Source organism: Bacteroides rodentium JCM 16496 (genome assembly GCF_000614125.1).
GTDB lineage: Bacteria > Bacteroidota > Bacteroidia > Bacteroidales > Bacteroidaceae > Bacteroides > Bacteroides rodentium.
Map to the genome: position 1 here is coordinate 1 of NZ_BAKJ01000034.1, position 57,178 is coordinate 57,178.

The window sequence follows — 57,178 nt, forward strand, 5'->3', positions numbered from 1 at the left end:
AAGATTTAATGAATATCCCTACATAAGAATAGAACTATCCACTGTATTCAGGTGTGAGCGGGTGTAATCCGTTACCCTAAATCACTAGTGTCCCATTAAAATTGGGACACTAGTGACTGCAAATATAAAAATGTTATAACGAATTAGCAAAATAATTTGCAGATTTAATTTTTATGTTTATATTTGCATCGTGAGAATACGATAAGTACTACTGATTCAAGAGGTAACCTAAAAGTATAATACTATTATATAGCAAAAACGTTACACAAATATATGTCGTCACTAAAAAAAATATCGCTGAAGGATATTGCTGAAGCTGCAGGCGTTTCAACAGCATTGGTTTCGTTCGTTTTGAATGGGAAGAAGAAAGAGTATCGCGTGGGAGAAGAGACTGCCCAACGCATATTGAAAATTGCCAATGAAATGAACTACCAGCCTAATCTTGCGGCCAAAAGTCTCCGTAGTGGCAAAACAAAAACAATAGGATTAGTGGTTTCTGATATTTCCAACCCATTTTTTTCTCAATTGGCACGTGTATTGGAAGATGAAGCAACCAAACGAGGATATACTGTACTTTTTGGAAGTTCAGATGAGGATAAGGATAAGATGAATCGTGTTGTCAGTAATCTTATTAATAAAGGTGTAGATGGACTCATCATTGTTCCTTGTGATAATTCCGAGAAATCCATTGCTTCATTGGTGAACAATAATATTCCTATCGTTCTATTTGACCGCTATTTTCCTGAACTTAATGTCAGTTATGTAGCGTTGAATAACTTCAATGCCTCCTATATATCTACCAAACATCTTTTGAATGCAGGCTATAACGCTCCTTGTATGGTGGCTTATGATGTCAACCTTATCCATATGAAAGAGCGTATCCGTGGCTATAAAAAGGCTATGGATGAGGTTGGTAAGAGAAATTTGGCTAACGTGGTCTTTTTGAAGCAGGATGCTCCCAGAAAGTCCGCAGATCGTTTATTGCCTAAAATGATTGATAGCGGTGTAGACGCTTTTCTTTTTGCTACCAACATGATTTCATTGGCTTGTTTATATACAATAAAAGACATGGGAGAGGGAATTATTGGTAAAATAGGTTTAGTGGGTTTTGATGGTAATCCGGTATTTGACTTTTTTGACGCCCCTATATCCTATATTCAGCAGCCTATAGATGTTTTAGTACAGAAAGCACTTGAAATACTGATAGATATCATTATTAACGGTAATACAGTGCAGTCTGTGCTTGCCGAAGGAGAATTTATTGAAATGGCTCCTTAGGAGAGCTGTTTTTTTTACATGATAGCTTAATCGATTTAGTTAATTTTTATATTAATCTCAATAACATCAGTTGAACCATGAGAAATTCAAGATTAATCGGTGGAAAGCCGAAAATTGGTATCAGACCTATTATTGATGGTCGTCGTGGAGGTATTCGTGAGTCATTGGAAGATATGACTATGGCTATGGCCCATAAAGTAGCCGAACTTTATTCTTCTGTTTTACGTCATAGTGACGGCACTTCCGTAGAGTGCGTCATTGCAGATACAACTATTGGAGGAGTAGCTGAAGCTGCTATGGCGGCTGAGAAATTCCGTAATAGTGGAGTAGGTGTTGTACTCTCTGTAACTCCTTGCTGGTGTTACGGATTCGAAACTATTGATATGGACGGAGAAATGCCAAAAGCCATTTGGGGCTTTAATGGTACAGAACGTCCGGGTGCGGTTTATTTGGCTTCAGCATTGGCAAGTCATACACAGAAGGGATTGCCTACTTTTGGCATTTACGGACGTGATGTACAGGAGGTGACCAATATGGAGATACCGGAAGATGTACAGGAAAAATTGTTGCGCTTTGCCCGTGCAGGTATAGCTGTGGCTACAATGAAGGGGAAATCCTATCTTTCAATCGGTAGTGTATCTATGGGCATTGCAGGCTCTATTCCTAATCCTGATTTCTTCCAGGAGTATTTGGGCATGCGTAATGAGTATGTGGATGCCAGTGAAATAGAACGTCGTGTTCAGTTGGGTATTTATGACCATGAAGAGTTTGCACGTGCCATGGCATGGACAGAAAAGTATTGCAAGAGTAATGAAGGGACAGACTTTAATCCGGAACATCTGGTATATTCCCGTGAAGAGAAAGATGCCCGTTGGGAATATGTGGTAAAAATGACCCTTATTTTCCGTGATATGATGATTGGTAATCCCAAATTGGCTGAAATGGGCTTCAAGGAAGAGTCAATGGGACACAATGCGATTGCTGCAGGTTTCCAGGGACAGCGTCAGTGGACGGATTATAAGCCTGACGGTGATTTTTCAGAAGCTATTCTGAATACTTCTTTTGATTGGAACGGTATCCGTGAAGCATTTACTTTCGCTACGGAAAATGATACGTTGAATTGTACTTCAATGCTCTTTAATCATCTATTGACCAATACTGCACAGATATTTGCGGATGTGCGTACTTACTGGAGTCCGAATGCCATAGAACGGGTAACGGGTAAGAAATTGGAAGGTAAGGCGGCAAACGGTTTCATTCACCTCATCAACTCCGGCTCTTGTACGCTTGATGGAACAGGTTGTCAGACACGTGACAATAAACCGGTAATGAAGCCTTTCTGGGAAATTACGGAAGAAGAAGTGGAAGCTTGTCTTTCTGCAACTAAATGGCATCCGGCCAGTCGCGAATATATGCGTGGCGGTGGTTATTCTTCCCAGTTCTTGACTCGTGGTGAAATGCCGGTAACAATGTGCCGTTTGAATCTCGTAAAAGGTCAAGGTCCGGTATTGCAGATTACCGAAGGCTGGACAGTAAATTTGGATAAGGATGTTTTCAAGGCTATCAATGAGCGTACTGACCGTACATGGCCTTCCACTTTCTTCGCTCCACGTCTGACAGGTAAGGGGTATTTCCGTGATGTATATACCGTTATGAATAACTGGGGGGCTAATCATGGCGCTATCAGTTATGGTCATATCGGTGCTGACTTGATTACTCTGGCTTCCATGCTTCGTATTCCAGTATGCATGCACAATGTTTCTGAGGAAGATATTTTCCGTCCCAGTGCATGGACCGCTTTTGGCGAGGATATGGAAGGCAGTGACTATAGAGCTTGCAAGAATTATGGACCTCTCTATAAATAAAGGAAACAAGCGTTATGTTGAAATCAACCAAACTGAAAAACACTCTGCTGGTAGGTGCAACTGCAATATTTGTATCATGCGGCGGACAAAAAGAGATCAAGATGGGAAGTTATGCTTATGATGCTCAGTTCTTAAAGGACCACGGCATTGAATATACTGAATTGGTATCTGCTGATGGGAATTCTAAAGTGATGGTTATTCCTGCATGGCAAGGCCGTGTAATGACTACTTCTGCTTCCGGCGATGAAGGTGATAGTTACGGCTGGATTAATTATCGTTTCATAAATGAAGGCAAAGTTAGTTCTCAATTTAATCCGGTAGGAGGTGAGGAACGCTTCTGGCTTGGTCCGGAAGGTGGTCCGTTCTCACTTTATTTTAAGGAAGGACAAGAACAGGTTTATGATAATTGGATAGTTCCTCCGGTACTTGATACTGAAGCTTTTGACATAAAGTCGCAAGACAACAGTAGTATCCGTTTTGTGAAAGATACTCGTTTGACAAATGCTTCCGGTACTACTTTTGATATGAATATTGACCGTACTGTATCGTTGATGGATGCCGGTGAAGTGGCTGCCGATTTTAATATCCAGCTTACAAATGATATGAAAATTGTAGCTTACAAGAGTGAGAATAAGATTACCAATACAGGTGACAAGGCGTGGACAAAAGAGGGTGGTCTTGTATCTGTATGGATGCTCGGTTGTTTTAATCCTACACCGACCACTACTGTATTCATCCCTTATAAGCAAGATGCGGAAGGAACAATCGTGAATGATGAATATTTCGGTAAGATACCGGCGGATAGGCTGATAAAGGAAAATGGTATTATCTATTTCAAGATTGACGGACTCTATCGTTCCAAACTGGGATTGCCGGCCTCACGAGCAACGGATATTTGCGGAAGTTATGATTCATCAAAAGGCGTACTCACAATCTTGTGGTGTAGTCTTCCCGAAACTTCTTCAGTCTACGTAAATGGCCAATGGGGACCTCAGAAAGATCCGTTTGCTGGCGATGTAATCAACTCTTATAATGACGGTCCGGTAGAAGACGGTTCTATAATGGGACCTTTCTATGAAATTGAAACATCTTCTCCTGGTGCGGAGCTGGCTCCAGGTACATCATTGGTTCATACGCAAAAGGTGATTCATATACAGGGTAAGGATGAACAACTGGCTCCTATCGTGCAAGATTTATTTGGAGCAGATTTGAATGTAATAAAAACAAAGTTTCAATAGGGTAACTATATAATGGAGAATTCGTATGGAATCAAATAAAATAATACCGAAAGGAATCCTCTTCCCATTCATTCTGCTCACTACTCTTTTCTTTGCTTGGGCTGTGCCGAATAATCTAACAGATACTATGCTTGCAGCTTTTAAGCGCATTATGAGTATGAGTGATTCAAAAACAGCTTGGATACAGGTGGTGTGCTATTTGTTGGGATATGGATGTTGTGCTGTTCCCGGTGCCTTGTTTATTAAGAAATACACTTATAAATCAGGTGTGATGCTGGGGCTTGGTCTATATGCATTTGGGGCTTTACTATTCTATCCTGCCATGCTTTGCTCGGGAGTGAATGTTGATTTCAGCTTCTTTATGTATCTGCTGGCAATCTTTGTTCTCTTTGCCGGACTTTCAGTTCTGGAAACGTCTACTAATTCTTATGTATTGGCAATCGGTCCTGAAAGTACCGCGACACGCCGTTTGAATCTGTCTCAGGCTTTCAATCCGTTCGGAGCGATTACGGGAGTGGTGATCAGTCAGATTTTCATTCTCTCACAACTGAATGGAATGACGGCGACAGAGCGTGCCCAACTTCCGGCTGAGGAGTTGGCCGCCATCCAAGGGCAGGAATTGAATGCTGTCACTACTGCCTATGTAGTTCTTGGAGTGGTAATGTTGGTGCTCTTACTTGCTATTCGGCTTACCAAAATGCCTAATCTTAGTGAAAAAGGTGAAAAAATAGAGTTTGGTGCCACTATTCGTCGTCTTATAAAGAATAAGAATTATGTATGGGGTGTAATAGCACAATTTTTCAATATTGGTGCACAGATAGCCGTATGGTCATTCGTGATTCGTTATGCTATGGTACAGCTGAATTTTGATGGTGTATTGGCTTCTTTAGGAGATTCTGCTTCTGCAGATGCTGTTGTAAATGCATTACGGGGAGTAGAACCGGTAGCTGCTGCATTCTATAATTGTTGTGAATGGCTTGGATTGAATGATTTGCTGCCACGTACAGCAGAACAAGCTGCAGCTACTTACTATATCATGTCACTTATTCTCTTTGTAGTAATGAGATTCGTATGTACTGCCATGATGAAATATGTGAAAGCTTATAAACTTTTGATAGGGCTTGCGCTCTTGGCTGTCATGTGTTGTTTGGGTGCAATGTTTGGCGAAGGTAGTTTCGGAGTTTATTGCTTGATGGGTATTTCCGGTTGTATGTCATTGATGTTCCCGACTATTTATGGTTTTGGACTTACTGGGCTTGGAGAAGATACCAAGATTGGAGGTTCATTTATGGTAATGGCTATTGCTGGTGCTGCCGTTCTGACCCAAATCCAGGGTATTGTCTCCGACCAAACGGGTAGTATTATGGCTGCATATGTTGTACCTGCCGTTGCTTTTGCTGTGATTGCCTATTATGGGTTCTTCATTGCTAGAAAACAGAAAAATGGTGGTTATATTTAGAAAACTTATAATTTAAAACAAAATATCATGAAAAAAGTATTTTTATTCTTAACAACTTTAATAAGCTTGTCTGCTCTATCTATTGATGGTTCGGCGCAAACTGATAGAGGCGAATTAGGAAGTTTGACCACTGTCAAAGACGGATTGCGTAGCCGTCGTATAAGCAGTGCCGATAAAACGGGAAATAACGGTGACTGTGTAGGACAGTTTAAGCCGGGAGAAAAATGGAGCGTGGAAATTCCTGGAACAGGTGTCATCAACCACATTTGGTTTACCATCGCTCCGACAAGCATCATGAGAAACGATCTTATATTCCGTATTTATTGGGATGGAAACAAGTATCCCTCTGTAGAAGCTCCTATTGCAGCTTTTTTCGGAAACGGTTGGGACGAGAAATATGAGTTCATCTCTCTGCCATTGGCAGTTGGTCCAAGAGATGGTACGGGGCTTGCTTGCTATTTTCAAATGCCTTTCGAGAAGGGCGCACGTCTGGAGATTGAGAACCAGAGTGATGAACCCTTGACCCATCTCTACTATTATGTGGACTACACCGAGATGGATAAGTTACCTGCTAATTCAGGACGTTTTCACGCTTGGTTCAATCACGAGACAACTGACGCTCTTCCCGAAGGCGAAACCGAGTGGGGGTTGGTAGGCACTCCGGGTTGCAATGTAGATGGTGCCAACAACTATCTGTTTGCTGATATTAAAGGTAAAGGACATTTTGTAGGAATCAACTACTATATTCACTGTCCGTCGCCTATGTGGTATGGCGAAGGCGATGACTTGATTATCATCGATGGTGAATCGAAGAAAGCCTTGAGAGGCACGGGAACGGAAGATTTCTTTAACACTTCTTGGTGTCCGGCAAGCATCTTTACTCATCCCTACTACGGTTATGCCCGTGTGAACCGTGATAACGGTTGGTTAGGAAGAACGCACGCTTACCGTTTTTTTATTGCCGATCCCATCTACTTCAGCACCTCTTTCAAAGGTTCTATTGAGCATGGACATAACAACAACTTGACCCTTGATCTCAGCAGTGTTGCTTACTGGTATCAGTCCGAGGCTCATGAGTTACCTGCTGCTCCGACTAAAGCCGACAGAGCACCGAAACCATTTATCCGTGATCAAGATATGCATCGTTGGAGACATGAGTGGAGAAAGAACTTCGGCAATGGCTCTAAATTGTGGGGTAATGAAAGAAAATAAAGTGAATTAAACGAGTGTTATGAAAACTATGTTTTTTGTTTAAAATTAACACTATAATATTTAATCGTAACAACTCTGCTATACAAACTTGCTATCATTCAATGTGTTGCTTCTTGTAATATGCTTCGTTTTGAGTCTTTTTAGACCAAATTTATTAGAGCTCTTAACGAATAAATATTGATAATCAATGAATTAAGGCATCATAGATCGTTGAGTAGTTACACTTAATTTTAACTCTAATGAAAAACAGGAATATGCTACAAAAGTGGCTCATCATTCTTTTCTTAGGCTTGATAACCCAAGCGGTTTCCGCACAGAACATCAATGTGCAAGGTGTTATTACCGACGAAACTGGGGAAACAATGATTGGCGTATCAGTATTGGTTAAAGGAACATCAACCGGAGTCGTTACCGATATAGACGGTCATTTCTCGCTTTCTGTTCCGAAAAACAGTGTTTTGTTGATTTCTTATATTGGATATAAGAGTAAGGAAATCTCCGTAAACGGAGCTAAAAGACTGAACATAGAGATGGAGCCGGAGGCCCAAAATCTGGACGAAGTCGTTATCGTAGCTTATGGACAACAGAAGAAAGTCTCGGTTACAGGATCTATGTCAAGTATCAACAACGAAGCGCTGCTGAAGTCGCCGTCGGCATCTTTGGGTAACGCCATTTCCGGTAAGTTGCCGGGGCTTTCTACGGTACAGTATTCTGGTCTTCCCGGTGCTGACGACCCTGTGATTTTGATTCGAGGCCAATCCTCATTCAATGGTTCATCTCCTTTGATATTGGTGGACGGTGTAGAACGTTCGTTCACGCAGATTGACCCGAATGAGGTTGCAGACATCACCGTGTTGAAGGATGCTTCCGCTACCGCTGTGTATGGTGTGCGTGGTGCTAACGGTGTCATATTGGTAACCACCAAGCGTGGTGAAATAGGTAGAACTAAAGTGTCTGCATCTACTTCATGGGGTGTGCAGAGTGTAACCAACTTTATTGATATGGCGAACTCTTATACTTATGCTACCGCTTATAATAATGCCCGTGTTTCAGATGGTAATCAACCGGCCTTTCAGCCTGCTATTATCGAACACTTTAAGAATCACGATAACCCGCTTCTCTATCCGGACATCGATTGGATAGACTATGTGATGAAAGACCATGCCTTGCAGAGCCAGCATAACGTATCCGTATCGGGTGGTAATCAGGTGGCGCGCTATTTCGTGTCAGCAGGTTTCCTCGATCAGGATGGTTTGTTCCGTACTTTCGACAAGGATTCCAACACTAATTTCTCATACAAACGTTACAACTACCGTGCTAACTTGGACCTTTCTTTGGGTAAATACCATGAACTTTCCATCAACCTCGGTGGCCGTGTTGAGAACAAAACCAGTCTTGCGAGTTCGGAAGAACGTATCTTTGTCTATTTGATGGATGCGCAGCCTTTCTCTGGTGCTGGTATCATAGATGGCAGATGGGTACTCGCTAATAGAGATCTTATCGACCCGACAGGTCTTGAAAATATCGTGAGTGGTATCGACGGTTTGGACACGTTTTATGGTCAGGGTTATAAATCTTCCTCTACCAATGTGTTGAACGCCGATATTATCTACAAATTGAACATGGAGTTCCTGACCAAGGGATTGGATTTCCGTGTAAAGGCTTCTTACAACTCTTCTTATGGGCAAACAAAGGATCGTACATGTGGCAAGCCTGCCTCTTTCCGCCCTTATCTCACAGAGGATGGTGAAGTCGTTTACCAGCGTTCCGGTGACTATTGGAATCCGGGATACAATGAGTCTTCATGGTCCAACCGTGATTGGTATGCTGAGGCAAGTTTCAACTACAACCGCACATTTGGCTACCACAACGTAGGTGCTTTGTTACTGTATAACCAGTCCAAAACCTACTACCCTGGTTCTTATACAGCTATCCCCTACGGTTATGTAGGTTTGGTTGCACGTGCCACTTACGACTACGGTCACCGCTATATGATCGATGCCAACATGGGTTATAACGGTTCCGAGAACTTTGCCGAAGGCAAGCGTTTCGGTTTCTTCCCCTCTGTATCTGTCGGTTGGGGCATTTCTGAAGAAAAATTTTGGAAACCCATCAAGTCAGTGGTTTCTTATATGAAGTTACGTGCATCTGTCGGTACCGTAGGTAACGATAACTGCCAAGGCCGTCGTTTCCTCTATCTGCCTTCTGCATGGGGTATTTGGAACGGATATTTTTCCAGCATGCAAGACTATCAGGGTTATAACTTCGGTACTACGAACAATACTTTCTTGAACGTGGCACGTGAGATGTCTTCTTCTTCACCTGATGTGACTTGGGAAACTGCAGTGAAGTATAACGTAGGTTTCGATGCCAAGTTCTATAATGACAAAATCGGGTTGAATGTTGACCTGTTTAAGGAGAACCGTAAGGACATCCTGATTTCCAACGTGAATATGATTCAGTCGCCTACAGCTGTCCGTCCTTCTTATATCAACTACGGTCGCGTGAAGAATCACGGTTACGAGGTGACTTTGTCCTACTCCGACAAGATTGGCAAGGACTTTTCCTTCACCATTTCTCCGTCGGTATCTTATGCCAAGAATAAAGTTATTGAATGTTCTGAGTTGAAACGTAAAGACAAGTTGGTGAAAGCCGACAGTTATATGGGGCGTAAATTAGGTTTGACCGAAGACCAAGTGGTTTCTCCGGACTGGACCTATTCAACCGGTCATGCCATTGGAGCCCGTCGTGGATATGTTTTCTTCGGCCTTTACGAAGAAGGTGTAACAGAAGAGGCTTACCGTAAGACTTATGGAACGGATATCCCTCAACAGCTGGTTCCTGATTTGAAGAACGGTGATGCTGTTTATGTTGACTTGGATGGTGACGGTTTGATTTTGGAAGAGTACGACCAGATATATTCTGAAATTACGGATAATCCGAAATATGTATTCTCTTTGAACTTTGATTTCCGTTATAAGAATTTCGACTTTACCATGTTGTGGACGGGAGCTGATCAGGTTAATCGTATTCTGCAAGGTCCTTACCGTAACCCCTTCGGTGAATCTCATCGTTCAGCTTTGATGCAGTGGGTGTATGATAACTCTTGGTCAGAGGATAACCCTGATGGACATCTACCGCGTCTTACCTTTACCAATGAGAAGCAGAACCGTGCCAACTCCGACCTTTGGTATCAGGATGCCCGTTACATCCGTCTGAAAAACCTGGAGATTGGTTATACGCTGAGAAACAAACCTTGGTTGCCGAAAACCACGAATATGCGTTTCTTCCTGAACGGTACTAATTTGTTGACTTTTACTCCGTTTGATGCCAACGACCCCGAAAATACGGGTGGTGGTTCCGGATTCAGATACCCGTTGATGCGTGTTGTTAATTTAGGCTTGAAAGTTAACTTCTAAATAAATGTATATGAAAAAAATAAATTCAATAAAAATCATACTGCTATTGGCAATCATCTCTTTCGTGGGTGTAGGCTGTGTGGACGAAATTAAGTTCGGGAACGCATTTTTGGAGAAAGCTCCGGGAGAAGACGTGAACGAAGATGTTATCTTCTCCAAGAAGGTATATACTGACTATTTGTTGTGGCAGTGCTACGAGGGACTTTTCACTCCGTTTAAGAATTGTTATGCAGGTAATGGACAATTTGAGACCTTGTCTGACATCATGCACTCTGAAGAGGGATGGGACTCCATGGGACGTTTTCATTATACAGGAGTTTTGTCTGCCGCTAACGCTAACCCGGGTTGGTTGGTTGCTCGTGCAGCTTACATTACAGCGGGGGGAATGGAGAATATGAATAATACAGCTTTCCGTTGTATCTGGACCGGCATACGCGACTGTTGTTTGATGTTGGATAACGTTGATCGCGTGCCCGATATGACCGATGCGGAAAAGGCACGTTACAAAGCCGAAGTGAAAGTGATTATGGCAAGCAAGTACTTTGACGGTATCCACAATTTTGGTGGTCTTCCTATTGTTGACCATGCACTTGGCGCAGACGAGGTTTTGGAAAAACCACGTTCTACCATTGAGGAAACCGTAGCATTTGCCGTGCGTTTGCTGGATGAAGCCATCGCCGAACCTGAATTGCCCTGGAATATTCCCGCATCAGAATTGGCTACTTGGGCAGGACGTGTTACCAAGGCTTCGGCATTGGGTGTTAAGGCAAAATTGTTGAACTATGTAGCAAGTCCCATCTTCAATAGCGATTCTCCGTATTGTGTAGAAGAGCCCCAGGAGCTGTCAGAGCCCTCCAGGTGTGGTATGGTAATTACGACGTGAAGCGTTGGGAAGCTGTGGTAGAAACATGCGAGGAATTCTTCCGTATGAATGCCGCTAACGGTAACTATTATCAGTTGGAAGAGGCTGTTACTTCCGATGAAGCCGGCTATCGTGCCGCTTTCCGCAAGGCATACCGTGCCCGTGGTAACAGAGAGTCTCTGCTTGAGGTACATGACCGTGTATATATGTTGGAGTGGGATAATCAGCCCGGCGGTTTCTGGCATGATGGTGGTATCGCTCCTACTTTGGAGTGGATGGAAATGTTCCCGTGGGCTGATGGTAAGAACTACGACGGACAGAAATATTACAATCAGAGACCTGCGCAGAAGGATATCTTCGAAAACCGTGATCCCCGTTTGTATGAAACTATCGTTGTACAAAAGCGTGACTATAAACATCAGATTTATGGCGAGGATAACCCCATACAATTGTGGGAAGGTGGCGAATTTTTGACTTCCGGCGCCAGATGGAATTGTAAGCCTTGGGGATTGCCCCTTTATAAATTTGTATTGGACTTGGGTGATGCTATGCATGGTGGTGCAGGTCTTATTGATAGAGAGCCTTTCCAAACCTCTTATATCCGTTTGGCTGAGCTTTATCTGATTTATGCTGAGGCATTGACTGAGACCGGTAACAACGTAAAGGCATTGGAGCAAATCAATAAGGTAAGAGCCCGTGTCGGTTTAGGCAAACTCGAAGTAATGAATCCCGAATTGGACTTGACTACCAATAAGGAAAACCTGATTAAGGAAATCATGCGTGAACGTGCTTGTGAATTAGGGTTTGAGTATGAAAATCGCTTACACGACATGAATCGCCGTGTCATGGAAAAAGACTTTAAGAAACGTCTGCATGGAATCCACATTTATCGTTTGGATGATAACAATGAATTGGTATTGAAGAAATGGACTAAAGACGACGGTGAACCTTTTCCGACAAAATTCTTATATGTGCCATACGACCTGAATGAGGGTGATGCTACGGCTGTAGGTTATACTATCATAAAAGATGGAAAGGAATCGACGATAGAATCGCCTACGGGGATGACAGCAAATCCGCGTTTTATTTGGGATACTCCCGACCGCTGGTCCAACAAGTGGTTGCTCGTTCCGCTGCCACCTGATGAAATTAATAAGAACTATGGTTTGACACAAAACCCGGGATGGTATTAAAATCTTAATTCTAAAATAGCAAACAATGAATAGAAAACATAAAACACTAAAGTGGAGTATAGCTTTGGTATCGTCTATGCTCACTTTAAATTTGTCAGCGCAAAGTTCGCTTATAGACTATCAGGCTGATAAGGTTGATTTAGGAATGGGTGTTGAGCAGAGCAAGATGTTGACTACCGCTTCTGTGGAGGTGATTAGTGGCGATGAGTTGCAAAAAACGGCTGCTATCTCTTTGAAAGAGGCTCTTTATGGAAAATTGTTGGGACTTACGGTGCTGCGTCCGGGTGGAACGGTTAGTGACTACGGTTCCGGAGCAACATTCAATATTCGTGGTAAGCAGACAACGACCGAGAATGGTGTATTGGTGCTGGTAGACGGTATTGAGCGTTCTATCGAATATTTGACTGTTGACGAGGTAGAATCGGTTACGGTGTTGAAGGATGCTGCCGCTGTGGCTCTCTTGGGCTATCAGGGCGTGAACGGTGCAATCTTGGTGAAAACCAAACGTGGTGTGGAAGGACGTCAGATTTCCGTATCTTACGACCATAAGTTTACGTTCAATCCAAGGGTGGCAGACTTTGTAGATGCTCCTACTTACGCTAATGCTTTGAACCAGGCGCGTGCCAACGATGGTTTGACACCGATGTACAACGATTATGAGTTGCAGGCTTTTGCTGACGGTACTCATCCTTATTACTACCCGAATGTTGACTGGAAGAAAGAGGTATTCAAAGATTATGGTTCGGAAGACCAATTCAACCTGTCCATGAAGGGCGGTAACCAGAAGCTGAAATATTTCTCTATGTTGGATTATACTGGCAGCCGAGGCTTGTTGGATGAGACAGAACAGGAACTATATAATTCACAGATGAGATTCTCTAAAGCTAATATCCGTACTAATTTGGACGTACAGTTTACTCCGACAACCAAGTTCGTCTTGAATGCGTTGGGGAGTTTCGTCGAGACTAAACGTCCTTACGGTGTGACCGAAAACGGCTTGACCGACCTGCTCTATCGTACTCCGGCTTCCGCATTTCCGGTAATGAACGATCCGGGAGGTAGTTTGGCAGGTATTTGGGGAGGTAATACCACTTACGGTGCTAACAATGTAGTCGCACAGGTTCGGGCTTCTGGTTTTACGAAAACCCACTCCCGTTCTTTTCAAGGAGACTTCTCGCTGATTCAGAACCTGGATTTTATTACGAAGGGACTGAGTGCATCGGCACGTTTGGGTTACAATAACTTCTCTCAGATTTATGAGACCAATGAGTTGGGGTTTATGTATGGTTACGAACGTTTCCGCTTCGACGAGGCCGGCCAACCGACTGAGTTGATAAAATACTCTGCCGGTGACAAGACCAACAACTTGGAATTCAACCATTGGACCAACCAGCACAACCGTTCTTCTTTCTTGGAAGTTTCGGCTGACTATCACACATCGTTCCGTGACGATGATAACTTCTCTGCCTCGTTGATGTGGCATCAGAAGCACTCCTCCTCTAACGGCCAGTATCTGACTTACAACCGGATGAATGTGATGGCTTATCTGCACTACGATTTGAAGCAAAAATATATAGCTGACTTGGTATTGGCGATGAACGGTTCTAACCGCTCCTATCCGGAGAAGTGGTCGTTCTCTCCTACCTTGTCTTTGGGTTATGTATTTGCCAACAAGGAGGACAACCGGATATTGAACTTCGGTAAATTGCGTTTCTCTGCAGGTATCCAACACACCGATTATGTGCATTCAGGGATTATGGCTGGAAAACTATAACGGCAGTGCAGGCAATTATCTGACAGGTTCAGGCGATGGCCTAGGACAGTGGGGTACGTCTCTTGGTTATCAGCCCACCAAGCACTTTAACCTGGAAACGGCCTATAAATTCAATTGGGGTGCCGACCTGCGCTTGTTCAAACAGGTGGACGTGAACTTTGACACTTATTATCAATTGCGTGACGATATCCTATTGGCGGGTGACGGTTTGAATTCATCCGTATTCGGTAGACCTTCTGCTTATCTAAATTGGGGACGCGTAGCGAGCTATGGTGTAGAACTGGGTGTAAACTGGGTTAAGCAGGTGGATAAAGATTTCTCTTTCAATGTGGGTTCTAACGTGACTTGGGGACGTAATAAACAGAAACGTACCATTGAGAACGTGGCTTATGACTATTTATCTGCTGTTGGTGGTCGTGTAAATCAAGCATGGGGCTTGGAAGTTGTAGGTTTCTTCGAGGATGAAGCAGACATCGCCTCTTCACCGCAACAGAACTTCGACAATTGCCGTCCGGGTGACTTCAAGTATAAGGATCAGAACGGCGATAATGTCATCGATGAAAATGACGTGGTGAAAATGGGTTACGATACCAGCGTGCCGGAACTGAACTTTTCATTGGGTCTGGGCTTCCGTTACAAGAACTTTGGTGTGAACGCCATGTTCCAGGGTGCAGGCATGTATACCGCATACTTGGGTACGGTGGGTGTATGGACTCCGATTATTGACGGTGCCAACCTTTCGAAAGAGTATTATGACAACTGCTGGGGTAGAAGCGAGAATCCTACTTATCCGCGTCTGACTTCACGCACCAACCTTAACAACTATCGTGGTAACGATGTTTGGTACAAAAATGTGAACTTCTTTAAACTGAGAAACTGCGAGGTATATTACATGTTACCCGAAAACTGGATTTCTAAAGTGAAGATGTCACAGTGCAAAGTGTTTGTCAAAGGAGAGAACCTAATGACCTTGTCTAACCTGAAGGCGATGGATCCCGAGAACATCGGTACCTATTTCCCGACCTTGATGGGGGTTAACTTAGGAGTTTCTGTAAAGTTTTAACGGATAAATAAAAACAAATATGAATCGATTTAAAAATATATTTTGTGCAGTAGTACTTTCCGCATTTGCTGTGAGTTGTGTTGATTTGGACTATACCGAGGTGACTACAGCCGATGAGGAGTGGATATATAACAGCCCTTTATACGGTATCCAGAAATTGGTGTACAATATTTATGCACGTGTGCCCAACGGTCTCGAGAAAAACTACGAGGGCGGCAGAGGAGCTACGCTGGCGGCTGCCACCGATGAGGCAGAGTGCGCATTGTCTTATTCTTCAGTTCACCGTTTCCACAACGGTGGATGGAATCCTAACAATCCCTTCTCATTTACGTGGAGCAACTCGTATGCGGCTATCGCTGAAGCGAACATCTTTCACGAGAAGCGTGATAAAATCAATTTGGACGAATATAAGAACAACCTGGACTTCGAAGCCATGAAGAAGAAGTTCAAGCTGTTTGAGTATGAGGTCCGTTTTTTGCGTGCTTATTTTTACTTTGAACTGGTCCGTGCCTACGGTGACGTGCCTTTTACGTTGAAAGCGTTGACGGTGGAAGAAGCGAATAGAATAGAACGTACTTCAGCCATTACCATCATGGATTGGATTGCAGAAGAGTTGGACGCCATCGCTGAATATTTGCCTATCTCTTTCGTGGATGAGTTGAATCCGGAACAAGGCCGTGCAACCCGTATGATGTGCTTGGCGCTGAAAGCCCGTACATTGCTTTATAAGGCTTCTCCTTTGTTTAACAAAGAGAATAATAAAGAGTGGTGGCTGGATGCCGTCAGAGCTAATGGGGAGGTTTTACTCCGTGCGCAAGAGTGGGGCATTGGCTTGGACAACTACTCTAAAATCTGGGGGCCTCGTAACGGTGACGGTATCGAGATGATTTGGGCCATTAAGCGTGGTACCAGCAGCTATTGGGAATCGTACAACTATCCCATTGGTGTGGAGAACGGTAACAGTGGTATGTGTCCTACCCAAACTTTGGTCGACAATTATGAGTATAACGATGGTAGCAACCAGACCTTTGGCAAGCGTTACTCTAACGCTGTGATTAATATTACGCAGGAAGACCCCTATGCCGGCTTGGATCCCCGCTTCTTTATGACGGTAGTGAAGAACGGTGATATTTGGCCGAATTACAATCCTAATCCTATCGAAACCTTTATAGGTGGATTGAACGCTGCGCCGATTCATAACTCCACTCCGACCGGCTATTATCTGCGGAAGTATTGCGATCCTAACGTGAGTTTAGCAACGAATAATCCCACTACCTCTCCTCATGCTTGGGTCGCGATGCGTTTGGGTGAGTTCTATCTGAACTATGCGGAGGCTATGTTCCAATACTATGGTGATGCTGAAGCAAAGGGTGAAGGAAATTTCTCTGCGAACGATGCCATCAACCAGTTGCGCGACCGTGCCGATGTGATGATGCCTCATTGGAGTGGAACTCCGGCTAACTGGTTCGAACGCTACAAACGCGAGCGTATGGTGGAGATGGCATTCGAGGACCAACGCTTCTGGGACATACGTCGTTGGAAATGCGGTTCGGAACTGGCTGAAATCTCCATTGCCGAATTGCAGAAAAACGCTGCAGGTGACATTATCCTGACACGTAAGCAAGAGCAAAGACGTTGGGAAGATAAGTATTATCTTTTCCCGATTCCTTTCAGTGAGTATAACAAGAACAATAATTTGGGACAGAACCCGGGTTGGAACTAATAAAGCATAGATTATATGAAACAAATTATAAATAAATTGGCTATTCTCTTTTTGGTATTGGCGTCCTTTTGTGCTTGCTCGGATGACAACGAAGAGCAGAACGCAAGATTGTCTGTGGTGGACTTCTATCCCTCGATTGTGATGGAAGGGACTAACCTGACTGTAGTTGGTACAGATGTGAAATCGGCAAAAGAGGTGGTTTTCCCTGGTGGCGTTACAGCTACCGATATTACTATAAAGGACGAATATTCGTTCGAAGTTGTTGTGCCTGCCGGAGTATCGGAAACAGCAGCCCCCTTGATCGTGAGAGGTGAGGGTGAGGAAGCTTCCAGCCGTCAAACCATACGTCGTGCTAAACCGGTGTTTAATTCTTTCCTGTTTACCGATCAGAAAGGTGCTGCCATCAATACTAAGATGTCTATTTTGGGTAAGGACTTGTTGCTTGTCGATGCCGTGGCTTTTATAGTGAATGGAGAAAAATGCGTGGTAGATAACGAGTATTTGCTACGTAAATCGAACGATGAGATCAAATTCTTGATTCCTGCCGATTTCAAGAAGGGAGATGTAGCGTCTCTGCAACTCATCTTCAAGAATGGCGAGACGATGGACTTGGACGAAACGATTGACATCGTGATACCCTGGCAAAACCCGTTCGCATTGTGCGACCCGATTACGGATAAAACTTTCATGATTACCGATTTCGAGCATGAAGATCCGGCAAACGGTATAAGTGATATAAAGGCAAAAGGATTTGTGGCTGTGTTTGAAGAACAAACAGAGGCTGACTTCTACTGGAGCAATACCTATATTTATTCGGAAGAAGATACAGAAAGCGCCGGTCCCGATATATTCATTTGCCATGTGCATGGCAACCGTCCTGATGGTGATGTGAAGTTGAATGATTATGAGCTTAAACTTGACGTGAGAATTGACGAAGGTACGTTTGGCGCTTCTTTGTGGGAGGGTCACGTTGATTTAGGATGGGAATGGTGTTGGTCGGTAACCTCTTCCCCGAAACGACCGACGGAAAATGGATAACCGTTAAGCGCAAGGTCAAAGACTTTGGTAAAGGTGAAAAATTTGATAGCTGGCCTATGGGACAGTGGGCATTAAGCGGTCTGCTTGGTCCTTCTCTTCCTGCAGGAGTCAGCATTGATAACTTCCGTTTGGATCCGCTTTCTGAAGATTAATTGTTGCAACATTTATTCATGTCGAATTTGTAGAAAGAGGAGAGTATGAAATAATGATTATAAAATGACAATGGAGATGAATCTCTTTTATCTCCGTTGTTGTTTTTATGTTATTAAGAAAATTAATATAGAACTGTGGAATTGAATAAAAAACATGTTATCGGTCTTGATTTTGGTACGGATTCTTGTCGCGCGTTGATAGTGGACGCATCCAATGGCCATGAAATGGCTACAGGGATAAGTTTTTATCCCCGTTGGAAGGCCGGCCTTTACTGTGATGCACATAATAACCGCTATCGCCAGCATCCTTTGGACTACATTGAATCCATGACAGAGGCTGTACATATTGCTTTGTCTTATTTGAATGAAGAGGAGATTGCTTCTATCTGTGGATTGTGTTTTGATACTACCGGTAGTACTCCCGCTTTAACCGATAATACGGGAATGCCGTTAGCCTTACGTCCGGAGTTTGCTGAAGAGCCGGACGCCATGTTTGTTCTTTGGAAAGACCATACTGCTGTTCGTGAAGCTGAACAGATCAATGCACTGGTAAAGGAACTAAAATTGGACTATCTTCTTTATGAGGGTGGAACTTATTCCTCCGAATGGGTATGGTCAAAGACTTTACATATCATCAACACAAACGTCGCTATAAAAAATGCTGCTTATGCTTGGGTAGAACATTGTGACTGGATGACTGGACTAGTAACGGGCAACACTATTCCGGAAAAAATTTTCCGTAGTCGTTGTGCCGCCGGTCATAAGGCAATGTGGCATGCCAGTTGGGGACTTCCTTCCGGTGACTTTCTTGGCGTGCTTAATCCGACATTGAAGGAAATGCTTCCTCATCTGTTTACTGAAACTCACACCAGCGACACCAAGGCGGGGGAACTGACACCCGAGTGGGCGGACAGGCTTGGACTTCCCCAGGGCATAGCCGTAGCTGTAGGGGCGTTGGATGCTCATATGGGAGCTGTTGGTGCATCTGTTGCTCCAGGGGTATTGACACGCATAATGGGAACATCTACTTGTGACATTATGGTTGCCGGCAAAGATAAGGTCGGTGAACGTTGCATTAAGGGTATCTGTGGGCAAGTGGACGGTTCGGTACTTCCGGGGTTTATCGGACTCGAAGCCGGACAGTCTGCTTTCGGTGACATCTATGCTTGGTTCAGGAAGATGCTGGCATGGACATTGAAGGATATTCCAGAGGGGGAGGCAAGGCAGAAAGTTTTGGAGGGTATGCTGCTGGAACTCACTCGCGAAGCTCAAGCAATGGACCTTTCTGTAGAAAAAGTTGTCGCTTTGGATTGGATGAACGGTCGCCGTACCCCCGATGCTGACCAGAACGTGAAGGGTATTATTGCAGGACTCACGCTAGGAACCAGCGCCCCGGAAATATTCCGTGCGCTGGTGGAAGCCACCGCCTTTGGCTCTCGTCGTATTGTTGAACACATGAAAGGACAAGGGCTGCGCATTGATTCGGTCAATGCCATCGGAGGTATCAGCAAGAAGGCGCCTTTCGTGATGCAGGCACTGGCAGATGTGTTGAACATGCCTATTCGTGTGGTCCGCTCGGAACAGACCTGCGCCTTGGGAGCGGCCATGTTCGCGGCAGTTGCCGCAGGGGTGTACAAGGATATCAATGAGGCGACAAGGCACATGGGGTCGGACATCGATGTTGAATACCGGCCGGATGAAAAAAGGGCTCTCATCTACGAGGCGCTATACAAGAAATATCTTGAACTGGCAAAACTTGCTGAGACCATTAACTAAGTATACAAGCCATTAATCTATTTAAAACATGAAACTCAAAATTTTAATTTTAAGCTTTATCTGTAGTTTGTCCTTTATAGGAGCATCCGGACAAGATAATCAATTTGATGGACTGAACATGAATATGGGCAATCTGTTTAGGTTATCTAATGCCAAATCTCGATCAATCAGTCCTGAAAACTTTACCGGTGAGAAAGGTAAAGGAGGAATGGCAGTTCCTGGCGATAGAGGAAAACGTAATGTAGCCAATGCAGCTTATGCCGCAAGGGATCTGGGACAGGGTTGGAAAGTTAATCCATATATTATCATCAATCCTAAGGAAACTATTACCATTGCTGAAATAGAAGGACCGGGAGCTATACAGCATATATGGATGACTCCAACCGGGAATTGGCGATTCTCAATTATACGCTTTTATTGGGATGATGAAAAGGAACCTTCAGTGGAATGTCCTGTAGGTGATTTCTTTTGTATGGGTTGGGGAGTATATGCCCCTCTTTCCTCTTTGGCCGTCTGTGTCAACCCTGGCAGTGCTTTCAACTGCTATTGGACCATGCCCTTCAGAAAAAAGTGTAAAATTACCATTGAGAATATAAATGACGAAGCGTCAATGAATTTGTATTATCAAGTTGATTATACATTGACTGAAGTTCCTGAAGATGCTGCTTATTTCCATGCTCAGTGGAGAAGGAGTAATCCTAACATGGCTTCTGACCATACTATAGTTGATGGTATTAAAGGGCAAGGGCAATATGTAGGTACTTATATTGCATGGGGAGTAAACAACAATGGATGGTGGGGAGAAGGAGAAATCAAATTCTTTATGGATGGCGACAAGAAATTCCCGACAATCTGTGGTACAGGTGCTGAAGATTATTTCTGTGGGTCATACAATTTTGATCGTGGAGGTCAATATAAAGAATTCTGTACTCCTTATGCCGGGCTTCACCAGGTAATCAGGCCGGATGGTACCTATAAATCCCAGCAGCGTTTTGGGCTATACCGCTGGCATGTTACTGATCCTATCAGATTTGAAAAAGATTTGAAAGTCACTATACAAGATTTGGGCTGGCGCGCGGGAGGCCGCTATTTGCCGCAGAAATCGGATATTTCATCTGTCGCGTTTTGGTATCAGGCGGAACCTCATAGCAAATTCCCGGAACTTGCTCCTTGGGAAACACTTGAAGTAAATTAAAAAAGATACAATTATGAAATCAATAATTTGTATATTTTTATCGTTGTCCTTTTTATGGGGGTGCTCATCGTCGAATGCCAAGAAACAATACAGCCTGGAAATGAAGGAATTTCCTGCGGATTATTCTTCGTTGATAGAGTCGGTCAGTATAGACGGATTGGGAAATGCAGAGTTCTCATCTGAAATAACTGAGATTGGTACGAATATGGTTAAGGTAAATATCCGTTTTGACACGAAGGGTGCGACCGTCCAGCAAGATGATTGGCAGGTACAGGTAAAGCCCTCTTTCAAACCCACCTTCAATTGGGCGCCGCACCTTACTCCTACAGATAAACATATTATTGACCAGCATGTTTTTCGCTCGCCCGCACTTATTGTGACAGACCGGCAAAGAGGTCTCGTGATCATCCCTGATTTAGATATATTGTCAAAATCGGGTAAGAACAGGTGGTACATGGACATGGATGCGGAAAACAACGTTCTTACATTAGGGATGTCTGTGAGTAGAGTGTCTGACCATGTACTGTATGAACGCCAGCCCGGAGCAGTGTATGATGGCGATGTTGAGTATGGTTTCTATGTAATTAAGTATACTGAACAGCGGGAGTTGGAGAATCCATTCCGTTTGCCGTTGCAGTTCATGTGGAATAGGTGGGGTCATGACAAACAGACAAAGTTGTCGCCTGCCGACCTGGACCCTTATGTTGATTATACATACAACTGGGCGTTCAATACTTGGGCGAAAAGTGTCTGGCAGGAATTTACACTGGCAGGAAAGAAGGTTGGTGCTCCTGTATTTATCGTAAACACAACACAAAGTCCGAACTATCCGGGTGAAGTGAACGAGCGTGAATTCAGGTCAATATGGAACCAAGCCTGGTTCAGTTCTTTACGGTCTGCAAGTGGCTTGTTCAGGTATGCCAGACGGAGATCGGATGAATCATTGATGGCCAAAGCCAACCTTACAAAGGAACTGGCGTTGTCGTTTCCTATGAAAGAAGGTTTTTTTTATGGTCTTATTGGGACTGATATGTACGAACTGGAGTTGGACGGCAAGAAATATAACCGCTCAAAAGGTTGGGACAACTATTTTTGGGGTAATTCAAATAGAAACCCATATACGTGGGATGCGAAGCAGTCTCCTTTTCATATCTTGGATATGAGTTGGACAGCCTTGTTGATGCTCCGGTGGTATGAGGAACTCGAAAAGGATGCACGCTTGTTGACCTACGCTGAAACTTATGGGAAGGCGCTATTGAAAGTGCAATATGACAATGGATATTTCCCGGGTTGGCTGGATTTGGATACTCTGAAGCCTACCGAGTATTTGAATGATTCACCGGAATCTTCCATGTCAGTCACTTTCTTACTCAAGCTTTATGAAATAACCGGTAAGAAAGAGTATATGTCCGCTGCCTTAAAGGGGATGGATGCTGTTAAAGGTGTGATTTCGGAAGGTCGCTGGGAGGACTTCGAGACTTATTGGTCATGTTGCCGGATAGGTACTCCTGATTTTGTTGGTAAAAAGATTCCAAGAAACAATATGTACAAGCAATGTAATTTCTCCATGTTCTGGACTGCAGAGGCATTGCTTGAAAGCTATCGTATGACCAACGATCCTGAATACCTCAAATTGGGGCAGCGTGTATTGGATGAACTGTTGATGACTCAAGCCTCCTGGCAGCCTCCTTATATTTATGTCAATGGCATAGGAGGTTTTGGGGTTATGAATACCGACGGTGAATGGAATGACTCCAGAGGCAGTTTGTTTTCGGAGCTTATTTTGCGCTATGGCAAACTACTGAATATCCCCGAGTATAAGGAAAGAGGCCTTTGTGCTTTGAAAACGGCTTTTGAGATGATGTATTGTCCTCAAAATCCTAAAGCAAAACAACAATGGGAAAAAGTCTGGCCATTTTTCAATGAAAAAGATTATGGTTTTACAATGGAAAATTATGGTCATGGTGGTAGTACTTCGCCGGAAGGAGAAGGAATGGGTGAATTTACGATATATGATTGGGGAAACGGTGCGGCTTCTGAGGCCTATAATCGTATATTGGATAAATTTGGAACAAAAGTGTTTGAGTGATTTTATTGTTGTAATGAATATTGAATACAGAATAAAAGTGGTTTTATAATTTAAAATATAATATTAGGTATGAATATAAGGCTAAAAAGATTGTTTTCTTTTATGATAATCTTCTTTATAGGTAGCTCTATGCTTGCAGGAGAAGGACTTGAGAATATAAAAAGTAGAGCAGTTGATACACTGATGACTGATGAAACAGCAGTATTGTTATATAATATACTTCAGAATCAAGGCAAAGGGACAATGCTTGGACAGCACGATGGTGTATGGATGGAAGAAGGGCAAAAGATAACCGGACATATCCATAAATTATCAGATAGATTACCCGCTGTTGCCAGCTATGATTTCATGTTTATAACCAACGTCAATAATGCAGAAGGTTCTTGGTATAGAATAAGAGAGCATGAGATACGGGAACGGATAATTGCTGCCAATCGTGAAGGGATCTTGATTACGATGTGTTGGCATTACAACGACCCGTATACACAAAAAACATTTTATACAAAAGAGTTGCCAACAGAGGAACTTAAAACGATGTCATTCAAGTCAATACTTCCGGGCGGTCAAAATCATGAACGTTATAAAAAGGATTTGCGGAAAGTTGCAGAATTTTCATCATCTCTTCGTGACGATGATGGTAAATTAATTCCTTTTATATTTCGTCCCTTTCATGAATTTGACGGGGAATGGTTCTGGTGGGGCCCCTATAGTGAACCGGAAGAATTCAAGGATTTGTGGAGATTTACAGTACATTATCTGAGAGATATTCTGAATGTCCATAATATGCTTTATGCTTTTTCTCCTGATATAAAATTTGATTCTCGTGAGGACTATCTATTGCGTTATCCTGGTGATGAGTATGTTGATATATTAGGTTTTGATGATTATGAAGACTTTAAATATGATAAAAAAAGGACGAATGAGGCTCGGAAGCGGATTCGTATTGTCGGAGCTTTGGCAAATGAGAAGAAGAAGCCTTGTGCATTGACTGAAGTGGGATATTTTATTAAAAAGGATAATCCGCAAAAAGTAGACATTAAACGAATGGAATATTTATTAGAAACCATTTCTGATATGTACGAATATCTTTCTTATGCTGTATTTTGGGGAAATGGTGGAGGTGTATATTGTGTACCCACACAAGGTGATGCCGGGGAAGAAGAGTTTAAATCATTTCTAAAGCAACCATTTATTCTATTGAATGATAATAAGTAAAACAATAAAGTTATGAAAAAGAAATTATTAGCTGTGTTTTTGTTCTCTGCTACAACCATGTTATGTGCACAGACCTTACAGACTTCCAACAAGTATTTTGAAGTTGGAAACTTCAAAGAAGTACACAATCCAGCATGGGGGGTAACTGATGATCCATGGTGTATCAATGACCATACTTTCATTTACGATAAAAAAAAGAAAAGATGGCATGTGATCGGTATAACACATGCCCGAAAAATGGATTATATAAAAGATCCTGGGCTCAATCTGCTTCATATTTCGGCAGATAGCCTGTTTCAAACTCCGTGGGTAATTCACCCTCATGCACTGACTGCTGATTTTAAGAAATATAAGGAATCAGTTCTTTGGGCTCCTTATTGTGTACATCATAGGGGGAAATATTACATGTATGTGTGTGCCGGAGCGCAAGGAGGTGCACATGTCCATGATTCATACCAAATGAATCTTTATATATCCAAAAATCTGAGGAACTGGGAAAGATATAAACAAAATCCGTTGTTTGTGGATGGATTTGATGCACGTGATCCGATGATTATCAGGGATGGTAGCCAATGGATAATGTACTATACTGCAAACTCTACACCAATGGGGGGGAATCATGTTATTGCAGCTTATGTTAGTAAGGATTTACTTCATTGGTCAGATAGGAAAATTGTTTTTGTCCATTCTCGAAAAGGAACTTTTGGAGGGCCTACCGAGTCTCCTTTCGTGGTGAGACGTGGTGATAGATATTATATGTTTTTGTGTGATGGAGGGCATACAGATGTATATGTTAGTAATGATCCGCTACAGTTTGAACAAGCTAACTTGATAGCGGAAATAAATGATTGCCGTGCTTCTGAACTGATTAGGGATAAAGCGGGCAACTACTATATCAGTAGTGCCGGATGGTTCAATGGAACATACGGGTTAAAAATAGCTCCGTTTATTTGGAAAGACGGATTGGAAAATGAAACGAGCAGTTTAAATCTTTAAATATGTAGTAGTATGAGAAAGTTATTTTTGATTCTATCCGTTTTTATCGGATTTTTATTTATGAATATTGATTGTCAAGCTCAAGAAGTGGGAGGAGAACTCGGTAACTTGGCCGCAATTAAAAAAGGTTTTCGTAATCGTAGAATAAGTAGTACTGATAAAAATGGTAATAATGGTGATTGGATAGATTCTATAAAGCCTGGTGATAAGTGGAGTGTGGATATTTCGGGCACAGGAATTATTAATCATATATGGTTTACGATTTCTCCAATGAATATAATGAGAAATGACCTTATATTCAGGATTTATTGGGATGGAAAATCTGAACCTTCTGTGGAGGCGCCTCTTGCTGCTTTCTTCGGTAATGGTTGGGATGAATATTATGAATTCACTTCTCTTCCATTGGCTGTAGGCCCTCAAAGAGGAACTGGGCTTGTCTCTTATTTTCAGATGCCTTTTGCCAATGGAGCTCGCTTGGAAATAGAAAACCAGAGTAATGAAACGATTTCCCGTCTTTATTTTTATGTAGATTATGTGGAAATGAAAAAATTACCAGATGATTTAGGCCGTTTTCACGCATGGTACAATCATGAGTTGACGGATGCATTACCCGAGGGCGAAACTGAATGGGGCTTAGTAGGAGCACAGACTAATAATGTAGACGGTGCCGGCAACTATTTGTTTGCAGATATTAAAGGTGAAGGGCATTTTGTAGGAATTAATTATTATATGCACTCTCCTTCACCAATGTGGTATGGTGAAGGAGATGATATGATTTTTATTGATGGTGAAGAGAAAGCATCATTACTGGGAACGGGTACGGAGGATTTCTTCAATACTTCATGGTGTCCTAATAGTATTTTTGCCCATCCCTATTATGGATATGCTAGGGTGAATAGAGATAATGGCTGGTTGGGAAGGACGCATGTTTACCGCTTCTTTATTGCCGATCCTATTTACTTTAATACATCGTTCAAAGGTACTATTGAACACGGGCATAACAACAATCTGACTTTGGATATCAGCAGTGTGGCTTACTGGTATCAGTCTGAAGCGGGTGTGTTGCCTCCTGCCCCGACTAAAGCTGATAGGGCTCCTAAAGCATTCATCCGCGACCAGGACATGCATCGTTGGAGACATGAGTGGAGAAAGAATTTCGGTAATGGCTCCAAGTTATGGGGAAATGAAATAAAAAGGGAAAACAAGTGATTTCCTATTTCATCGTACTAGGTTGCTCTATATCTGCTTTATTTGTACAGATGGCTCAGTAGTGAGAGTGATTCTCTCTTATAATTGCTCTCACTACATACTCCTGCTATGATAAGATTGCTAGCCGTAGGGTAAAAATGGTAAGAATGTGATGGTGAACATGTTAATTAAATGTAATAAATATGATGAATAAGTTTTTTTCTCTTTTTTGCAGCTTTGCTATTCACTATGCAGAGCTTTGCACAAAGTGATTATTATAAATGGGAGTTACAGAATCTTTCGGATATTTCCAGGTTAGCGGAATATCATGTTGGAAAAATGCAACAGCTGTCCAGCTATGACAGAAGTGGAGGTAACAATGATGGTTTTTCTGGTAAATATTCTTATATCCGTAAAGAAGGTAACGATTTGGTATTGGCTGATATTAAGGGGGCGGGGATAATTAATCGGATATGGACCCCGACACCTAGTAATGATACCATTCAGTTCTATTTTGACGGAGAGAAAATTCCTAGAATAAGCATGCCTTTTATTGATCTCTTTTCAGGAAAGACATATCCGTTTGTAGCTCCTTTATGTGGAAATGAAATAGGAGGTTATTATTGTTATTTGCCCATTCCTTATGAAAAATCCCTTAAAATTATATATAAAGGAGAAACAATGAAATTTCAACAGATTCAGTATCGTGAATTAACTCATAAGGAAAAAGTACAAAGTTTTTCTTGGGAATATTTTAACAGTAACCCTATATTGCCCGAAATCAACCAAGCTTGGAAGCATGTGTCTCTTTCCTCTCTATATAATGGTGAAATCAAGATACAGAAAATAAATTTCACTATAAAGGGGGGAAAAGAACAACAGATATTTGATTTACAGCGCGGAGGTAGGATTGTAGGAATAGAATTGGATAGTGATTATAATCTGCAAAATAAGAGTGATAGACTGTTATTCAAAGCTAAATGGGACAATGAAAAGGAGAATGCAATTGATGTACCTTTTCAAAGTTTTTTTGGTTATGTTTTAGGAAAACCATCAATGAAATCCATGTTGCTTGGAGCCACTCAGACTATGTGTTATTCTTATTTGCCAATGCCATTTGACAATCAGGCAAATCTGTCTGTAGAATATAACAGTGATAATAGCGAAGAGGAAATAACTATTTCAGGGCGAATTTATTATACAGAGAAACAAAGGGATAAGCGAAAAGAAGGAAAGTTGTATACACAATCACGGAGAGAATATTTGCCTAAGTCTGGTGTACCTTATACTATTGCTGATATTCAAGGAAAAGGGCATTATATAGGGACAATACTTATTGCACAAGGTTGAATGAAGGTATGACTGAATATTGGGAAAGTGATGATTGTTCATTCATTGATGGTGAAATGAGAATGCATGGGACTGGTTCCGAAGACTATTTTAATGGAGGGTGGTATGCTGTGACCGATCGATGGGACAGAGGGATTAGTTTACCTATACATGGTTCTTTGTTGTATGACATAAAAACGGCTCGTACTGGTGGGTATCGTTTCTACTTATCGGACAAGATCAATTTTAGTTCTTCTTATGTACTGACTATTGAACATGGTCCTGAAGGAAATAAACTGGATGTGGACTATACTTCGGTCGGATTATTCTATTCGGATAAGCCACAATTTAGGAATCAGTATTTAACCCATGTTGTCAATGAAGTTCCGCGCAGGGATATATTGTTACCTCAGGATATGACGATGCGTCTTTATTGGTTCACTCAGGCTTCATTCAACGGCAGCTCGATGATTATTTCATCAAAACGTGAAGACCATTGGACCACTAATATAGATTTTGAGGCAGTGCCAATGGTACAATTTGATCTCACCGGAATGGATAATGGAAAATACAAGGTAACTATTGTTCATAGTGGTACTAATGGAGCCAGACCATTTTCTGTATGGCAGCGCACTAATCAGGTTTCCGGATGGATATCAGGCAATAATAATGTCCAAACTACTTCTTATGCAGGTGAAATAGAAATATCAGACCAAATTAAGACCTTAACTCTAAGAAAAAAGAAAATGGATAACACTGAATTACAAATAGATTATCTCATCTTTGAAAAAATGAAATAATGAACATAACGAAATTATACTTAAAATTGATTTTGGTGATTGTGATTCTATGCTCATGCACTCATACATCTTCTGTAGAGGATAAGTTCCTATATATGAGTAAAGTCGACTTGGAGGATAAAATAAAAGGAGGATGGGCTGGGCAAACCATTGGGGTAACTTTTGGAGGCTCCACAGAGTTTAAATACAATGGTACCTATATTCAGGATTACCAACAGCTGTCTTGGAGTGATGATCGAATAAAGAATACGATGCTTTCATGGCCTGATTTGTATGATGACCTTTATATGGATCTTACTTTTGTGGAAATATTTGAACGCTTGGGACTTGAAGCTCCAATAGATTCGTTTGCTTATGCATTTGCCAATGCCGATTATATGTTGTGGCATGCTAACCAGGCAGCCCGTTACAACATTCTAAATGGTGTTCTTCCACCCTTATCTGGACATTGGTTGAATAACCCTCATGCAGATGATATTGACTATCAGATTGAAGCCGATTTTGCAGGCCTAATGTCGCCCGGAATGCCCAATGCAGCTTCCGATATTAGCGATAAGATAGGACATATTATGTGCTATGGTGACGGTTGGTATGGTGGAGTGTATGTAGGGGCAATGTATAGCCTTGCTTTTGTATATAATGATATTTATACCATTGTGACAGAAGCCCTGAAAACGATACCTGAGCAGAGTACATTTCATCAATGTATATCCGATGTTATAAGATGGTATAAGGAATACCCTGAGGACTGGCATCAGACATGGTTTGAGATACAAAAAAAATGGTCGGAAGACCTTGCTTGTCCTGAAGGGGTATTTGTGCCTTTCAATATAGATGCGAAAGTTAATGCAGCTTATGTGGTAATGGGATTGCTTTATGGAAATGGAGATTTTACTGAAACTCTTGAAATAAGTACTCGTGCAGGGCAGGACTCAGATTGTAATCCGTCAACAGCCGGCGGTATTCTAGCTACTATGATAGGATATGACAAAATTCCTGCATATTGGAAAAATAGCCTTTCTGAAGCAGAACAAATGGAGTTTAAGTATACGAATATGTCGTTGGAAAAAATTTATGTAACCAGTTTTAAACATGCTTTATTAATGATTGAACGGAACGGTGGAATTATAAAAGAAGACAGCATTGGCATTCTGGTTCAAGATCCGGAAAAGGTACGGTTTGAACAAAGTTTTTCAGATTTGCGGCCCAAAAAGAAAGAGACATTCTGGCATCCTGTAGACGCGGAAATCTCTTTTGAATTCGAGGGTACAGGATTTGCCTGGCGGGGTGAGGCTGCCAAGAATTCCAAGGAAATGGACGAGTATATCTTTGAAGTGACTTTTTATATAGATAATAAGGAGGTCGAACGTTGTGTTCTCCCTACTTCCTATAAACTTCGCAAACATGACTTACTTTGGAAGTATAATTTGCCTGCCGGGAAGCATAAAGTAAAAATGGTCATCAATAATCCCCATCCGGATTACAAGGTATATTCATGGGACTATATAATTTTCTAAAAAAATGTGTAAATTTAAAATGATGTTTGTGTTATGAAAAAGTATTGTTTGAATCTATTGTTATTTTTCCCCGTACTGTTGTTCGGACAATTAAGAAATAATGATGTTTACAAATTACCTGAAATGGGCAAAGACAATATCCGTGAGAATATCAATATTCCTGGGTTTGACGGCTATGAAGTCTTGAAATGTGATTTTCATATTCATACTGTTTTTTCGGATGGAAAAGTGTGGCCAGATATAAGGATAAATGAAGCTTGGCAACAAGGATTGGATGCCATAGCCATTACCGACCATATTGAATATCGACCTTTTAAAGATAAAGTGTTTGGAGATTTGAATGAAAGTTATAATATTGCGAAGGAGCATGCCGACCATTTGGGGTTTATAGTTATCAAAGGGGCTGAGATTACGCGTAATAAACCGATAGGACATCTCAATGCTTTGTTTATCAATGATGCCAACAAACTTGATTTGGAAGATCCTATTGATGCCTTGTATGAAGCTAAAAGACAAGGAGCATTTGTCATGTGGAACCATCCAGGGTGGCCTGATGATAAGAGCACTTTATATCCGGTTCACGAACAATTGCTCAAGGATAACTTGATAGACGGAGTTGAGACATTTAATTTCTTGGAGTATTATCCTCTTGCTTTTGATTATGCCAATGAATATAATTTAGCTTATATGGGTAATTCCGATATTCACCACCTCATCACGGAAACTTATGGAGGTGAGAAATTGGCACGTCCTATAACATTGGTTTTTTCTTCTGAAAGGTCGGAAAAAGGGATAAAGGAAGCTTTGTTTGCCAAGCGTACTGCTGTATTGTTCAATGGTTCCTTGGCTGGTAAAGACAATATACTTAGAAGACTTTTTAAGGCTTCAATACATGTCCGAAAAATAGAAAATAATAGTGGCTATACAGAATTGAGCAATACTTCGGATTTAAGTTTCATTCTTCTGATAAACAATTGTCGATATTGTTTATTTCCTAATAAAACTTTACGTATGAAATTACCGGAAACAGGGAAAGTGATAGTGGAGAATTGTCATACAGGGAAGGATTCCAAATTGGAATTTATCCTACCACTACAGTAATAACCAATGCACTTGTGAAACACTTGTTATTATCTATTTTATTTTTACTGGCAAGCAGTGTAGTACATGCACAAATGACGATGCATGACATTACCTATGACTCGCTTTACTGTTATAAAAAAAGAGTGGAACGTCTATGTGTCAGAGCTTATATCAAACTTACAGAATATAGCAACCAAATGCTGCAATTATCCTTTGGTGAAACTCCGCTTGTACCTGTCAAAGTGGCTAAGAATGGAATCGCAGAAGTATGGTTGCCATTGATAGGAGAAGAAGAGACTCTTTTAGCGTTTACTGGTAAACGGAAAAAATTGGTCATTCATCAACAATACACTCCTTTGATACCCTCTGACTGGGGACATTTTAAAAATGGTACCATTCATATCATATCCTCTTCCCATCAGGATATAGCGTGGGTTAATTCTGCTGAGATATGTCGTCATGGACGTATTCATCAAATAATTGAACCTGCAATGAAAATGATAGATGATGACCCTGATTATGCTTTTGGTATGGAACAAACGCTTAACTTGATGGAGTATTTGGAGGAATATCCAGAGAAAAAGGAGAAAGTGATGGAGAATTACCATAACGGGCGTTTTGTATGGGGAGCGACATTCAATCAGTCATATGAAGGTCTGGAATCAGGAGAACAGTTGATTCGTCAGGCATATTATGGGCGTAAGTGGATTAAGGAGAATTTACCTGGCTGTGATGATGTCACTGCATACAATGTCGATATTCCAGGACGCTCCATGCAGGCTCCCCAGATTTTTGCCAAAAGTGGAATTAAGAATCTGTTTATCTCCCGTATGCGCGAAGGTTTGTACAATTGGTATAGTCCTGACGGGTCAAAAATATTAACATACACTCCTTCTAATTACGGATGGGCTGTATTATATTGGCAGTTCTTTAATAAGGACGCTATTACAGCTTTCCATAAACTGCATCATCGTGCTGTGTTATGGAGTGATTATTATAAACGGCATAATATTCCTCCTCATTATGCCGTTGTAATTAGTTATGATGCGGAAAAACCTGTTAACTATAAAAAAGTAATTGATGATTGGAATAGAATTGTTTCCATGGCAGAAGTTCCGTTACCTCATCTTCAGCATTCTACTGCTGAAAGTTTCCTGAATATGGTTAATGCATCCGATACTGATTTCGAAAAAGTGGTTGGCGAACGTCCAAACTTATGGCTGTATATACATGGACCGGCTCATTACCAGGCTATCAAAGCGAAACGTGAAGCTGGGGTTGTATTGCCTGCCGCTGAGATTTTTACTACGATTGATAAACTTCTGGAAGATAGCCTGCAAACTTATCCGACTGAACAATTTGATAGTGCATGGATATCTTCTATCTATCCGGATCATGGGTGGGGTGGCAAATTTGGAGAAGAAACGGATAGTATATTCCGAAATAGATTAGAACAAGCCCGTGATATGGGAACTACCATATTAAATAAAACACTAACCTCTCTTGCATGTAAAATAGATGCAAGGCAAAATGTAATTGTGGTATTCAATGACCTACCTTGGAAACGTTCTGGTATTGCATCTATAATAATTGATTCTGCAGAGACTCGTCAATGTATCGTAAAAGATAGTAAGGGAAGAATTGTTCCATCTCAAGTGCAAAAAGATAAAATCTACTTTGAAATCAAGGATATTCCTTCCATAGGTTATCAGACTTATTATCTTTCACGAGGAGAGCAATGTAGGGTTTTACCTGAAAATATTCAGCAATCTGCCAATTATTACGAAAATGAGTTTTATAGAATATCGTTTGGTAATGGGGGAATACAGAGCTTGATAGATAAACAACTTCGCAAAGAAATATTGAATACTATACGGTATAAGGGTGGTGATGTGCTGAACCTTGAATATAAGGGTAATGGTGCAGGTGAATTTACTCAGATTACTGGCTTTACTCCTGGAGATTTGAAAGCGCTTAGTGGTAATCAGACGGTCTGGAGTGTTACAGATACAGGTCCGTTATTTACTGTCTTTCGTAATGAACAAACCGTAAAGGAAGGATTGGTTATACAAGAAATTCGTATTTTCCATAACGATAAAAAGATAGATTTCGATGTGGAAATTGATTATGACGGCACACATAACCGTCAGTTACGTATTGCTTTTCCACTGAATATGGCACAAGCGGCGATCAACTATGAAGTACCAATGGCTATTCTTCAGGTCGGTAAGGATGAGATGCGAGGAGCAGCCGGTGGATGGTCTTGGTGGGGAGCTTATACACAGGAACCCAAAGAAATACATCCGCGTGAGATTCAAAATTTTATTTCTGCAAACGGTTCGGACTATGGGGTTACATTGTCATCTGAGGTTGCGGTTGCTGACTGGATTGATCCTGCTGTAGAAGGCTCTGATTTTCCAGTATTGCAAGGTGTATTGCTTTCGTCTCATAAAAGCTGTCATGGATTAGGCAATTGGTATCATCAAACAGGTAAGCATCATTTTTCCTTTTCTTTATTGTCTCATCGGCAGGGATGGAAAAATGGATATCAATTTGGCATTGAAGGAAACCATCCGTTTCTGACAGCTATAAAAACAAACAAGAGAGGATTATTGCCGGATAGTAATAGTTTTATAACTACCTCAAATCCTTTTGTTGCTGTCAGTATTATGAAGAAGGCAGACAATGATAATGGAGTTATTTTGCGACTTACCGAAATGGAAGGGAAAGATACGGAAGTAAAGATAACGTTGCCTTTTGAAGTAAAGAAAGTCATCAAAACCAATATGATTGAAGAAGAAATGGAAGAAGTTGATACAAATGGAAAAAATATTAAGTTATTCTTGGGACATCATGCAATAGAAACGTTCAAGCTGATATTTTAATATTGTTGTTTTTATACCTCAAATTTATAATATCAGAAAAATGATATCTATTATTTCAAAATTAATAATTTAACATATAAATATGTGCAAAAGATACAGGGTACTTTTCTATCTGCTCTTTTCCTTCACATTTTTCCATTGCCAAGTATGGGGACAGTATCGGTGGGAGGGGATGGAAGTTGCTCAACCGCCGATAATTCAAGCTCCGTCAGATAGCATCATGTGGAAGGATTTCAAAAAGTCTCTTTGGGAATGGAGAAAACTGGTCCGTCAGAACATAGGATATAATACTTCCTTTTATGATAGGGCAGATTTCCAATGGGTAAGATCTGCATTTAAATGTTGTTTTTTGATGATGTATGATCAGAGTTTTTACGATCGAAATTCTAATCGTTACACAATTGACAAGATTTTGGACGAAGGGCAACAGAGATTTGGAGGATATGATATTGTTGTATTATGGCACGCGTATCCTCGTATTGGACTTGATTGGAGGAATCAATTTGATTTTTATCGGGAAATGCCTGGTGGGTTAGATGCTTTGAAGGAGGTTGCGGATGAATTTCACAAACGGAACATAAAGGTTTATATTAATTATAACCCTTGGGATGTGGGAACACATAGGGAAAAAGATGTTGAAGCATTGACTTCTATTGTAAAGACCATAGGTGCTGATGGTATTTTTTTAGATACTATGGAATGTGGTCCTATACAATTGCGGAAAGAATTGGATGCGGCTCGAAGTGGAGTCGTACTTGAGAGTGAATTGGCTCTTCCTATTGAAGAAATCTTTTCGCACCATATGTCTTGGGCACAATGGTTTCAGGATTCTTATGTGCCAGGAATACTGCGTAATAAATGGATCGAGCCCCGTCATATTCAACATGGCATTAGTCGTTGGTCAGACGATAAGTCAAAAGAATTGCAGACTGCTTGGATGAATGGTAGTGGCATGATGATTTGGGAGAATGTTTTTGGCCAGTGGGTAGGGTGGTCCCCTCGTGATTGCTACATATTAAAGACAATGTCAGGAATTCAGCGTTATTTCTATAAAATATTTACTTCTGATAGATGGGAACCATTGGTGACAAATGTATTGGCAACAGATGTTTATGCAAACTTGTGGTATGATGATAATTGTCGTTTATGGACATTGGCGAATAGGGCTTATATACAAAAAGACGGGCCTTTGTTGTGTGTAGACCCGGATGAAGATTGGACCTATTACGATTTGGTGTCCGGAAATGAGGTCTTTCCTGATGCTTTAGGTGTGATTAAGGGACAGGTGATTCCTCGTGGTATTGGTTGTATTGTCGCATTTAGAAAGACCAACGTGCCTGAGGATTTTGCGGATTTACTTTCTTTACAAGCACTTACAGCTAAAGAAAAGACATATGATATCCAGCCTGAGCAGTTGAAGGCTGTTTTAAAGCAGGTGGCTTCAACAAAGTTATATGAGAAAGTACCTCAGGGAATGGTTTTAATAGATGATTATGAAGGGGAATTGTCTGTAGTTTTTAGTTGTAGGGAAGTTGGCTATTATAGTTCTTTAGAACGTGACTTCATTAATAGGGGACCTACCGTCCTTCATCAAAAGATAACTTTATCTCGTAATGTTCAGGTTGAACATGTTGCAATAGATGAAACTCCTGTCACTAATGTTCAGTACAAGCAGTTTTTAGAGGAAACAGGATATAAGCCTCGTTGTCCTGAAAATTTCTTGCGCCATTGGACTGATGGAAAAATTCCTATAGGTATGGAAGAACATCCTGTTGTATATGTTGATTTAGACGATGCGAGAGCATATGCAAAATGGGCTGGTAAACGGCTACCTCGTGAGGAAGAATGGCAGTTGGCTGCTGCAGGTAAGGAGAAAAATAAATATCCGTGGGGGAATGAGATGCAGCCGGGATGTTGTAATGAAAATATTGATGGTCGGACTACTCCTGTTAAATCTTATCCTAAAGGAAAATCTGTGTGTGGGGCATGGGACATGTGCTCTAATGTTTGGGAATTGACGGAAAGTGAATATAATGATGGACGTAATCGTTTTTGTATACTGAAAGGAGGTAGCTGTTATAAAGCGCAAGGATCTGACTGGTATTTTGATGGTGGCGTTCAAACAACAGATTTTGCAGCTAAACAATTATTGCTATATCCGGGAATTGACCGTTGTGGTACAGTTGGTTTTCGCTGTGTTGTAGATATTAATCAATGAAATAATGTTCCTATAGAATGATATAATAATCCTTTTATTTTGATTATGATTGTTTTAGGAGTATTTCAAGAATTTGCGCACTTATGGAAGAGTATGAGAGAAAACTAGATCTGATGTTGTGTTTTTGGGGGAATGTGATACTATATGCTGATTACTAATAGTGAGAGATATTATTTGTGCAATTAAAATATTTTTCTAAATTCAAATTCATCATAGGGGAGACGTGTCTGTGAAGATATGGCTTCCCGCTTTTTATAGATGAAGAAGATAGAAGCAAGCGTTCGGTGTATGTACGGTTCAAGTCTGTTCTTTCGGAAAAAGCCTGGTTGAATGAGAAGAAAGGAGAGGCCATTGAAGCTGTCATGTTTTCTCCTTTTATACCGCTTGTCAAGGATGTAGTCTTTTTGTCCCTTCCCACGTATTTTATAGCAATATGACTGTTGCATTCATTCTTTTCCTTATTTTTGCAATATATAATAAACGCATTATGATAAAGTTATTGTTGGTAGAAGACGATGCAAGCTTGAGATATATAGTTCAGGGCGGGTTGGAAGATATGATAGGCGGTTATGAAGTGATTGCTGCCGCCAATGGCGAGGAGGGCTTGAAACAGTGGAAAGAACAACATCCTGATGTGATAGTATCTGATATAGAAATGCCCGTTATGAACGGTTACGAGATGGTGAAGCGTATCCGCGAGACAGATGGGGAAACTCCGATTCTGTTCTCCTCTGCCCTGATATCTCCTAAAGATGTGGTAAAAGGTTATGAAATCGGTGCCAATAACTATATAAAGAAACCGTTCATTCCCGAAGAACTGGATGCACATGTCCACGCCTTATTGAAGCTTTCCAAAGGCGAAAAATCGAAAGACACGAGTCAATGCTACAAGATAGGCAAGGAATATGTGTTGGATGCCACACATGCCACTTTGAAACATGCTTCGGGTGTAAACAAGACTTTGACTGTGCGCGAGACAGGTTTGTTGCAGATGCTTTGTGAGAAGCGGGGAGACGTTATCCGCCGGGAAGCTGTCTTGGATAAATTCTGGAATACGGAAGATGATTACTTTGCTTCCCGCAGCCTGGATGTATTTGTGACGAAACTTCGGAAACTTCTTTCGGAAGACGAGTCGGTAACCATTAAAACAGTGAAAGGAGTAGGATTGATACTGATAGAAAATTAATAATGTATCCTTCTATATTGCAATAATTTAGCAGTAGATGTACAGTTCTTCTGGTTTATTTTCGTTATTTTTGTATAGCAGTATTATATGAATATAAAGAAGGAGGGTATATGCGTATAAAACAGAAAGTCAGTATCTCTTGTCTTGGTGTCCGTTTGGGAATCTGCCTGCTGTTGGCTTTTGTGCCGCAATTGCTTTTTGCGCAGGAAGACAGTGTACGTTTCATTCGTGACAGTATACGGCTACAGCCGGAATTCAATGAATCTCTATTCTCTCCTTTTGAGCTTCCTTCTGAAAACTCTGCCCCTTTTCCCATGTTTCATCCGGAACACTCCTATTCCCTGCCCGATTTTTCACTGAAAGAGTCTCTCCGTTTGCCTTATCAGACCAATCCTTCCCTGCTGTTTCGGGGAGATTACAGCGCAAGCGGTGTATTAAGACAGTTTCCTCACGGCATGTTGTTCGGTTCCGGTGGGCAGACCAGCGTACCGGGTATCGGACGTTTCAACAATGCTTCCCTGGGATATCAGCACGCCTTTAACCAAAGGCTGACGCTCCAGCTTGGCGTAGATGCCATGAAGATAAATATGATTCATTCCACCGGGCAGGCTTTCAGTACTTCGGGAGCTTTGCGGTATCAGGCTTCGGACCGTGTAGCTTTTAAGGTTTTCGGTTCGTATGCCATAGGAAATACTTACGGGATGGATACCCACCGCTACGGTGCCACCATGTCTTTGGATATGTCCGAACGTTTTGGTATGGAAGTCGGGGTACAACGTTATTACGATGCTTATCGCGGTCGTTGGGAGACGGTTCCCGTTGTGATTCCTTATTATAATTTCGACAAGTTTAAACTGGGTCTGGATGTAGGTGGAATCTTGTATGAGATTCTGCGCAACACCGTCCTTGATAATAGAGGGGGCAGTGGCGGAGCGACTATTGTCCCACCACGTTTTCAGATGCCGCCATTACGATAAAATAAGTATGAATCTACTTGTCATTCCCTCATCCATTTAGTGGGATAGCCTAATGCTGATTTGATTGCTTCCATTTCAGCACTGTGCCACATTTCATGCTTGAAACACCAGGATAAGGCTTCGTATTTATTGTTGGCTATAGGATGTTTGAAAGGAATCGGTTCTATTGCTTCCGGTAGAATACTGTCATCCAATTGGGATAGACTGTGGATGCAAATCTCATGAACAGCATCAAGTTGTGTTTTTAGTTTTGCAGGGACAATCAGATTTTCCTCTATGGAACGATGAAGGGTTCCCATCCCATTGAATAGTTTTATATAACCAATGATTGGAATCGTTTTCCAGACAACCTCATTTCTACCGGTAATGCAACTGATAGCATGAAAATTCTGGCTGATCATCAAATGCCCTACTTGCCATGCAAAGTTTGAATCGGTACCTTCTGGTATGGTGTACCATAAATTCTCCGGTAGTTCCGATATTAGACGGTTTACAAAGTTACGTGATTCGATAATTTGTTCTTTTAGAAAATTAATCTTGCTCATAATTCTTTTTGTTTAGAGTTATATATAGTAGTTAGTGAGCAAGCCTTCTTTTCTGTGACAACTTAGGATATAAACTTTTTCCAGTAATTTTTTCTTGGTAATTCTTTTTCCAGTTTTTGATAGATATCCACAAGTCGGATAATTTTTTGCAGAGAGGTGTATTCTTTCTCTAAATCGAGTGAAGTAACTTGTTTGCATATCCGGCATTTACATGTTCCCTGCGGGTTATATAGTGGACAAGTGTCATTCATGAAAGACGTTATCCTACTGACGGAACGAGAGGATATTTGCCTGATGTTCTCTTCCGTCATTTCCATGATTTTACTGATTTGCTTATATGGAAGTCCGAGGGTTATCCTAAAGGTGAATATCATTCGGGCATCATTGTTCAAACAGTGATTTTGGGCTGTCAGACACCAGTCGCACCGTTCCTTTATCCAATCCCGTTCATTTTTGTCTGTGTTGCTATATTCAATCTCAGAGAGATTACGGAAAGCTCTGAGTTCAGACATTGTTGCCGTTCTTTCATTCCGGGCATACCGAAGGATGGTACGTTTGCATATCGTATAAATCCATGTAGATAGTTCGGATTCTCCGTTAAATGATTCTATGCTTTTTATGATTTCATACCAAGCTTCCTGAACAGCTTCTTTAGCTACTTCTTTATTCTGTATCATACGGTGGGATATGGAAGATACCAAGGTGCCATATTGCTTCACGATGTCGTTTAAATTAGGTTTCATTGCTGACTTTTTTATTGCTGCAAATGTAGAAAAACCTTCATGATATTCCGTTTATTTTTTGTTTTGCTGTTCGTTTTTGTGCGGACAGTTGTCCGAAAATGGACATTACTATAAAATGGTTATTCTTTGATAATCAGCGATTTAATTCTTTGGCACGCAGATTGACTATATATAGGCGAAGGCTGTTACGAAACAACAACCTCTTCAGAGAAAGAAGTAATAACAATAAAAAATAACGATTATGAAAGCAACAGTATTTTCAAAAGCAGTGGTAATGATGGCAGTGGTAATGGCAAGTGTAATGAACTTTTCTGCAAGTGCGGCAACTCCTGCCGATTATGTGAAAAACGAGGAGATGACCGGCGAACTGATGACCGCCAAGACTATCTTCCGCAATGAGGACGGACACCTTTTCCGTCACCTCCGCTACACTTACACTTATGACAGTGAGAACCGTGTGACGAGCAAGGAAGCTTTCAAGTGGGATAGCGTAAAGGAAGCCTGGGTGCCTTATTTCAAGCTGGATGTTGAATACACCGGCAGTGAAGTTGAATTGAACTATGCTCGTTGGAACAGTAGAAATAATGCTTACGACAGCTATACGCAAACTACCGTTTACGAACTGAATGACAGCAATGCGGCTTTGATGTTGGCAAGTACCAAATAAAGGATAATATATCAAATACAAAAGAGCCAAGTATCGTGAGGTGACACACCTTTGATACTTGGCTCTTTTTCGTTGAGGAAATGTATTATTGTTTCCCTGTTATCAGTCCGACAGCATAATTCAGCACTGTATCTTCATCCTTCATGAAATCTGCTACGGTTTGGGATACTTGATGATGGGGCGGTATGCCTATACCTTCCATGGGGAAACCTTTAGAAGAGACGTCCGGCTGGCGGGTAGGGATACGGAAATAGGTCCGCTGTTTGGTGCAGAAAGGACGGGGACCATTGCCGGTATCCCCTCCGGTGCTTCGCCGATGAGGGTGACATTGCCGCTTTCCTTCATGTCGAGTGTGAAGCTCTCGGCAGCAGAGAACGTATGAGTATCTGTCAGAAGATAGATTTTACCCTTATAGGCGTCGGCTTCGGGTTGCATGATGTGGCTTTTATCGACACAATGCGGTTGCTCCTCCCGGATGAAGTATTTGCAGATATCCCGTCCATTGCCACTGCTGCCCCCTCCGTTCCTGCGGACATCTATGATGAGGTAGGGAAAGTCCTTGACTTTGGGATAGGCTGCCTTGAAATCTTCCATTACCGGGGGCATCATGGTGTTGATGGCAAGGTAGGCAATGCTATCATTCAATACCTTTGTTTCTACGGTTTCCTTCTTTTCTTCAGGAAAGTAGTCGCCTCGCCTTAGTGGCAGAGTGACTGCAAGTGTATCACTTCCTCTCAGCAGCGTGTAATTTCTGATTGTGTCCGTAAAACTACGAAAAGCATCACGGGCTGTGCGGAATCGCCTATCAATGGCAGTAGATGCTTCAGTATATTTCTCGTTCTGTTCAATCCATTGTTTATAGGGCACTCCGTCAATGGCTATAATCCGGTCTTTGTCCTTAAAGCCGTATTGTGTCAGATGGTTGTTGGGCTTATCTATGAACAAGGAGTCTTGTATGAGAGCGGGAGACTGATTGGCCGTATACATCTTATAGCAGGTGATGGCGTGACCGCATTGTAGTGCAGAGATGTATTCCTGCACTATCAGCCCGTAGTCTGTACCGGTTTGTGCCTGGCGAACGCGGGCGTCACAAGCTTGATACAATGAATCCATATTCAGATGTTTGGCTTGGTATAGTGAGTAATTCTCCATGACGGTCTGATGTATTTCTTTGAAATCTTCTTCAAACTGCGAGGAACTTAAGGGTAGTTCCGCGAGGTAGAAGTTTTCTACATCAATCTGCTTATCATTATAGAAATAGTTGACGTAAACATATAAACCACACCAAATGACTGCCAATACAGCCATTACGATGACTATTACTTTTGAAATTTTTTTCATAATCTTCATGTTCTATAGAGTTTAGTCGATATTTGCTTTTTGGCAAAGGTAGTAATAATTTTCGTTAATCTTATTTTTCTAACTCCTTATTTGCCAACAATGGTAACATGGAGGTAACTAACTGAGTCTCAAGTGCCTTCTTGTGTAGTATCTGGTAGTTGGCTAACTTTGCAACCGTAAATCAAAACATAGTAAGGAGAAGTGATTATGAAGAACTATCAGAAAGTAAATGTGCCCGCAGGCGAGGCACGTGTCGAGCTGCACGATTCATTGAATCTGACCGGTGCAGAAGTATCCGTCAGCAATCTGCCGGCTGGCGCAGGAGTACCTTTTGTGCATTCGCACAAGCAAAATGAAGAAATTTATGCCGTCCTCTCCGGACGCGGTACCATGGTGATTGACGGAGAAGCCGTAGAGCTGCAAGCCGGTGACTGGCTTCGCGTGGCTCCGGCAGGAGAACGCCAACTGTCGGCTGCGTCAGACAGCGCTATCAGTGTGATTTGTATTCAGGTGAAAGCCGGTTCGTTAGAGAGATTTACGATGGAGGATGGTGTGGTGAAGTAAGAGAAAGTCACATCGGTGGAATTAAAATGATAGGGGATGGGCTGTGGTGCAGTCCATCTCCTATTGTGTAATATTATAGCTCTTAAGCCACTTTTTGCCAGACTTTGTGTAAGTCCATGCGTATAGTCCACCAACGATGATGATGCCAACTGTGAATATGAATCCTAATGCTTCCATTATTTTAATATTTTATTAGCCAATAATGCTGATATAACTGATAATATAATACCTGTACAAATAGAATACCAATTATTTTCATCTGAAATATTCGAGTATAAAGGTATTACAACTCCGATAACAAGTCCTGCAAAAGTTACAAAGATTAATCCGAAAACCAAAGGATAGGACATAAATGTTTAGCTTTGTGGCAAGTATAGCGTAAATTCGCTATATTCCCCTTCCCTGCTTTCCACCGACACCTTTCCTCCGTGTGCCTGCATCACTTGATAGACGTAGTTCAGCCCCAGTCCGAAGCCTGCAATCCGTCCTCCCTTGCCGCTTCTGACGGAGGAGGCACGTTCAAACTTATTGAAAATGTTTGGCAGGTCCTTTGCCGGTATTCCTATGCCGTTGTCGCGTACACTGATGAAACGGTAGTCGCCCTCTTCCCAAGATGCGATGCGGATAGTGACGTCTTGGCGGGAGTATTTCAAGGCATTGTCTATCAAGTTGCTGATGGCTTCTTGCAGGTACTCTTTGTCTGCCATGACGGTGTCTGTCTCGAATTCCGTCTCAAAGCGGATGGGCTTTGTGGCTATGGTCTTGAATTTCTCAATCATTTCCTCTATGAGCGGCTGTATGGGTACGGGAGCTTTCACCATTTTCATTTTCTCGTGTTCCAGTTTGGAGATGGTGAGTACTTTGTTGGTGAGTGCCAGCAGGTGTTCGGACTCTTTGGCGATGATGCCGTGGAAGTTCTTCCTTATTTCGGGCTTTGCATCCAGCTTTCCGCTGCTTAGTGTGTGGTTGCTCATGATGATGGAGCTGAGCGGGGTCTTCATGTCATGAATCATGGCGTAGGAGAAGTCCTCGCGGAGCTGGGAGATTTTGTTTTGGCGGCGGATGATTTTAATCAAATAGATGATGCAGGAAATTACAAAGACAAGGATAAACACAGTGGCGATAATAAGCAAGCCCATACGTGCCAGAAACGTCTTATAAGGATGGCTTATGATGAGCCGCACCACTTGGGTATAGTCTGCACGTATCGGAAAGTCCTTAGCCTTGATTGTCAGCCAGTTCGGTTCTATTTGAGTTCCACATTTATCCAATATCTTCCCGGTATGCAAATTCATCAAATGGATGGAATAATTATCTTCTATCCCATTCTCTTTCAATAATACGGAGGTGATGGAATCCAATCTTTCCAATGACATGGGGTAGCCTTTATCAGACAAACGCTCATAAAAATAGGTCATTGACGGGATAGTGTCATTAGTCGGTCCACCCATTATCGCCGTTCCTTTAGGCGTTTGTCCAAAACGAATTCTTCCTTCTTCTTGCAGTGCTTTTTCGATAATGGCATAACTTTCCTTTTGGATATTGTTTCTGATAAGCGTATAAGTATTATACAGCCATATAGACTGTAAAGCTAATGCGCCTATCAGCCCTAAGAACGTCAGCAGGCTTATAGATATGAACTTGCCGTTCCCTTTCATTCCAACTTTCTCTTTATGGTTTTCCACCCTGCTTTGATTATCAAAACTTTGGCAAAGGTACGCTTTTTCTTCTAATTCCCGGACTTCTTCTTCCAATCTTTCGTTAACCTAACATTAACGTAGCGATAACCTAAAAGATTTTTGCCTCCCCCTATCTTTGCCATGTCGAAAGGGAACAACTCCCCAAAAGACAAGAACTTGAAACAAAATGTATAACTTAAAAAATAAAAACATTATGAAGACTTTAGTAATTTCAGCAATCGTCGCAATGACCTCTTTAGTAAATGTAGTAAGCGCAACAGCCGTTAACCGTACAGGCAACTTTGCCTACAATACCGAAACCAACGACGGTCGTGTGGAAACACAAACCGTATTCAAAGTGGAGAATCAGAAATTCCTGCACCGCCACCTGAAGTACAATTATATCTACGACAACTCCGGCCGCATCTCTCAAAAAGAAGTGCTGAAATGGAACGAAGCTACGCAAAGCTTTGAGAAGCATCACAGCCTTAACTTCTTCTATACAGATGACGTCACCGTAGAATATGCCCTCTGGAACAAGCAAACCAATGCCTACACCGATATCAAGCAGAAAGCCGTCTATCGGCAGACCGACAGCAGTGTCCTGCGCTACCTCAGCTACGAATGGGACGAAAAGAACAATGACTGGAGCTTGACGACAGACCATTACATGACGAATGAGTCTGTGCAGCTATTGGCAGAGAAATGAGAACGGATTTGAATAAGTATATGTTGAAATTTAGTTTATATCGTAATAGTATCTGAATTCCCCTCCTCCGGGGAGGAGGGGTGCCCAAGGGGCGGGGTGGTAGTGAGCATAAAGCCATGTAAACAATGCTTTACTCGCCTTTGTGTATCGCTACCACCTCCCCCTACGGTACTCACCCCCTCCACCTCCCCCGTTATCGGGGGAGAGCAACCTCCCCGGAGGAGGAGAATGAAGATACTATTGTAATATAAACTAATATTCAAGAATTACTTAAAAAGAAGGATGATGCCATGCTTTTCGGACATCAATTTTTGATACTTACCAATTTATTTTTACTCTATTTCGACTTTTTATTTGTACTTTTGCACCGGATTTCTTAATCAATAGTGCTCGAAATTCGGTTCTCATCTTTTTTATATTCCCTGATGAGGCAGTTTGTAGCGCATTGTGGCAGATGTTGTGCTGTCCGGACTCTTATGGTTCATTATTAGTATTTCCGAGGGAATGAACAGAGGTTAACGGCTTATAGTTAACGGTTAGAGGAAAAGAATAATGAACAACAATACATCTATTTTTATTTCATGAACAAACTTATGGTTTATTCTGCTCTGGCTGTCGCCTGATGGCCGGAGAGGTTTGTCTTGTGCCTATATATGCACAAGACAGGGCTGTGCAGGCGATGACGCTCACGGCACTTTACAATCTTGCTGACCGGCAGAGTCGGAAGGTGAGGGTGAGTGAGGTGGCTTTGCAGGCAGCCAATGAAGGGGTGGCAGCAGCCAAATCGGCTTTGCTGCCGAGTGTGGATTTGAGCCTTCAGGGCAGTTATACGGGCAATGCCTTCATGCTGTCGCGAGGCTTTTCGACCGATGGAACGACCGATTACATCGTGCCGGGTGTGGGGGCTATCCCCGTGGCAAACGGCAAGCAGGACACACCCCATTGGGGAAACAGCTTCACGGCTCAGGTGACGCAGGTAGTGTATGCCGGCGGCGCTATCCGTTCGGGCATCCGCATGGCGGAATTGGGCAAGGAGATGGCAGAACTCGATGTGGAGAAGAACCGCCAGGAAGTGCGCTTCTTGTTGACGGGTTACTATCTTGATCTCTACAAGTTGGGCAATCAGATAGAAGTGGTGCGCCGGAATATCGCACTTACGCGGAAGGAGATTGGCCAAATGAAAGCCCGCCGTGAGCAGGGTACTGTTTTGCAGAACGACATCACCCGCTATGAATTCCAGTTGCAGAGTCTTGAGCTCACACTGGCAAAGCTCACCGATGCTTCTGCCATCATCAACCATCAACTGGTCGCGACGCTTCATTTGCCGGAGCAGACGGTTATAGTTCCCGATAAGAATGAGCTCGACACAGAAATAGACGCACTTTCGGCAATCGCCGTTCAGGACACATGGCAGCAGACGGCAACGGACAATAATCTTGGTATCCGCCAGGCGACGGTTGCCACAAATCTTGCAGAGCAGAAGGTGAAGCAGGCAAAGGCGGAGTCATTGCCTTCGGTGGCTGTCGTGGCAGAGAATCATCTCTCCGGCCTTATACACAAGACCTCATCCCGAAGGATTGCAATGTAAACGTGTGGTTTGTCGGGGTGGGCGTAAAGTTCAGCTTGGCAGCCTTTGGAAGAACAAACACCACATCCGCCAGGCACGTGCCGAGCACCGGCAGTCCTGGGAAGCGCTTGCCTTGGCCCGTGAGGGTGTGGAGAATGCCGTACAGGCAAACTACACCAACCTCCTTACGTCATACACCGAGGTGAAGACACAGCAGAAGCAGGTGGAACTTGCCAATCAGAACTACTCCGTGGTGCAGAACCGTTATCAGAACGACCTTGCACTCCTTACCGACATGGTGGATGCCTCCAACATGAAACTCTCCGCCGAAATGGCGCTGGTCAATGCCCGCATCGGCATGCTTTATAATTTCTATACACTCAAATACGTAACAAATACTTTATAACAATGGAAAAGAACAAGATACACATCTATTTATACAATGCGCTCATCGTGCTTTGCCTCCTGGGTGGGGCCGTTTATGTGGTGAGTCAGTTTATGCACTTCGGCAGTGGAGAGTTTACCGACAATGCCCGTGTACGCCAGAACGTCGTGCCTCAGAGCAGCCGTGTGCAAGGCTTCATCCGTGAGGTACGGTTCGCGGATTTCCAGCAGGTAAGGAAGGGCGATACGCTTGCCATCATCGAGGATGCCGAATTTCGCTTGCGTCTGGCCCAGGCCGAGACCGACCTTATCCGTGCCGAACATGGTTCGCAGGGAACGGCAAGCAGCATCGTTACCACCAAGACGGGCATGACCGTTACCGAAGCCGGCATCGAATCCGCACGTGTACAGATGGAGAATGCCATGCGTGAGGATGCCCGTTTCCAGAAGCTCCTCAGCCAGGATGCTGTTACCCGTCAACAGTATGATAAAGTACATACGGGCTATCTGAGCGCCCAGGCAGCCTACGAGCAGGCGGTCCGTTCGCGCCGGATGCAGTCGGCTGTCGTGGCCGAACAGGGGCATCACCTTTCCGCTTCGGAGCAGGGCATCGAACTGGCCCGTCGTACCGTCGACCTCGCCCGTCTCAACCTCTCCTATTGCTACATCATTGCCACTTGCAACGGTACCGTTGGCACGAAGGATATTCACGTAGGCCAGCTTGTCAATCCGGGCCAGACACTGGTGAGTATCGTTGACAATGGCGAACGTTGGATAGAGGCGAACTACAAGGAAAGCCAGTTGCCCCACATCAAGGTGGGCAGCAAGGCCGAGATTACAGCCGATGCCGTTCCCGGTATACGATATACGGGTACGGTGGAACGTATCTCCGATGCTACCGGCAGTGCCTTCTCGCTTATTCCCATCGACAATGCCACGGGCAATTTCGTGAAGGTAGAACAGCGCGTCACGGTACGCATCAGGCTCGATGAGAATGCCGATGTCGCCAGGCTCAAGGGCGGTTATAATGTGGAATGTATCGTTGAGGAGTAATGGGACAACTGACTGAATTCTTTATGAAGAGCGCCGGCGGCCCTCCACCCCACATGGGCTTTTCCATGCCTATGATGAAGGGGTGGGTGCCTCGCCCTGTACAGCCGTGGCTGTATGTGCTGACCGCCTTTTGCTTCCAGTTCGGCGGCGGTGTCTATCTCGGTGCGTTGGATGGCATCCGTGGCACTACCAATTTCATGATTGAGGACGTGCTCTTCCTGCTTTATGCCACCCTCGCGGGCATGGCTGTCTATTTTCCCATGCTTTTCCGCATGAAGTTCCGCTTCACCAACAAGCAGCTGCTTTGCGGTTCTGCCATCGTTCTTGCCGTATGCAACTGGCTGACGATGCATTGCCAGTCGGTTCCTGTGCTCACGGTGGTGTGCTTCGTAGCCGGAATGGCCAAGATACAAGGCACGTTCGAGTGCATGAGCAACATCCAGCTTTGGATTACCCCCCGACGCGATTTTGCCGTTTTCTTCCCCGTGCTCCACATCATCCTGCTCACTGCTATCGAGGGTAGCGGATGGCTTGCTGCCTGGTTCGGCCATCATTTCACATGGCAGATGATGCACGTCTTCACCATCGGCACCATGTCGTTCGTATTGCTCACGCAGGCCGTCTTCTGCCGCCCGTTTTGTCCCATGCCCCGGCGCATGTCGCTCAAGGGTATTGATTTTCAGGGCGCATTGCTCATTTGCGGGCTGATGCTCGTGGTGTCGTACATGGTGGTGTACGGCGACTATCTTATGTGGTTCGACACCCTGCGCATGCGCCTTCTGCTCGGTGCCGCCATCGTGCTTTCCGGCATCCTGCTCTATCGCTTGCGCTACTACCGTTACCCCTACATCGAAGTAAAGCTTTTCACGTACCGCAACGTTGTCCCCATCCTCATCGTCACCTTCTTTGCCGAACTCGCTTTCGGTGCCGAACATACGATGGAGGAGATACTCTACAGCGAGGTCGTCCGGCTGGAGGAGCTGGCCAAAGAGTCGCAGTATATGTGGGCGCTTCCCGGCATGTACCTCGGCATCCTGCTCGACCTCTATTGGCTGAAAGTCAGGAAGTGGAAGGTGTGGAAGCTCTTCGGCATTGCCTTCATCGGCATTGCGCTCTATGGCATGCTGATGTACTTCACGCTGGATATGAACGCCAGTATCGAACAGTACCGCCTTGCCATCTTCTTGCGAGGATTTGCTTATGCCGTGCTTGCCCCGGCATTGATGTGGTCTTTGGAGGAATCGGTGCCCAGTCTTGAGCAGTTCTTCATGGGCTTGTTCGTGTTCAACATCCTCCACATGTATCTGGCAGGAGCGGCGGGCTATGGCATTTATACCACCATCTTCTCGCACTTTCTGAACGACGACATGATGAGCTACGGACAGCAACTCACGCTCACGCACTTGGATATGGCGCACTTCAACTTCGGCGAGTACGTTGGCCACGACTTCCTGCACTCCATGATGATGGTGGCAATGAAGCAGGTCTATGGCTATGTTATCTGGTTCGCTTTAGGCCTTGCCGCCCTCTTCCTGCTGTGCGACATTCCCGCTGTCCGTACAAATATCCGCAAAGTTCCCCGCTGGCCGGTTTATGCCATCGAGTATCTTGCGAGAAGAAAGTAAAGGGGGGCTGTCCGAAAACTACGGTATAGCTTTCTTCCTGATTTTTGTTGACAAACCAATGACTCGTGCTGATTTCCGGTTTCTCCGGCACCGGGGAAGGCGTGGTTCCCCGGTGCCGGAGGTGGGGTTCCCCGGTGCCGAACCCCTCGCTCCCCGGTGCCGGAGAAGCACCCCCTTCAAAAGGTGTTCTGAGTGGGGTGAAGGCATCGCCGGAGTCGTGTGATAAGATGTTTACAGATTGCTGCATTTTTGCGATCCAATGGCTCTATTTGCTATGAATCAGCATATTGACTTGATTGAGCTTCATGCGCAATGCCCCGATATTAATTTTTAGACTGCGAAACACTATTTAACCTTCATGGAGTTAATCCTTTGATAGTCAGTTGCCGATTTTCCTCTTTGTTTACAAAAAAACTCCAGAAACCGTCCGGTTGACAAGAAACGGGAAAAAGCTTATTTTTTTTCTGTTACCTTTGCATCGTGATCACAAAACAAAAACATTCTTGCCGACTGACGAGCCCTGCAGGAATACGAAAAAACACGATTTTTATTCTATTTATTTTAAAAACTAAAACATTATGGCAATATTATTTCGCAAACACGAACGTTTGAGCAAGTTGGCAGACCAGAACTCTCCAAAGAAGGTATATCCTACGATTACCTATAAATACAGCAATCCGGCAAAACTGAAAGAGGTGGCAAAGGAAATCAGCGCCATGTCCGGTGTGAGTGAGGGTAATTCCTACAGCGTGCTGAAAGATTTCCGCACTTATCTGAAGAAAACATTGTTGACAGGCCGTATCGTGAACATTGACGGGTTGGGACACTTCTACCTGGCTGCGCAGAGTAAAGGCACCGACAAGGCAGAAGACTTCACCAGCAGCGATATTACGGCTCTGCGCATCTGTTTCCGTGCAAACAGCGACATCCGCATCACGGCATCCGGCACTACCCGTACCGAGGGACTTGTGCTGAAGGATGTGGACCGCATCAACGGGAATGGCGGCAATGCTTCCGGTGACGGTGGCGGCTCCGGCAGCGACGGTGACCAGGGCGAAAACCCCTTGGGTTAGCAGTCTGCCGGGCTGAGCAAATGCTGAAAATATAGAGACTGTTGGGCCTCTTTTCTGCACAATGTGTGGAAGGGAGGCCTTCTTTTCTCCAAAAAGAACCGGATTGTCTTTCTTGGACAAACAATAATAAATATCTTTGGAGCATTATTCACCGATTTAATTACTAAAGTTTCCCTCCCTTTTTTAGGGTGGGAAACTTTAGTAATAATTTATAATTTAGTATCATTTTAGCATCACTATTTTGTTTGTGTAACAAGAGGATAGAATTTTGGATTATATTCCATGCATATCAGGAATGACCCTACAAGTGCATACTTCAAGTAATCGTTTTTTTTGCGTTTCGCAAAAATTGTACACGGATTATATGGCTATTCCAAATAGTTTTACTACCTTTGCAATATTAGAACCTGCCAACCTCTTTACAATGCTCAAATCGGCGGGTCGTTTTTTTATTATACCTATATGAAAACAAGTTTCACCAAGCCATATTCCTCTCCTGAACAAATCGTTCAAATACTCAAATCACGTGGTATGCTTATAAAAGATGGGCATAAGGTGGGAAATTATCTGATGAACATTGGTTATCATCGTTTGTCTGCATACATCTACCCATTCTATAAAAGCCCCAAGAGTGAGCTGAAACTAAAAGAGGGGACAACTTTTGAGCAAGTTCTAACACTCTATCGCTTTGACAAGAAATTACGCATACTCCTTTTTAATGAAATAGAGAAAATAGAGGTTGCCATTCGCAGCGTATTGGCAAATATCGGATGCCAAGAATTGGAAGACAAGTTTTGGATAACAAAACCCGAATACTTTGCTAATGCGGATAAATTTAGTCAAACATTATCAATCATAGAAAAAGAACTGGCCTCGAGCAAGGAAGATTACATTGAAGACTTCCGTCAAAATTACACTGAGGATTATCCTCCGGCATGGATGATAACCGAAGTGTTGTCATTTGGCAATTTGAACTACATCTATTCAAACATAGCCAGCAATAAGCTGATGAAGCGCATTGCCAGCTATTTTGGATTGAAGCCTCAGGTTTTTACATCATGGCTGACGGTACTTGCCAACCTCCGCAATATGTGTTGCCACCATGCAAGAATATGGAATCGAGATTTTATGCTCAATCCTGCCGAACCACGTAAAACTTCAAATGCTTGGATAGATACCGCTCATATTGATAAGAAGCGTATGTTCTATCGTTTGTGTATAATCCGATATTTTCTTGCTTCGGTTTCTCCAGACAATAATTTTAATGAAAAAATTGCCAGTTTGCTTGCGGACTATCCATCTATAGATATTGCAGCAATGGGCTTTTGTAAAGAATGGGAAAAGGAAAATTTGTGGGAATAAAAGCTCCAAGAAAATTTAAAAAAGGAAATCAGCGCCATGTCCGGTGTGAGTGAGGGTAATAAGGCAGAAACTTCACCAGCAGCGATATTGCGGCTCTGCGCATTTGTTTCCGTGCAAACAGCGACATCCGCATCACGGCCTCAGGCACTACCCGCACCGAGGGACTTGTGCGGAAGGGAGGCCTTCTTTTCTCCAAAAAGAACCGGATTGTCTTTCTTGGACAAACAATAATAAATATCTTTGGAGCATTATTCACCGATTTAATAACATATCATTATGGGAGTCACAAACAAATCAACTGTGAAGATAGGTGCGGCAGGAGTCGCAGTCATTGGAATTATCGTATTGTTCTTGGTCATGTTTGCCGTGGAGCGTATTGATTCGGGACAGACGGGCATCATCGTCAATCTGGCCGGTAGTGAGCGCGGCGTGGACGATGCCAAAGTGGAGACCGGATGGGTCATCTACAACCGTTTTGCCAAGCAGCTCTTCGAATATCCTGCATTTGCGCAGATTGTGGACTACGAACCTTTCGACATTCAGGACAAGAAGGGAACCATCTTCAAGACAGACCCTACCATAGAATACTTCATCGAGCGGGAGGATGCCAAAGTAGTCTTCCTGCGCTATCGCAAGACTACCGAAGAACTGGAACAGAGCGTTATCCTGACAGAAGTGAAGAACGCTTATAAGGACGTGGCAGGACTCTATGAGACGGATTCGCTCATCAACCATCGTCCGGCTTTCGAGAAGGAGGTGGAGGCGTTGCTGAAGGAGCGTCTCAGTACCCGTGGCTTTACGTTTACCAACATACAGTCGTCCGTGAAGCCCAACGATGTGCTGCAAGCTGCCATTGACGAAAAAAATACTGCCGTGCAGAATGCCCTGAAGGTGGAGAATGAAAAGAAAGCCGCCATAGCCGAGGCAGAAAAGGTAGTGGCTGCCGCCAAGGGTAAGGCGGATGCCAACCGTATCCTTCAGCAAAGCATCACGCCGGAGCTGATTCAGCTGAAAGCCGTGGAGAAGTGGGACGGAAAGTTGCCGCTATCAACGAGTGGAAACACATTGCCGTTCTTGAAGTTGCAATGACAAGCTCCATGAGGACTCATTGGCAACTTGATTCTTTTATCTCTTTCTTTGCTAAGATTTATTGGTCCGATACTTGTTGAATTATCGTCCGACGGCTGTTGCAGATGAGGTGTGTCAAAACTGGTATTCACCACAGATTACACAGATTTGCACAGATAAGCATCTTTGATTATCAGTAGATTAAGCTCATTCTGTGTTAATCCGTGTAATCTGTGGTGAATTTTGACCCTCAATTAAGATACTCTCTTTATTCGTTTTTCTTTTCGCAAATCATTTCTGTTCTACTATAAATAGGGAATGTAGTAAATGGGAGGCTGGCAATATAGACTACCGATTGGGTGTTTCCCATTTCTTGGTTTCTTGGCAAGTAATGTTCAACGTCTGGTTTCCTGCTTGAATGCGGAAATCACCTTTTTCCAGTATCCATTTCCCGTCATATCCTACAAAGGCAAGGGAAGAAGCAGGCAGTTTCAGGGTGACGGTCTTCACTTCTCCCGGTTGCAGCGCTATCTTCTCAAAAGCTCGCAGGCGACGACTGTCGGGGGTCATTGAAGCTATGAGGTCACTGCTGAAAAGGAGAACGCTTTCTTTGCCGGCGCGGCTTCCTGTATTTTTCACGTCCACAGTGAAGATAAGCTCGTCATCGGCTGTGAAGTCTGCCTTGTTTACTTTCAGATTGCTATAGCTGAAGCTGGTATAGCTTAGTCCGTACCCAAAAGCCCATTGCACGGATACAACTGCGTCATAGTCGTAGGCCCCTTCCATTTTTTCCACTTCCTCGCTCACCTTGTAGTCGTAGTTGATGAGTGAGTTGATTTCTTTCGGATAGGTGAAGGGCAGCTTTCCACTGAAGTTCTCGTCACCGCTGAGCAGGTTGGCAAGGGCGTCTCCTCCGTAGTTTCCCGGCAGAATGATGTCTACTACGGCCTTTGCCATCGGCTCTATTTCATTGATGAGGCGGGGACGGCCTTCATTCAGTATAAGGATGACGGGTTTTCCCGTAGCAGACAGTGCTTTTACTAAATCGAGCTGATTGCGCGAGAGGGTCAGGTCAGTCAGGTTGCCGGGAGTTTCACAATAAGAATTCTCACCGATGCAAGCGATGATGTAATCGACTTCTGTGGCTGCTTTCACGGCTTTTTCGATTTCCGGCTTGTTTTCGGCCCAATAAGCCCCTTTTTCATTGTAGGTGACGCCCGGTTCGTAGAGAATATTCTCTTGGCCGAATTTGTTGGCAAGGGCTTCGAGGATAGTATTGTATTCATCAGTAAAATGGTTGGTCAGGTGTCCTTGCCAGGTATAAGACCATCCTCCGTTCAGACAGCGCATGGAGTTGGCATTCGGTCCTGTGACGAGCAGTCTCTTGCCTTTTGCCAGGGGCAGGATGTTATCCGTATTCTTGAGCAGTACCATGGTTTCTTCGGCAGCATGGAGGGCTGCTGTGGCATGTTCTTTTCCGCCGAATAGGGGGAAATCCTTGGTGTCGTAGGTCGGGGTGTCAAACAGTCCCAGACGGAATTTCATGCGTAGCACGCGCCGGGTGGCGTCATCAATGCGACTCATGGACACTTCGCCTTCGTGTACAAGCTCTTTCAGCAGTGTACAGAAATCCCACTCATAAGGTTCCATGGCCATGTCGATACCTGCGTTGATGGCGATTTTGATGGCTTCTTTCTTGTCGGCTGCCACTTTTTCGCGGCGCCAGAGGTTGTTGATGTCAGCCCAGTCCGTGACAAGTACTCCGTCCCAGTTCAGTTCTTCTTTCAGCCATTGGGTCAAGAGTTCGTAATTGGCGTGTACGGGCAATCCGTTGACAGAACACGAATTTGCCATGACGGATAATGCTCCTGCTTTTACACAAGCCAGGAAAGGGGCAAAGTGTTTTTCACGAAGGTCCTGCGCCGAGATGTATACCGGTGTACGGTCTTTTCCGGTGAAGGGGACGCTGTAGCCCATATAATGCTTTAGCGATACGGCAATATTTTGTTTGCCGATATGGTTCGGGTCTTCTCCTTGGAAGCCGAGTACGGCAGCCCGCCCCATTTCTGCATTGACGTAGCAGTCTTCGCCATAATTCTCCCATATGCGTGGCCAGCGGGGATCGCGTCCCAGGTCGATGGTGGGAGAATAAGTCCACGGGCAGCTGCCGGCTTTGGTTTCATAGGCAGTGATACGTGCGGCTTCACGGGCCAGGTTGCGGTTGAAGGAAGCAGCCACATTGATGTTTTGAGGAAAGAGCGTTCCACCCATTGTGTAGGTTGTCCCGTGATTTTGGTCCAGTCCATAGATGCAGGGTATGCCGATTTCTCTCATTGATTTCTCTTGTATTCCCGTGATGATTTCCTGCCATTTCTCTTTGGTCTGGGCGATGGTGCCGGGAGCATTCAGGATGGAGCCTATCTTGTATTTCCCGATGACTGTGTCCAGAAGGCATTGTCCAGTTGGAAATTGCCGTTCTGGTCGAACTTGCCGATAACATCGGATACCAATTCAGTCATTTGGCCTATTTTCTCTTCAAGGGTCATTCTTTTCAGTAGGGCTTCCACCTTCTGCTCTATTTTTTTGTCTTGTGGAATGGCTGGGGCAGTTGCTTGCTGCGCCATTGCTGGCAGGAGAAACATGCTTGCCAACAAGAAAGATTTTATTCTATTCATGGTAGTGTGTATTTGGGTTCAACAATCATTTGGATGTTTGGTATTCTTCTTCATCAGCCAGTGTTGTTTCAGCCACTCGCGTACCGGTTCGTCATACAGTTTGAGGCAAGCGTATGCAAGGGCAATGGAGAGTACAAAGACGGATACGGCAATGAACAAGTGCATTCCTGCCGGTGCGTCGGGGTTATTCCGTGCCCAGGCTATCTGCATGTATATCAGCGGGAAGTGTGTGATGTACAGCGGATAGGACAGTTCGCCCAGGAACTTGCAGAGGGCTACGGAACGCTTGCCCGTGACGTTGCTGCCTGCTCCCATAGCCACTATCAGCGGAAAGAGGGCGAGTACGCTTACGGCTTCGTAGACGCCGTTCATCCATTGGCTGGTCTCGCCTCCGATGCGCGGCATCACGAGGATAACCGTTACCAGCAGGGAACACCAGTAGAATCCTCTTTTCACCTTTACTAACTTGCCTATGCGAGACAGCAGCAGTCCCATGAAGAAGGGATAGAGCAGGCGCGAAATGCCTATATAGAGCTGGTCGGGCGTCAGGCTCCAGCCGCCGATGAGGGTGTAAGCGGCTTCTCCGCGCGATGAAAGCAGCCCGAAGGTATCTATGTTGAGCGTGACGTCGAGCGTAAGGCAGGCGGAGAGTCCGACGAATATGCAGTGCCAGTTTGGAGAAGCGGCGGATGAATAGGGCATAGAGCACATTGGCGATGTATTCCCACATCAGCGACCAGGTGGGGCCGTTCAACGCGTTTGTCTCCCACCAGCCCCGGATGTCCCATGAAGTGGGGGTGGGGAACATCAGGCAGCCCAGGAGTGTCATCAGCAGTACCTTCCACCACGGTGTTTGCATCACCATCGGGAAGGCGGAGCAGGCACTGAAGTAGAATAGGGAGGCGCCGAGGAGTGTACCCATAATCACCATGGGGTGCAGGCGTACCAAGCGTCGCTTGAAGAAGTCCCACGTGGTCATACGGTCCCAGCGGTCGTCGTAGGCATAACCGATGACGAAGCCGGAGAGTACGAAGAAGAAATCCACGGCCAAGTAACCGTGGTTCAAAATCTGGTGGGCAGGCCCTGCGGAATAGGTTTCGAAAAGATGGAAAGCTACCACAATCATTGCGGCTACGCCGCGAAGCCCGTCCAGTATTTCGTAACGCGGCTTGGATGCTAAATAAGTTGTTGTCTTCATTGGAATTATGTTTGTTATTAGATTAATATTCTTCTAAAATGCGGACGTGTCATGACTCACCACAGATTACACAGATTATTTTAGGAGCTCTGATAATCAAGAACTTTTATCGGTGTTAATCTGTGTAATCTGTGGTGAGTGTATATTTTGACACACGGATTCTCCGGCATAACTTTATTTCGCGGCCCTAAAGTC

General features: G+C 43.4%; 41 protein-coding genes and 3 pseudogenes. 37 read left to right on the plus strand and 7 right to left on the minus strand.

Annotated elements, in window-relative coordinates; translation table 11 throughout:
* Positions 1–273: 273 nt before the first annotated feature.
* The 26 genes from JCM16496_RS14515 to JCM16496_RS14635 all read left to right on the plus strand — a co-directional run bounded on the left by JCM16496_RS14515 (position 274) and on the right by JCM16496_RS14635 (position 38,730).
* Positions 274–1,278: a LacI family DNA-binding transcriptional regulator gene (locus JCM16496_RS14515; protein ID WP_025835172.1), complete on the plus strand. Its 1,005-nt coding sequence runs from the start codon at positions 274–276 to the stop codon at positions 1,276–1,278.
* 77 nt (positions 1,279–1,355) lie between these two features.
* On the plus strand, positions 1,356–3,143 hold the full coding sequence (locus tag JCM16496_RS14520) for an L-fucose isomerase (RefSeq protein ID WP_025835174.1): 1,788 nt from the start codon (positions 1,356–1,358) through the stop codon (positions 3,141–3,143).
* Positions 3,144–3,157: 14 nt separating this feature from the next.
* Positions 3,158–4,381: a DUF6786 family protein gene (locus JCM16496_RS14525; protein ID WP_025835176.1), complete on the plus strand. Its 1,224-nt coding sequence runs from the start codon at positions 3,158–3,160 to the stop codon at positions 4,379–4,381.
* A 25-nt stretch (positions 4,382–4,406) separates the two neighbouring features.
* Complete coding sequence (fucP, locus tag JCM16496_RS14530) at positions 4,407–5,840, plus strand: L-fucose:H+ symporter permease (RefSeq protein WP_025835178.1); 1,434 nt, start codon at positions 4,407–4,409, stop codon at positions 5,838–5,840.
* A gap of 27 nt (positions 5,841–5,867) precedes the next feature.
* Positions 5,868–7,052, plus strand: a complete 1,185-nt coding sequence (locus JCM16496_RS14535) for a glycoside hydrolase family 172 protein (protein WP_025835180.1) — start codon at positions 5,868–5,870, stop codon at positions 7,050–7,052.
* Between the two features lie 254 nt (positions 7,053–7,306).
* Positions 7,307–10,471 carry a SusC/RagA family TonB-linked outer membrane protein gene (locus JCM16496_RS14540; protein ID WP_025835182.1) on the plus strand — a complete coding sequence of 1,055 codons (3,165 nt, stop codon included), beginning with the start codon at positions 7,307–7,309 and terminating at the stop codon, positions 10,469–10,471.
* 10 nt (positions 10,472–10,481) lie between these two features.
* Positions 10,482–11,354 carry a RagB/SusD family nutrient uptake outer membrane protein gene (locus JCM16496_RS22010; protein WP_159102459.1) on the plus strand — a complete coding sequence of 291 codons (873 nt, stop codon included), beginning with the start codon at positions 10,482–10,484 and terminating at the stop codon, positions 11,352–11,354.
* Positions 11,330–12,526 (plus strand): RagB/SusD family nutrient uptake outer membrane protein, encoded by a 1,197-nt coding sequence (locus JCM16496_RS22015; protein WP_128809620.1) that lies wholly within the window; start codon positions 11,330–11,332, stop codon positions 12,524–12,526. The genes JCM16496_RS22010 and JCM16496_RS22015 overlap by 25 nt, the downstream gene beginning before the upstream one ends.
* Before the next feature lie 25 nt (positions 12,527–12,551).
* Positions 12,552–14,300 (plus strand): TonB-dependent receptor plug domain-containing protein, encoded by a 1,749-nt coding sequence (locus JCM16496_RS22020; RefSeq protein ID WP_128809621.1) that lies wholly within the window; start codon positions 12,552–12,554, stop codon positions 14,298–14,300.
* Positions 14,266–15,363: a SusC/RagA family TonB-linked outer membrane protein gene (locus JCM16496_RS22025; RefSeq protein ID WP_128809622.1), complete on the plus strand. Its 1,098-nt coding sequence runs from the start codon at positions 14,266–14,268 to the stop codon at positions 15,361–15,363. The genes JCM16496_RS22020 and JCM16496_RS22025 overlap by 35 nt, the downstream gene beginning before the upstream one ends.
* A gap of 19 nt (positions 15,364–15,382) precedes the next feature.
* Complete coding sequence (locus JCM16496_RS14555; protein WP_025835183.1) at positions 15,383–17,086, plus strand: RagB/SusD family nutrient uptake outer membrane protein; 1,704 nt, start codon at positions 15,383–15,385, stop codon at positions 17,084–17,086.
* 15 nt (positions 17,087–17,101) lie between these two features.
* Complete coding sequence (locus JCM16496_RS14560; RefSeq protein ID WP_128809623.1) at positions 17,102–18,124, plus strand: hypothetical protein; 1,023 nt, start codon at positions 17,102–17,104, stop codon at positions 18,122–18,124.
* A 287-nt stretch (positions 18,125–18,411) separates the two neighbouring features.
* Positions 18,412–20,052, plus strand: a complete 1,641-nt coding sequence (locus JCM16496_RS14570; protein WP_025835187.1) for a ribulokinase — start codon at positions 18,412–18,414, stop codon at positions 20,050–20,052.
* A 28-nt stretch (positions 20,053–20,080) separates the two neighbouring features.
* Positions 20,081–21,247: a glycoside hydrolase family 172 protein gene (locus tag JCM16496_RS14575; protein ID WP_025835188.1), complete on the plus strand. Its 1,167-nt coding sequence runs from the start codon at positions 20,081–20,083 to the stop codon at positions 21,245–21,247.
* 13 nt (positions 21,248–21,260) lie between these two features.
* Entirely contained in the window at positions 21,261–23,336 is a 2,076-nt protein-coding gene (locus JCM16496_RS14580) for a hypothetical protein (protein ID WP_244440397.1), read from the plus strand.
* 69 nt (positions 23,337–23,405) lie between these two features.
* Positions 23,406–24,551: a glycoside hydrolase family 26 protein gene (locus JCM16496_RS14585; RefSeq protein ID WP_025835192.1), complete on the plus strand. Its 1,146-nt coding sequence runs from the start codon at positions 23,406–23,408 to the stop codon at positions 24,549–24,551.
* 12 nt (positions 24,552–24,563) lie between these two features.
* Complete coding sequence (locus tag JCM16496_RS14590) at positions 24,564–25,547, plus strand: family 43 glycosylhydrolase (RefSeq protein WP_025835194.1); 984 nt, start codon at positions 24,564–24,566, stop codon at positions 25,545–25,547.
* Positions 25,548–25,559: 12 nt separating this feature from the next.
* Positions 25,560–26,756: a glycoside hydrolase family 172 protein gene (locus JCM16496_RS14595; protein WP_025835197.1), complete on the plus strand. Its 1,197-nt coding sequence runs from the start codon at positions 25,560–25,562 to the stop codon at positions 26,754–26,756.
* A 228-nt stretch (positions 26,757–26,984) separates the two neighbouring features.
* The gene (locus JCM16496_RS24650; RefSeq protein WP_128809624.1) at positions 26,985–28,085 is read left to right on the plus strand and encodes a DUF2961 domain-containing protein; all 1,101 of its coding nucleotides are present in this window, start codon (positions 26,985–26,987) and stop codon (positions 28,083–28,085) included.
* A gap of 8 nt (positions 28,086–28,093) precedes the next feature.
* A complete protein-coding gene (locus JCM16496_RS24655) occupies positions 28,094–28,864 on the plus strand; it encodes a DUF2961 domain-containing protein (protein ID WP_128809625.1) in 771 nt (256 codons plus the stop codon).
* A gap of 95 nt (positions 28,865–28,959) precedes the next feature.
* Positions 28,960–30,381: an ADP-ribosylglycohydrolase family protein gene (locus tag JCM16496_RS14605; protein WP_128809626.1), complete on the plus strand. Its 1,422-nt coding sequence runs from the start codon at positions 28,960–28,962 to the stop codon at positions 30,379–30,381.
* Positions 30,382–30,414: 33 nt separating this feature from the next.
* A complete protein-coding gene (locus tag JCM16496_RS14610) occupies positions 30,415–31,482 on the plus strand; it encodes a PHP domain-containing protein (RefSeq protein ID WP_025835199.1) in 1,068 nt (355 codons plus the stop codon).
* Positions 31,483–31,496: 14 nt separating this feature from the next.
* Positions 31,497–34,349 carry a glycoside hydrolase family 38 N-terminal domain-containing protein gene (locus tag JCM16496_RS14615; protein WP_128809627.1) on the plus strand — a complete coding sequence of 951 codons (2,853 nt, stop codon included), beginning with the start codon at positions 31,497–31,499 and terminating at the stop codon, positions 34,347–34,349.
* 172 nt (positions 34,350–34,521) lie between these two features.
* Positions 34,522–36,567, plus strand: a complete 2,046-nt coding sequence (locus tag JCM16496_RS14620) for an SUMF1/EgtB/PvdO family nonheme iron enzyme (protein ID WP_159102460.1) — start codon at positions 34,522–34,524, stop codon at positions 36,565–36,567.
* Positions 36,568–37,054: 487 nt separating this feature from the next.
* On the plus strand, positions 37,055–37,753 hold the full coding sequence (locus JCM16496_RS14630) for a response regulator transcription factor (RefSeq protein WP_025835206.1): 699 nt from the start codon (positions 37,055–37,057) through the stop codon (positions 37,751–37,753).
* A gap of 110 nt (positions 37,754–37,863) precedes the next feature.
* Positions 37,864–38,730 carry a hypothetical protein gene (locus JCM16496_RS14635; RefSeq protein ID WP_025835208.1) on the plus strand — a complete coding sequence of 289 codons (867 nt, stop codon included), beginning with the start codon at positions 37,864–37,866 and terminating at the stop codon, positions 38,728–38,730.
* Positions 38,731–38,750: 20 nt separating this feature from the next.
* Here the strand turns inward: JCM16496_RS14635 and JCM16496_RS14640 are convergent, their stop codons facing one another.
* A complete protein-coding gene (locus tag JCM16496_RS14640; protein WP_025835210.1) occupies positions 38,751–39,275 on the minus strand; it encodes a DinB family protein in 525 nt (174 codons plus the stop codon).
* Between the two features lie 62 nt (positions 39,276–39,337).
* On the minus strand, positions 39,338–40,018 hold the full coding sequence (locus tag JCM16496_RS14645; protein WP_025835212.1) for an RNA polymerase sigma factor: 681 nt from the start codon (positions 40,016–40,018) through the stop codon (positions 39,338–39,340).
* Positions 40,019–40,259: 241 nt separating this feature from the next.
* Between JCM16496_RS14645 and JCM16496_RS14650 the strand changes: the two genes are divergently transcribed.
* Positions 40,260–40,685: a DUF3836 domain-containing protein gene (locus tag JCM16496_RS14650; protein WP_025835213.1), complete on the plus strand. Its 426-nt coding sequence runs from the start codon at positions 40,260–40,262 to the stop codon at positions 40,683–40,685.
* 189 nt (positions 40,686–40,874) lie between these two features.
* On the opposite strand, the gene JCM16496_RS14655 is transcribed toward JCM16496_RS14650, so the two are convergent.
* Positions 40,875–42,026, minus strand: coding sequence for a S41 family peptidase (locus JCM16496_RS14655; protein ID WP_159102461.1), 1,152 nt, complete (start codon positions 42,024–42,026; stop codon positions 40,875–40,877).
* A 207-nt stretch (positions 42,027–42,233) separates the two neighbouring features.
* Here JCM16496_RS14655 and JCM16496_RS14660 point away from each other — a divergent pair, with 207 nt between their 5' ends.
* Entirely contained in the window at positions 42,234–42,590 is a 357-nt protein-coding gene (locus JCM16496_RS14660; RefSeq protein ID WP_025835216.1) for a cupin domain-containing protein, read from the plus strand.
* Positions 42,591–42,766: 176 nt separating this feature from the next.
* Here the strand turns inward: JCM16496_RS14660 and JCM16496_RS25415 are convergent, their stop codons facing one another.
* Both JCM16496_RS25415 and JCM16496_RS14665 read right to left on the minus strand, forming a co-directional pair.
* Positions 42,767–42,940, minus strand: coding sequence for a DUF6722 family protein (locus JCM16496_RS25415; protein WP_500778598.1), 174 nt, complete (start codon positions 42,938–42,940; stop codon positions 42,767–42,769).
* 6 nt (positions 42,941–42,946) lie between these two features.
* On the minus strand, positions 42,947–44,248 hold the full coding sequence (locus tag JCM16496_RS14665) for a sensor histidine kinase (RefSeq protein WP_025835218.1): 1,302 nt from the start codon (positions 44,246–44,248) through the stop codon (positions 42,947–42,949).
* 208 nt (positions 44,249–44,456) lie between these two features.
* Here JCM16496_RS14665 and JCM16496_RS14670 point away from each other — a divergent pair, with 208 nt between their 5' ends.
* From JCM16496_RS14670 to JCM16496_RS14700, 9 genes and pseudogenes are all read left to right on the plus strand, one after another.
* Entirely contained in the window at positions 44,457–44,978 is a 522-nt protein-coding gene (locus tag JCM16496_RS14670) for a DUF3836 domain-containing protein (RefSeq protein ID WP_128809629.1), read from the plus strand.
* 643 nt (positions 44,979–45,621) lie between these two features.
* Positions 45,622–46,566 (plus strand): TolC family protein, encoded by a 945-nt coding sequence (locus JCM16496_RS14675; protein ID WP_244440398.1) that lies wholly within the window; start codon positions 45,622–45,624, stop codon positions 46,564–46,566.
* A 4-nt stretch (positions 46,567–46,570) separates the two neighbouring features.
* The gene (locus JCM16496_RS23990; protein WP_244440399.1) at positions 46,571–46,951 is read left to right on the plus strand and encodes a TolC family protein; all 381 of its coding nucleotides are present in this window, start codon (positions 46,571–46,573) and stop codon (positions 46,949–46,951) included.
* Positions 46,952–46,953: 2 nt separating this feature from the next.
* Positions 46,954–47,982 (plus strand): HlyD family secretion protein, encoded by a 1,029-nt coding sequence (locus tag JCM16496_RS14680; RefSeq protein ID WP_025835222.1) that lies wholly within the window; start codon positions 46,954–46,956, stop codon positions 47,980–47,982.
* Entirely contained in the window at positions 47,982–49,607 is a 1,626-nt protein-coding gene (locus tag JCM16496_RS14685) for a hypothetical protein (protein WP_025835224.1), read from the plus strand. The genes JCM16496_RS14680 and JCM16496_RS14685 overlap by 1 nt, the downstream gene beginning before the upstream one ends.
* A gap of 578 nt (positions 49,608–50,185) precedes the next feature.
* Positions 50,186–50,680: an HU family DNA-binding protein gene (locus tag JCM16496_RS14690; RefSeq protein WP_025835226.1), complete on the plus strand. Its 495-nt coding sequence runs from the start codon at positions 50,186–50,188 to the stop codon at positions 50,678–50,680.
* A 462-nt stretch (positions 50,681–51,142) separates the two neighbouring features.
* A complete protein-coding gene (locus JCM16496_RS14695; protein ID WP_025835227.1) occupies positions 51,143–52,042 on the plus strand; it encodes an Abi family protein in 900 nt (299 codons plus the stop codon).
* A gap of 68 nt (positions 52,043–52,110) precedes the next feature.
* Positions 52,111–52,209 (plus strand): annotated as a pseudogene (locus JCM16496_RS23995) (HU family DNA-binding protein); the annotation flags it as partial.
* Between the two features lie 109 nt (positions 52,210–52,318).
* Positions 52,319–53,131 carry an SPFH domain-containing protein gene (locus JCM16496_RS14700; RefSeq protein ID WP_025835229.1) on the plus strand — a complete coding sequence of 271 codons (813 nt, stop codon included), beginning with the start codon at positions 52,319–52,321 and terminating at the stop codon, positions 53,129–53,131.
* Positions 53,132–53,458: 327 nt separating this feature from the next.
* Here JCM16496_RS14700 and JCM16496_RS14705 read toward each other — a convergent pair.
* Positions 53,459–55,785, minus strand: a pseudogene (locus JCM16496_RS14705) (glycoside hydrolase family 3 N-terminal domain-containing protein).
* A gap of 18 nt (positions 55,786–55,803) precedes the next feature.
* A pseudogene (locus tag JCM16496_RS14710) lies at positions 55,804–56,983 on the minus strand (acyltransferase family protein).
* Between the last annotated feature and the right edge of the window lie 195 nt (positions 56,984–57,178).

Bases quoted from the DNA above. Each gene is read 5' to 3' on its own strand.
- JCM16496_RS25415 (WP_500778598.1), bottom strand. From the start codon at position 42,940: ATGTCCTATCCTTTGGTTTTCGGATTAATCTTTGTAACTTTTGCAGGA.
- JCM16496_RS14700 (WP_025835229.1), top strand. From the start codon at position 52,319: ATGGGAGTCACAAACAAATCAACTGTGAAGATAGGTGCGGCAGGAGTC.
- JCM16496_RS14650 (WP_025835213.1), top strand. From the start codon at position 40,260: ATGAAAGCAACAGTATTTTCAAAAGCAGTGGTAATGATGGCAGTGGTA.
- JCM16496_RS14555 (WP_025835183.1), top strand. From the start codon at position 15,383: ATGAATCGATTTAAAAATATATTTTGTGCAGTAGTACTTTCCGCATTT.
- fucP (WP_025835178.1), top strand. From the start codon at position 4,407: ATGGAATCAAATAAAATAATACCGAAAGGAATCCTCTTCCCATTCATT.
- JCM16496_RS14680 (WP_025835222.1), top strand. From the start codon at position 46,954: ATGGAAAAGAACAAGATACACATCTATTTATACAATGCGCTCATCGTG.
- JCM16496_RS14585 (WP_025835192.1), top strand. From the start codon at position 23,406: ATGAATATAAGGCTAAAAAGATTGTTTTCTTTTATGATAATCTTCTTT.
- JCM16496_RS14520 (WP_025835174.1), top strand. From the start codon at position 1,356: ATGAGAAATTCAAGATTAATCGGTGGAAAGCCGAAAATTGGTATCAGA.
- JCM16496_RS14655 (WP_159102461.1), bottom strand. From the start codon at position 42,026: ATGAAAAAAATTTCAAAAGTAATAGTCATCGTAATGGCTGTATTGGCA.
- JCM16496_RS14630 (WP_025835206.1), top strand. From the start codon at position 37,055: ATGATAAAGTTATTGTTGGTAGAAGACGATGCAAGCTTGAGATATATA.
- JCM16496_RS22010 (WP_159102459.1), top strand. From the start codon at position 10,482: ATGAAAAAAATAAATTCAATAAAAATCATACTGCTATTGGCAATCATC.
- JCM16496_RS14645 (WP_025835212.1), bottom strand. From the start codon at position 40,018: ATGAAACCTAATTTAAACGACATCGTGAAGCAATATGGCACCTTGGTA.
- JCM16496_RS14515 (WP_025835172.1), top strand. From the start codon at position 274: ATGTCGTCACTAAAAAAAATATCGCTGAAGGATATTGCTGAAGCTGCA.
- JCM16496_RS14540 (WP_025835182.1), top strand. From the start codon at position 7,307: ATGCTACAAAAGTGGCTCATCATTCTTTTCTTAGGCTTGATAACCCAA.
- JCM16496_RS24650 (WP_128809624.1), top strand. From the start codon at position 26,985: ATGCAGAGCTTTGCACAAAGTGATTATTATAAATGGGAGTTACAGAAT.
- JCM16496_RS14660 (WP_025835216.1), top strand. From the start codon at position 42,234: ATGAAGAACTATCAGAAAGTAAATGTGCCCGCAGGCGAGGCACGTGTC.
- JCM16496_RS14605 (WP_128809626.1), top strand. From the start codon at position 28,960: ATGAGTAAAGTCGACTTGGAGGATAAAATAAAAGGAGGATGGGCTGGG.
- JCM16496_RS14620 (WP_159102460.1), top strand. From the start codon at position 34,522: ATGGAAGTTGCTCAACCGCCGATAATTCAAGCTCCGTCAGATAGCATC.
- JCM16496_RS14535 (WP_025835180.1), top strand. From the start codon at position 5,868: ATGAAAAAAGTATTTTTATTCTTAACAACTTTAATAAGCTTGTCTGCT.
- JCM16496_RS14665 (WP_025835218.1), bottom strand. From the start codon at position 44,248: ATGAAAGGGAACGGCAAGTTCATATCTATAAGCCTGCTGACGTTCTTA.
- JCM16496_RS14595 (WP_025835197.1), top strand. From the start codon at position 25,560: ATGAGAAAGTTATTTTTGATTCTATCCGTTTTTATCGGATTTTTATTT.
- JCM16496_RS14695 (WP_025835227.1), top strand. From the start codon at position 51,143: ATGAAAACAAGTTTCACCAAGCCATATTCCTCTCCTGAACAAATCGTT.
- JCM16496_RS14590 (WP_025835194.1), top strand. From the start codon at position 24,564: ATGAAAAAGAAATTATTAGCTGTGTTTTTGTTCTCTGCTACAACCATG.
- JCM16496_RS14690 (WP_025835226.1), top strand. From the start codon at position 50,186: ATGGCAATATTATTTCGCAAACACGAACGTTTGAGCAAGTTGGCAGAC.
- JCM16496_RS14635 (WP_025835208.1), top strand. From the start codon at position 37,864: ATGCGTATAAAACAGAAAGTCAGTATCTCTTGTCTTGGTGTCCGTTTG.
- JCM16496_RS22020 (WP_128809621.1), top strand. From the start codon at position 12,552: ATGAATAGAAAACATAAAACACTAAAGTGGAGTATAGCTTTGGTATCG.
- JCM16496_RS14685 (WP_025835224.1), top strand. From the start codon at position 47,982: ATGGGACAACTGACTGAATTCTTTATGAAGAGCGCCGGCGGCCCTCCA.
- JCM16496_RS14610 (WP_025835199.1), top strand. From the start codon at position 30,415: ATGAAAAAGTATTGTTTGAATCTATTGTTATTTTTCCCCGTACTGTTG.
- JCM16496_RS14525 (WP_025835176.1), top strand. From the start codon at position 3,158: ATGTTGAAATCAACCAAACTGAAAAACACTCTGCTGGTAGGTGCAACT.
- JCM16496_RS14670 (WP_128809629.1), top strand. From the start codon at position 44,457: ATGTATAACTTAAAAAATAAAAACATTATGAAGACTTTAGTAATTTCA.
- JCM16496_RS14580 (WP_244440397.1), top strand. From the start codon at position 21,261: ATGAAATCAATAATTTGTATATTTTTATCGTTGTCCTTTTTATGGGGG.
- JCM16496_RS14560 (WP_128809623.1), top strand. From the start codon at position 17,102: ATGAAACAAATTATAAATAAATTGGCTATTCTCTTTTTGGTATTGGCG.
- JCM16496_RS14640 (WP_025835210.1), bottom strand. From the start codon at position 39,275: ATGAGCAAGATTAATTTTCTAAAAGAACAAATTATCGAATCACGTAAC.
- JCM16496_RS14575 (WP_025835188.1), top strand. From the start codon at position 20,081: ATGAAACTCAAAATTTTAATTTTAAGCTTTATCTGTAGTTTGTCCTTT.
- JCM16496_RS24655 (WP_128809625.1), top strand. From the start codon at position 28,094: ATGACTGAATATTGGGAAAGTGATGATTGTTCATTCATTGATGGTGAA.
- JCM16496_RS22025 (WP_128809622.1), top strand. From the start codon at position 14,266: ATGTGCATTCAGGGATTATGGCTGGAAAACTATAACGGCAGTGCAGGC.